We start from the raw sequence: 45,330 nt of genomic DNA, 5'->3' as shown, positions 1-45,330 counted from the left end.
GCGGGGGTCGTGATTCTTTGTTTGATCTTCAGTTTGATTGAATCGAAGCTGATCCTTCCTGCACACCTTGCGCATACTCATTTTAAGCCAGTTAAACCAGGTGGCTGGCGTGACCGATTTAACCAACGTTTTTTTGGTTTTGTAAATGGTCCATATCGTAACTTTGTAACAACATGCACCCATTGGCGCTGGACAGTGTTTGCGGTGTTCTGTGGTTTACTGCTGATCAGCGCGGCTTTGATCAACGCGAATTATGTTCGGGTGATCCCTAACCCTAAAGTGCCGACCGACTATCCTGCGATCACTATTGAAATGAATGATACCGTTTCAAGTGAGCAGACAATCAGTGCACTCAAGACTATTGAACGTATCATGCAAAAGATCGAATCTGAGACCATTGCGGAACATGGTCAAGGAATGATTCGTGATGTGCTGTCGTACAACAGAAGCCGCACCGAAGGTCGTGTATTAGTACCTTTGGTTGATGAAGAGTTACGCCCGTTCAATACATTTGAACTGGCTCGACGTTGGCGTGAAGCTATGCCTGTTATTCCAGGTATGAAGAGCATCAAAATCCGCGAGCAGAGTGCGGGTGGTGGTGACAGAGATGAGTTTGGTTACTTGTTGTTTGGTTCTAACATCAATGAGCTCAACAAGGCTGGGCGTTACTTGATAGAGCGTTTACAGCAGGAAGAAGGGTTATATGATATTTCATCTTCTATTGATTCTGGAAGCAAAGAAGTACTCCTGTCTCTTGCGCCTGTAGCGTACGATCTCGGTCTGGATCTCACCATGATCGCAGAGCAAGTTGGTGGCAGCTTTTATGGTGGCGAAGCACAGCGCATTATTCGTGATGGTGAAGAAATTAAAGTTATGGTGCGTTACCCGCAATTGACGCGTGAAGCATTCTCATCATTGCGTTACGCTGTGATTACCACACCAGCAGGTAAGAAGGTCATGTTGGGTGATGTGGTGAAGATCAATGAGCAGCCGGGCGTGAGTAGCATTCGACGTGAAGGCGGGTATCAAACCGTTTATGTCTATGGTTCCATAGACGAAGAATTGGTTGAACCTCAAGAAATCGTTAAGGTCATTGACGACAATATCTTACCGGACATGAAGCAAGCCTTCCCAACTGTGAAAACAGAATTGGGCGGTGATATTGAAGAGCAGGCTGCGCAGCGTAATGAACAGATTTTGTTCTTTATTGCAGGCATGATCATCGTCTACATCTTGTTAGCTGTACCGTTAAAAAGTTATACCCAACCTTTGATTGTAATGTCCGTCATTCCGTTTAGTCTGACGGGGGCGATTTGGGGCCATTTCTGGCTAGGTTTAGACATCAGTATGATGTCGACATTTGGTTTGATCGCCGCTGCTGGCGTGGTTATTAACGACTCTCTGGTTATGACAGATTACGTAAACCAAGTGAGAGAAAAGGGTATGAACATCAAACAAGCGGTTGTTGAGGCGGGTTGTGCTCGTTTTCGAGCTATCACGCTCACCTCAATAACGACGTTTGCGGGTGTATTGCCGATAATGTTTGAAACGAGTTTGCAGGCGCGTTTTGTCATACCGATGGCTGTCGCTTTGGGCTTTGCGGTGTTGTACGCAACGGTTCTGACTTTAGTGTTGGTGCCTTGTTTGTATTTAATGCTTGAAGATATTAAAAATATTTTCAGATCGATTAAGAGGTTTATCCATCGTTTGATTAATCGTTTCAGAAAGTCGCCAGTGACGTCGAGCGTTGAAGCAAGCGTATCGAGTTAACAAGCTTGGTATTAACGATTAGGAGCAGCCTTCGGGCTGCTTTTTTGTTTCCGCATTTTGATTCAAAGCGATTTTTTAGTGGGCAGTTACGTAATTATCTGATGAGAAAACTGCCTGACAAAGTATTTCTAATGTGTATGTTTCTAATGTTTTAAATTCGTATGGTTGATTTGACACTTGGTTAGCGAAATTTACCATACGAAGATAACGTTGAACATGAGGGTTTGTTTAAGTTGTTGAAAAATAACAAAATAAAAGTTGGCATCGTATGTGCAATATATAAATTGTAATTAAAATTAACTGCTAATCCTCAAGGAGCTTATTATGAAAAGCGTATTTCTATCTACTCTAAGTCTTATTGCTGTAATGTCATCACCAATCGCTGCTGCTAACACTTTAGACAAAGAGGAGTGGAGCTCAGATTTACGTCAGGACTTTTCTGAAATGAAACATGAAGCTATAGCAGACATTCAGCAAATGAACATGGATGCCATTCACGCACGTGATGAGCGTATCGTGAAAAACATTAAAGATGAGCAAGAACAGTTAGTAAAGGTAACGTGCCACAAAGAGAAAGCAAGCAAGTCATAAACGCCGATAAAAGAGACTAACAGACGAAAATGAATCCAATACGAGTTCGGTGTTAGTTAGCAGTAAGCACTGACCTTGTTGCTCTACTTGCCAGCCTTTTAAGGCTGGCTTTTTTGTTTCTCATTTCATGGGTGGAGATCAGATCCTCAAGCCTATTATCAATAGTTGGCGTGTTTGATGAGCTATTGCTGGATGGAGCGGATGTAACTTTTAAAAGTGTAGATTTCAGTAAAGTGGAGGTGATGTTAGATATTTAAAATTTTGAAAAGATCCGATCTCCTTTTTGACCTTCATAATACCTTAGTATGTGGCTCACTTTTATTTGAAGAGGGATTAGTAATGACTTGGGAATTTATTGAAAGGAAAGAGGCTTTTGATTACATTGGGCTAAATAATAAGTCGGTTAATGAGGTTGAACAATTCTTACATGGAAGAGTGAGACTTTCAGCTGCACTCTTTAGCAATAAAAAACTATACTTATCAAGACAATCCCTCATCATGCTTGCGTCTCTGAATGAATATGATCAGAAGCAAGTTGTCAAAGAAATGTATTTTCTCTCATCTAATCCAAGCACACCGTCTGTAGTTAGACACAAACGCAATCCATTGCTTCGAATATTTCGAACTAGGTATCCCTTCAAAAATTATCATTATTTATTAACTTGTATCCTTAGAGACGGGAAAGTTGTAATTCATGATATTGCTTTTGATGAAAGATTACATGGCAAGGATATCGCAAGACATCCTGAACAAAGAACCCAGATGTACCATGTAAAAAAAATAGAGGGTAGAGGAGGTGAATACGATGGAACACAAAGTCACGAGGAAGCGGAGTTGCTTTTGGCTGAGTGGGATCACGCTAAGGCAAGTTCTACACATCAAGTTAACACACTTCATGCTTCGGTAAATGGAATGCTAAATGGCTATCAGAAAGCTGCGACACTGATGGGAGTGCATACGCAGGTAGCTTATAAAGAAGACAAACCGACCGAATATACTTTATTTCACAACCCTTCAGATCATGCAAAGTTAGATCTCATTGAATGTGTTTATGACAAAACTCGTTTTACTTCGCACAATGCTCAACACCTTGCAGCAGTGATGAAACAATGTGCAGAGCAGGGTAAGCAAGTAAAATGGACAGTGCATAGCCAAGGTGCCATTATTTTTAACTCTGCTCTTGAGTATGTTAGAAAAAAGAACCCGAGCTTAAGATTATTGAATCAACAAATCGTTGTGCATGCAGGGGGAGCAAATACAACGAAGATAGGGAAAAATGCACAGCAGCTTGGCTTGAAAGTTAATTACATAAAAACCAGAACTAACCCTTTTGATATAGTGCCAAATATTGCAGCGAGACAAACCCCGTTATCGACAAGTAGTCTTGTTCGCTGTTGTAAGTTCTTGGGGCTGGTAATGAATGGAGAGGTAACTGAAAGTCCGCATACATTACCCTATTTTGGAGTTGAATCTTATCGACGACAGCTAATGATGTCTGGTAATAATATGGCTAGTAAACGTTTAAAAGATGTTGATAAATATTTAAAAAGTAAGAGATAGACATATGAGTTTTATTAAAATGTGTAAAGATGGTTTTAGAGGAAAGCCGGATTTCTCTAATTTATTACATAATGCGTTCCAGATAGATGACTTAGTGCTGTCATTTGAATGTCCGAACAACATATATGAAGGACATGTATACCAGGACCTTGTTAATTTAGAACAGTTCGATGTTGAATCAAAAGTAGAGAGGCATGAAAGGTTTGTAAAGTTAGCTACGGTATATTTTTTGTTTCAGAAGAAAATATTAAACCCTTTGCTTCCTATTAACAAACAAGGTGGATTATATATTAGGCTACGGGTTAAATCTACTGGAGAAGATATTGATAATATTAGTCAATTGTCCTCATTTTTAGAGAGAGAATATTATGATTTTTATCATGCTCCGGAGCAAAGTGAAGGCTCTATGAGGGGGTATCATACAGACTTGATGAAAGAATTGACTAAGCGTGCGAATAAACAATGGGGAGAAATTCCAGAAAGTGAAGACCGAAAAAGAGAAAAAGAAGAATATTTAATTAGAGGTTTCTTAAGTGGTTATCCACCAATAAAGTGTGAGCTAGTTGAAGTTGGAAAAAACAAATACTCAAAATACTCAGAAGGTAATCTTAAGTATAAGAGTGAATTACGAAGAGTATACAATTTACCCATAAAAAATGAATTCTACCTGAGCATCGAGTTTTGGTATAAGTACGAATCGATGTTTGCTAAGCAGAAGTTTTTAGATTGGGTGAGAAGTGCTGATGAAACTTTTGAAAAAAAAGTATTGGAATTACTGGACTTGTCTCCGGTAATCGAATCGTATACGGCTGGAAAAACAGAGAGATTGAGCAAAGAAACTAACGCAGATTAAGCCCATTTCAGTGGGAAGAAAAAAGCCCGCGAAGAATGCTTTCACGGGCGAAAAAAGGGCACCAAATTGGGTGTCTATTCATTTTGGAGGTGGTCGAACGTCCATATAAAACTGACAATAGGCTTGGTGAGAGGCTTACCACCAGCGCGACCAACGAGGCTAAAGTTAACATTGTTGTAATCATTGTTAAAATGTTAATTCTTCAATCAATGTTTTCATTATCGTGAGTTTAAATTGTGAATGTGTTGCCTACGTGTATTTTTACTCTGTGAAATGCCGTTTTTGACAATAAGATATATTATAAATCTTGTGTTGGTTATTTGATCTGGTTATATAAAACTCAACATACTTAATCCTTAACTGTTCATATTCACACTTAATGAGACACAATAACCCTCTGTTTGTTAAGTGATTGTGTGTTTTTTTAACGTATTGGTATTGAACAAAAAGCGAGCTAAGCCGCTCTTGTTCATTTTGATAAATGTACTTATCAGTCGTTTTAGATTTCTTCGTGTTTATGGACTAGGCCGAAGTCAGCTAAAATGGCATACGCGGCAGGGATCATAAACAACACCAGCAGAGTGGATGCGAAAATACCAAACACGATGGATATAACCAGTGGTTGGATAACCTGTGCTTGCAAACTGGTTTCAGTCAGCAACGGAAGCAAACCTGCTGCAGTGGTCATTGATGTTAGGAATACTGCTCTAAAGCGTTCTCGACTGGCTTTGACTACCGAGTCATGCACATTATCCCCTTCATCCACATGATGGCGTATGTACTGAACTAACAGAATCGAGTCATTCACCACAATCCCTGCTAATGAGACGAAGCCCATCATACTTGGCATACTTAATGAGTGACCGAGTAGGATGTGTCCCCATACCACGCCAATAAAGGCGAGGGGAATCGCAAGCATGACGACGAATGGTTCCAAATAACTGCGGAATTGGTAACTCAGAATCGCAAACACGCCAAACAAACCAAGCAAGAAGCCTTTACCCATTGATGCGCCAGTTTCAGCGGTATCTTTGGCTTCACCTTCAAAATCAAAGCGAAGACCAGGATACTTTTGCATAAGCTTTGGTGCTTCATCCTGTTGGAACTGACGAATAATGGCGGTTGAGTTGGCTTTCGTATTGTCGATATCGCCGAATACGCTTACAGTGCGCAAGCCATCAATGCGCTGGATTCTTACGTAATTACGCTGGAAATCCAAAGTTGCAATGGTCGCGAGTGGGATTTGACTACCATCGGACAAGATTATTGGGAAGTTTGCCAATTGCTGTAAGTCACCAGCTTGCGCTTTATCGAGGCGAACTTCGATGGAAATGTTTTCCACCCCAACTTGGATTTCGTCTGCGGTTTGGCCAAAGAAAGCTGCACGCAATTGATTGGCAATGAGCTGACCGTTAATACCATAAGCTTCCGCCCCAGGACGAAGTTTAACCAAGACTTCTTCTTTACCCATACGCATGTCATCCAACACGCCATGGACACCGTCAAACTCATTTAAGTATTGTTGAATGTCGATAGAGGCGGCTTTGAGCGCATCCAGTTCATCATGCTTCGCTCGAATTTCAATCGCTCGTCCACCCGGCCCCATGGTCGGTTGTTTAAATACCAGCGAGATAGGATCGGCAAGTTCACCAATGTCTTCACGCCATGCATCGATAAATTCATCGATGAGTGTGTTACGACTCTCTGCACCCAGCAAATCCAGACGTACCGTGGCAATGTGAGGGCCAGATTCATTCGCGTCGGCGTTAGCGTTGAATTGACTGGTGATGTGTAGAACCAATGGATTGCCGTCTTCCACTTTCTCTGTCCATTCTTTATCTAGCTTTTGAGCGGAAGCGACGATCTTATCGACGACAGCTTCCGTTTGAGACAGAGAAGAACCCGGAGGAAGAATAATACGCGCTTCTGCAATGTCGCCATCCAACTCAGGGAAGGGTTGGAACTTGAGTAAACCACCTACTAACGTGGCCGCGGAGATAAGAAGCAAGGCAACCACGCCACCCATAAAGGCATAGCGATACTCGACCACTTTATCTACTGCGTTGACCAAGGTGGTGTTGCGGAAGTTTTCAAAAGAAGCGAGCAGCTTTTGTTTGAACTTCGGTGTTTTTCGCTCTTGCTTTTGTTTATGTAGCGAATGAGAAAGGTGGTTAGGTAGGATCAAGAAGGCTTCCACCAAACTCAAACTCAAAACGAGGATCAGAACTTGAGGAACTGCTTTAAGTACCGCACCCATTTCACCTTGCAGGAATAACAAGCTACCAAAAATACACACCGTAGTTAGGAAGGAAGAAATTACCCCTGGCAGTACCTTTTTCACTCCTTTTATCACGGCATCATCGATCTCTTCTCCTCGGTCGAGGTGAGCGGCAATCGATTCGGCAATAACGATGGCATCATCCATCATGATACCGATGGCCATGAGTAACCCGACCAAAGACATGATGTTGATGGACAGGTCAAGTTGCGCCATCAAAAATAAGCCACCTAAGAAGGCTACGGGCAAACCAGCTGCGACCCAAAAAGAGTAGCGAAAACTAAAGAACAACCACATGGTGGCGAAAACCAGAATGATACCTTGCCAACCGTTTTTGACCATCATGGTCAGGCGATCCCAAAGCACAGATGAAAGGTCATTGGTCATTTGTAGCATCACACCGTCTGGCGCGATGGCTTGTTGTTCTTCGACAAATTGAGCAACACGTTCTTTGATGCGCAGTGCATCGTCTTCTTTGTTTTTACTGACTTTTAATAGGGCAGAAGGGTGACCATCAAAGAGGACTTTCTGTTCATCTAATTCAAATCGGTCGGTAATCGTCGCAATGTCTCTTAGACGGATGATTGATCCATTTGGACCAGAGCCCATGACAATAGTCTCAAGCTCTTCCGGCGTCACACGTCGTTCATCAAAGCGGATCAGAAAGTTCTTATCTGGCGTTTCGACATTACCACTTGGCAACTTGACGTTTTGACGACCAATCTGGTCCGCAATATCACCAACACTCAAACCAAGTTGTCGGATAGCTTGAGTGTCTAACTCTACTCGGTATTGGTGGTCAGAGAAGCCAGCAACTTCAACCAAAGAGACATCGTAATCGATTTTTAACGTGCGTTTAAGCTGTTCGGCATACGCTTTTAGCTCTGGCCATGTGGTATCTGCGGTGATCGCGACATCCACAACTGGCTCGTTCCAATCGAGCTCTTGGACCACAGGAGATTCAATCTCTTGTGGGAAGTCGTTTATCGAGTTGATCTGGGTTTGAACATCAACCAACATGCGCCCAATGTCGGCTTCTTCATTCAGTTTTAAGATAAGACGCGCAGAACCTTCAATCGCTTCACACTGAGTTTCTTTAATGTTGGCAAGGCCATCGACAGCATCTTCCATTCGGATACAGATGCTCTCTTCTACCTCTTGAGGGGAAGCGCCGGGGTAAACCACACCAGCTAGGATGTAGGGCGGATCAAACTCAGGAAAAGTTTCACGCTTAATCGTGGAAAGTGAAGAAATCCCCAATATCAGCAGCGTTAGCATCAGCAAGTTGGCTGCTGTTGGATGCTTGGCGAAGAATCGGATCATGAATCAGACTCCTCAATAGCCGTTTCTGACTGTTCAGGTGACTCTTTCAATAGCATGCCGTTAATCGCAGGCAGCAAATCGTTGATGATCAGCTTCTGACCTTGCTCTAGTTCACCATCGATCACCACTTGGTTATTGCGGCGATATAACACTTCAACCGTCACGACTTGCAGACGGTTGTCATCTCCCATCAGGTAAATCTTATCGCCATGAAGCGCACGCTCTGGGATGACCCAACTCGGGTTCTCTTGTCCCTCAATCAAGGCACGCACAAACATGCCGTTCACCAATGGAGGCGCAGACGTTGGGTTTAATGCACGGTAGTCTTGTTCAATTTCCAGAATCACACCGGCAGTCGCTTGGCTTGGATCAACCGTTTCACTGATGCGTGCAACTTTCGCAGGCCAGCTTGCAGAGAGGTTACCGCTGCTGAGTTCAATGTTGGCATGAATCGCATTCATATCAGGTTGTGGAATACCAGATTCATCACGAACAAACTCACCGATGCTCGCCGCCAAAGTTTGCATGTCATGAATGGACAGTTGAGCTTCCACTTCCATGACATCAATACCATGTCCTGTCACCATGGTTTGTTGGAGGTTAACCACTTGCTTTTTCTCAATTTCTACGTCAGCAATACGCAAATCGTAAGGAAGCGTGATGATGGTTTTATCAAGCGAGCGTTCGGCCTCATCCACTTTTGATGCATTAACTTTAACTAGGGCTTCCGCGACTCGTTTCTCATCCGGCATCAAACCAATTTGATTTTCAATATCCAGTACTAACTTACGTTGAGAGAGCGCGCTTTGCTCTTGCTGATCTACATCCGATTGCGAGGTTAAGCCTTTCTTACGTAGGTTTTGTTTACGGTCTAACTCTTTGTTGGCGATAACCAGACGGTTGGCTTCTATCTTGAGTGTGCTTTTGAGATTCGCTTCTTCTTGGTTCAGCTTAGCCAGAGAGGTTTGAGCAGATTTGAGATCGGCTTGAGCTTGAACCAGTTTCAGTTCGTAATCGAGTGGGTCGATTCGCAAGATTTCTGTCCCTGCTTGCAACACTTGTCCTTTTTCCAGCTGCGGATGGCGGTAGACCACTTTACCCGTCACTTCGGCTATCGCTTTCCATTCCACTTTTGGGGCGATCTTGCCAAACCCTATGGCTACTGGAGCAATGGCTTTGAGCTCAAGTGGAATCGTCTCGACCAACCGTGCACGATCTCCAGCGGGTTTTACGGGCAAATCTGGTTTGAGGCTAATCGCCAAAAACAGAATGACGACCCCCACCGCAAGAGCAGGAAAGAACAGCAGCTTTTTATTTATCTTCATATTGGTCGCCCGAGTCTAAAAATCCATGTTTCATCAGTTGTATGTTGTGTTCGAATAATCGGTTCAAGAAGGCTTCAGAAAGTTCAATGCCATGAATGGCGAGCAGTGCTGGTGGTGCCATAAAAGGAAATACCATCAAGCTGATGTAAGAGACGCGACAAAGTTGAGGGTCGGCGTCTTTTCGTAAAACGCCACTGTCGATCAACTTATCAAAGATCACGCCTTGCATTGGCTTACTGATATCTGCGAAGACTTTTTCGAGCAGTTTGCGTTGGGTTTCCGATGGGGGCATATTCATAACTTGGGCAACTAAGCGTGGGAACTGTGGTACCTTGATCATTTCGCGGTAGTAGGTGCGCATTAGATCGAGAAAGTTTTGCTCGTTACTGTTGGATACCAACGTCTGCATCTGCTTTTGCATCGGTGACAGTGTTTCGCGCAACATGGTCTCGAACAAGCCTTCTTTGTTGCCAAAGTAGTAACGAATCATCGCCACGTTCACGCCTGCTTTCTGCGCGACTAGGCGAGTAGAGACCTTGTCATAAGCCATAATGGTGAAGAGTTCGCGCGCGTGGAAAATCAGTTTTTCCCTTGCGTCGATATTATCTGTGGGTCTTCCCGCCCTTCGATGCGCTTCCGTCACAATCTTCTCTCAAAATATTAAACATTTGATTAATTATAAGACGCTGATTTCTCATGCGACATGTGAAAAATTAATCAGTATTTAATCAAGTGATTAATTTGTGATGAAGAGAAGTAAAAAAGAGCAGAAAGAACTGCTCTTTGAACAAATAGAAAAGTATTTACTTAGGAAGAACGGTCTTGTGAGGCTATATCACCCCCAACTTAACACACTCCAATTCGGTCTGTTGGCGTGTTCTTTTAGTTGTGGGCATGGATTTACCAGATAAGCGTAGTTCGCGTATTCACAAAGCGGTAAATCGTTGATTGAATCGGTATAGAAATGGATTTCGGAATAAGGCTCAGGCTGATTTTCTAGCCACTGTTTTAATCGCGTGACTTTGCCTTCACGATAACTCGGGATACCGTCGATTTCAGCAGTATAACGGTTGTTTTTCTCGATTAAATCAATTCCGAGTGCGGTTGGAATATTAAGACGGCGACCAACGGCTTCCACCAAAAAAGTGACGCTGGCAGAGATGATAACCATATCTATACCATCACGAGACAGTTGCTCAATCAGGGTTTTGGCTTGAGGAAACTGTTTAGCCAGAATATGGCTTTCAACACATTCTTCAACCAAGGTGTTTACTTCTTCAATCGGCATGTTTTCTAGTGGCTTCATGGAGAACGCGAGATAGTCTTCCATGTCCATTTTGCCTTCAGAGTACAAGGCCATTAGACGCTGATCTTCCTTAATAAATAAAGGATCAGTCGCGATGCCTCTCTCAACCATAAACTCGTTCCAAATCATTGCGCAGTCAGCGTTTATTAGGGTTTCATCCATATCAAAAACATACAAAGGTTTGGACATGTTTAGGCTCTCACTGGTTGAATTTCGTTTAGGTTAAAGAGTAGCTCTAGTTGGCTGCCATTCGCTAGTAAGCGTTCTGAAGAGCGGTTAAGCAAGTCAACAGTGAGCTCACACTCTTCAACGTTCACTTGATAGCGAATAACATTACCTAGAAGCTGGTGGTTGGTGATCGTACCTACTTGTGGCGCTGAGATGTGGCTATCATATTGACGACCTTGCTCTTTTACATATATAGACTCTGGGCGAATCGCTACTTTCCATTCGGTATCAATGTTGAAGAGTTGCTTGGCTTTATTGGCCTCTACAAGGTTGTAGTGCCCCATGAAACCGGCCACAAACTCGTTAGCAGGATGAGTATAAATTTCTTCAGGTGTTCCTGCTTGAACAATTTCCCCTTTACTCATTAGGAAGATACGATCAGACATAATCATCGCCTCTTCTTGGTCATGAGTTACGAAGATAGTGGTGAGATTCATCTCTTTCTGAATGTCTCGGATTTGCTGACGAAGGTGTTTGCGGATTTTGGCATCAAGCGCAGAAAGTGGTTCATCAAGCAATAATATGCGAGGTTTCACCACCAACGCTCGAGCGAGTGCGACACGCTGGCGCTGACCGCCAGAAAGTTGATGCGGATAGTGTTTTTCTTTACCTGCCAGATCCACCAGTTTGATGACTTTAGCCACTTCACGTCGAATATCATCATTCGCAAGCTTTTTCATTTTTAAGCCAAATGCAATGTTGCCTTCGACGGTCATATTGGGAAACAGCGCATACGATTGAAAGACCATCCCAATACCACGCTCTTGCGGGACTTGATGCGTGATATCTTCTCCGTTTACCCAAATCTCGCCTCCATCGACAGGGTTAAGCCCAGCAAGGCTGCGAAGTAGTGTCGATTTACCACAACCGCTAGGGCCCAAAAGCGTAATGAATTCACCTTGCTCGATGTTAAAGTGAATGTCCTCAAATACGGTGTTATCACCAAAACGTTTAGTCAGATTTTTCGCTGTTACGTAGCTCATTGTTTGACTCCTCGGCTGAAACGACTTGCCAACCAAGTCAGTAAAAAAATAAATAGGAAGTAGGTCATCACTAAGGCAGACGTAAAGTGGCCGCTCGTCTGACGCATGTTATACAAGTAGATTTGCAGGGTTTCATAACGTGTGCCGACTAAAATATTGGCGAACACAAACTCTCCCAATAGAAATGAAAATGAAAGGAAAAGCGATGCCATCAGTCCTTTTTTGAGGTTAGGTAAAATGACCATCAAAAACGCTTTGGTTGTGCTTGCCCCTAGCAAGTGTGCAGCGTCCATTAAATCGTTAAGGTTAATTGCTTCGAAGCTATTAGAAATCGCACGATACATGAACGGTAACGCGATGGTGAAGTAAGTACCTACTAGAATCCAAGGAGTACCGATAAGGGAGATTTCACTGTCAGCATAAAGTTGAAGCAAGCCGACGGAGGACACCACTGGTGGTACAGCGAATGGTAGCAAAATCAATACGTTCATGAGCTTATCGAGCTTCGGAAAGTAGTAAAACACCACGAATATCGCTGGCAGAACCAGAAGCACACTGAGGGTTAGCGAAGCAATACAAATAAACAGCGAACGCCCAAACGCTTGCAAAAAGCGTGGGTCGGTCAGCAATTTAACGTACCAATCAAAAGTGAAACCATCTGGAAGCACCGTGGCCCCCCAGCGTGATGAAAGCGAATAGACAAAGGTCGCTAAAATCGGGATGAGCATGATCCCAACAATGGAATAAACCACTGTTTTATGGAATCGAGTATTAACGTTGTGCATGACTACTTCCTACCTGCATAGCTTTTCGAAATGAGCCATTGGTTAATCAATGTGATAAAGGCAAGTAACACCATTAGAACCACCGAAATTGCAGCGGCGAGATTAGGTTCAAGGAACAGGTCTCCCGATACCAGACTCGCAATTCGAATTGTGATGACGTTATAGTTACCGGAGGTCAACGCATAAACACTCGCATATGCGCCGATTGCGTTGGCTATTAAGATAATAAAGGTACCGAATAAGGCTGGTGAGAGCACTGGCAGCGCGATTTTCGCCCAATACTGTGATGTTTTGGCTCCCAGTAGCGCAGCAGCTGCTTGCCAATCATCACTCAACGCATCGAACGCAGGGTAGAGCAACAACACCGCCAGCGGGATTTGGAAGTAGATGTAAATGGCCAGCAGACCCCATTTACCATAAAGGTCGAAATCACCGAGTAAGCCATACTGCTTGAGCAAAAGGGTAATCGCCCCATTGGTGCCCAAAATAATGATAAAAGCGAATGACAGAGGTACGCCTGCAAAGTTGCTGCTCATGTTCGTAAACGCAATCACACCGTCGCGGACTTTAGAATCGACTCTGCGTAGAGAAGAGACCAACAGAGTCGCAATGGCTAAGCCAAAAATGCTCGACCACACAGCTAACCACAAACTGTTGCCAAACGCCTGCATCATAAAGGCGGAGTCGAGCACTTCAATGTAGTTATCGAAGGCAAACTCGCCATCGTAGATAAAGCTGTTTAACAGCACCCAAATCATCGGTGCGAGTTGAAATAGATAGAAAAACAGTGCGAAAGGTGCCAACCAAATGGCTGGCTTAAAGCGCTTTAACCAAGTACTTGCCAAATTTGAACGTGATTCGCTAGAGCTTGGGGAGAGGACTGAACTGCTCATAGTGCTAACAATTCCTGAGTGTATGGCTTCGTGTGGTCAAGGTTTAGCAATTGACAAACGGTGCCACAAATATCAGTTTGCTTAATATGACAATCTTGATGGGTAAACTTATCACCAATGACAAACAGGGGAACTTCTCGTTCTTCAGGTAAAATCCCACCGTGAGAAAGATCGTTGTTCATGCCATGATCGCTGGTCACAATGATTTGATACCCATCAGCAAGCCATTGATCGATGTAGTTGGAAAGAATAATGTCTGCACCTCGCGCACAATTGCGGTATTGGCGAGAGTCTAGGCCAAACTTATGTCCTGTATCGTCGATATTCATCGGATGGATCAATAAGAAATCAGGTTGATAGTTGCGGCGTAAATACTCTGCGTCCAGGAACAAGGCTTCATCAGGATAATGATCCCAATGGTAAAAGCAGCCGTGCTGGATATTCAGGGTTTCATCATGCGTGAAACGATCGCGAACAGGTTCAAATGGCGCGCGATTATAAAGCTCACTTACCCAGTGGTAGGCAGCCGCAGCGGTCACTTTTCCTTGGGCTTTTGCCAAACTGAAAATGGAATCGTGTTTGGATAGACGAACGATATTGTTGTTTACGATGCCGCTTTCTACAGGGCGAACGCCCGTTAAAATGCACTCATAAAGTGGGCGAGACATAGAGGGCAGCTCACACTGCACAGGATAAAGCGTTGCGCGAGTTTCTTGTTGGGAACGACTTTGTTCTAGAAGACCATTGAGGTAGCCCATGCAATCACGGGCTACCTGATAGTTCAGTCCATCTAGAACAACAAGGATGACCTTATTGCTCATAACGACTTACTCTTATTGCTGGTGGATTAAGACACTTTCTTGCCATTGACGTGGCAGCTTACGTGCGGACTTTTCCCAAGCTGAGAAGTCAGTCACTGGGTGTACATTGCTGTATTGGTCATTAGCAATTAGCTTGTCTTGCACTGCTTGAGGCAGTGTGATGTTGGTGCGGATTGGACGCGCATAACCTTCTGCTAAGTTGATTTGCCCTTGATCGCTGAAGATGTATTCACGAGCAAGCTTTGCTGCATTAGGGTTCTTCGCGTATTTATTGATTATGGTTGTATAACCAGAAATCACAGAGCCATCTTGAGGAATGCTCACTGTAAAGCGGTCGCGGTCAATTTTGTCGCGGTAGTTCAATGCATTGAAGTCCCACATGATCGCCACTTCCACTTCGCCTTTTTCTAGGTTGGCGATGTTCGGATCGGTAAATGAAAGACGACCTTGCTTCGCGAGTTCAGAAAAGAATTTGAGCGCAGGCTTGAGGTTGGATTCGTCCCCACCGTTGGCGAACGCTGCGGCGAGAACCGCGTTGTTTGCCTGTGCTGCTACGCCTACGTCACCTACGGTCACTTTGTAGTCGCCTTTTAATAGGTCATCCCACGTTTTTGGCGCGTCTTTTACGAGGTTATTGTTGGAGATAAAAGAAATAGTGCCAGTGTAAGCAAGTGCCCAATGACCATCTTCGTCTTTTGCCCAATCTGGGATGTCATTCCAAGTTGTTGGTTTATATGGCTGAGTGACGCCTTTTTTAACCGCTACACGTGCGAAGGCAAAGCCTACGTCACCAATGTCTGCGGTCGCGTTTTTCTTCTCAGCTTCGAATTTTGCGATTTCTTGAGCCGAGCTCATATCCGTGTCTTGGTGCTTAAGGTTGTAATTTGACTTTAAATCAGCCCAAGTGTCTTTCCAGTTTGCCCAACTGTCAGGCATACCCACACTGTAAACCGCCCCTTCTTTTTGTGCTGCTGCTACCAAAGATTCAATATCGGCTTCTTTCGCTACTGTTGGCGTAGCGAGCGTTACCGCAATGATTGCCGCTGGTGCGGTAATTGAACGACTTAGCAAAGTTTTCATTGTCTCCATCCTTCTGGACTAGGTCAGTAAGTTCGCTTTGTATGCTATGGATGGAATGTGACGATTTAGCGCAAGTAATTTGACAGTTTTGCTGATTTTATATGGCACTTATATTTCATACGTTCAGTATGTGTTCTGTTGATTAATGTCATATTTTTGTTACGTAAACGCCTTATGTTATTCGTCAAATTATCCTTGGACTAGATCAGAATGAGAGCGACAGGCACCGGACAATTTGGTACCCAATTAGGAAAAATTAGAAGCAGCTTAAAACAGCAGATTCTTTCCGGCATCATGTCGGAAGGACAAAAACTGCCGTCAGAGAGAGAGCTCAGTGAGCTGTTTTCTACGACTCGAATCACAATCAAAGATGCGTTGGTGTCTTTGGAAACGGAAGGTCTTATTTATCGAGAAGAGCGCCGGGGTTGGTATGTATCTCCTGAGCGTATCTGTTACAACCCGTTGTCTCGTTCTCACTTCCATCAGATGATTCGAGAGCAGCATCGTATTGCAGAAACTAAGCTACTCAACGTGCGAAGTGAAATGGCCGCAGGTGAGTATGCCAAATCGTTAGAGGTGGAGCGAATTACCCCAATTTATGTAATTGAACGGTTACGTTTTATTGATGGGCGAGCGGTATTGTTTGTTGAGAACGTGCTCAAAGCGGCACTGTTTGAGGGTATATTGTCTGAGAACCTCACCATGTCCCTGACAGGCATTTATCGTGAGAAGTATGGTTACGAGACAAAGCGCTCTCGTTTTGATGTGATTCCCACGTCAGCTCCTGCTCATGTCGCTAAGGCGTTGAACCTAGCTGAAGGACAACCCGTTCTGAAAATTCGGCGGGTAAACTACAAACAAGATGGGCATTTAATGGACTGCGAATTCGAGTATTGGCGTCCAGACGCAGTGATGATTCGCATTGATAGCGTAGGATAAAGCGCAGAATTAAAAAGAGCCCAATGAAGGGCTCTTTTTCGCATATTGGTTAGAGAGGCGGTTTAAACGAGGCCTTGCTCTTTCGCCATTCTGCTTGCAATGCCGGGTGCTTTCCAAATGCTTGGCAGCAAAATGAAAGACACAGGTACGGCAGTAATTACAATGAAAGACTGCAATGCAGAAATACCACCAGAGCCCATTGAGATGAGCGCAATAGCGACAATACCCATAATCAGACCCCAGAACGAGCGAATCACTGCGTTTGGTTCTGTTGAGCCCGTCATCACTACACTGATTGTGTAAGTCATCGAGTCACCCGTCGTCACGATAAATGTTGTCGTTAAGATCAGGAACAGAACCGAAATGATCATTGGGTAAGGTAATTCACCAGTAATCGCTAGCAGTGCTGCAGGCAAGTTAAAGCCTTCAAACGCAGATGAAATCAAACCAGGGTTATCAAGTTCAAACGCAAGGCCACTGCCACCAACGATACTAAACCAGAAGCAAGTAATCAGCGGTGCCGCGATGCTAATAGACATGATTAATTGGCGAATTGTACGACCACGAGAGATACGAGCAATAAAGATCGCCATCATTGGGCCATAACCGATAAACCAACCCCAGAAGAATACTGTCCACCAACTTAGCCAGCCTGTATCACCACGGTAAAGTGCCATAGGGAAGAAGTTATCCACCATACGACCAACGCCTTGCACGTAGCCATCAACGATAAAGCTTGTCGGCCCGAAGAACAGGATGTAACCAATTAATAGTACAGACAAAATGATGTTGTAACGACTGACGATTTGAATACCCTTGCTCAAACCGCTCAGTGCGGAAAGGGTATACATCAGGATCGCCGCCATAATAACCATACTTTGCGTTACGAACGTATCTGGCAGGCCAAACAATGAGTTCAGCGCGTAGCTAATTTGTAAACCTAAGAAGCCGATAGGACCGATGGTTCCTGCTGCTACTGCAATGATGCTACATGCGTCAGCAACATCACCAATCCAGCCTTTAATGGCTTTATCACCAAACACAGGGTAAAGCAGAGTACGCGGCTTAAGAGGCAGGCCTTTATCGTAATGCAAGTGCATTAAGACAATGGAAGATAGACCACCAAGGATCGCCCAAGCTAAGAAGCCCCAGTGCATAAAAGACTGAGATAGGGCATTGATTGCGGCAGTTTTCGGTGAGGCTTCCCCGTATAGAGGCGGAGCAGTCACAAAGTGCGCGATAGGCTCAGCAGCGGCCCAGAACACACCACCACCTGCAAGTAGAGTACAGAGTACGATTGACAACCACTTAAAGTTATCAATATCAGGTTTCGCTAGACCACCTAGGCGCACATAACCAGTGCGACCAAACGCAAGAGCCAAACCAATTAGGAAATTCAGAAGAAGCAGTACTTGCCAGTAAGCTCCGAAATATTTAGTAGCAAAGCCGAAGCCGGTGTTAACCATTGCGGTTAGAGAGTCGGTATTCGTTAGAGCAAGTAAAACGAATAGAGTGAGGAAGCTACCACTTAACCAAAAGACAGGATTGGTGAGTTCGAGGCGCTTGAGTAAAGATGGGGGATGAATAGCAGAATAGTCAGCATCCTGAATAGGCGCTGTGTGGGAGGCGGCATTCGTCATATTTGACATAATTACTTCGCTTTTTAGGGCTATGAAGCCGTGCATTTCCCCTCACATCGTTTCAACGAAAAGTGTGAGGATGTTCAAAAAGCCGATGATGTTAACATGTCGAAGTTGCAAATATAACCTTAGATTTCGATTAATTTTTAACAGGTTAGCCAAGTTGCTGATTTTTGGGTAGAGATCAAAAGAAAGAGTTTTTACGTGAAATGCACCGCATTTCGTATGTAATTAACATTTCCCTTGTTTTTGCATGGGTTTATCAGGATTACATTGAGAAAACATGTTTTTCCCAAGCTAAGGTTTAACTCGATGGCTCACTTCGAACTTAACGGGCAGTGGATGCTTACCTCGCCACAGCGCCCCAATCTTGAAATTCCAATGTTTATTCCGGGCGATAATGTGTCGGCGCTTTTACAAGCAGAGCAGATTCCAGATCCTTATTTTGCCGATAATGAAAACAAAGTTCGATGGATTGAAGAGTGTGAGTGGCATATCTCACGTGAGTTTGACGTCGACGCGTTTACGTTGTCTGCCAAGCAAATTTGGATGACGCTAACTCGTGTCGATACATTGGCAACCTTCTATGTTAATGGTGAGCTAGCACTAACGTGCAGCAACATGTTTACCCAGCAACGTGTGGATATTAAACCGCATTTAAAGCAAGGTACTAACACGATTCGGATTGAGTTTGCTCGGGCGGATTTAGAAGGTATCGCAAGAGCAAAAAAACTGCCATTTCCTATTCCATCGGCAATGGGCAACAACCAAATTCCACACATGAACTTGATCCGCAAAACACAATGCCATTCCGGATGGGACTGGGGCATTTGCTTGATGGTATCGGGTATTTACGACCCCATTCAAATCGACATTGTGAATGAGCTTTGGCTCAAAGGCTTCTCGACAGAGCAGCAATGGCAAGCCGATGGGAGTGTGTTTCTTGATGTAGTAGTTGAAGTGGAAACGGACAGTCAACGCCATGAAATGATGGTTGAATTTAATGGTGAGCGTCAATGTATTCAAACAAAAGGAAGTGGTCACTATCATTGCCAGTTCCACATTTTGGAGCCTCAACGCTGGTGGCCATCGGGTTATGGCGAAGCGTATCTCTATCCCATTACCATTTCTTGCAGAGAGCAAAAGTTAACGCACAACATTGGTTTGCGTCAGTTAACCCTAAATAACCAAGCTGATGAGCACGGCTCTGCAATGGAATTTATCGTCAATGGCGTACCTATTAATGCTAAAGGTGCCAACTGGATCCCTATTGACGCAATGCCGGGGCGAGAGTGCGAAACACGTTATCGCAACCTTTTGCAAAGTGCGGTTGATGCCAACATGAACATGATTCGCGTATGGGGCGGTGGTCAGTACGAGACTGAAACCTTTTATAACCTTTGTGATGAACTTGGCTTGTTGGTGTGGCAAGACATGATGTTCGCCTGCTCGTTGTACCCATCAAACGACGAGTTTTTAAAAGACGTAGAAGAAGAACTTAGATTCCAAATCCCGAGGCTCAAAGAGCACCCATCAATCGCACTTTGGTGTGGTGACAATGAAGTGATTGGAGCTATTGGTTGGTATGACGAATCTAAGCGCAGTAAAGTCAAATACACGGTTAACTACGATCGCCTCAACCGCATGATTGAGAAGGAGATTACCGAGCAAGATAGCACTCGCCGTTTCTGGCCCAGTTCCCCGTGTAATGGTGAACTGGATTTCGGTGATGCGTGGCATGATGATAGTAAAGGCGATATGCACTTTTGGGACGTTTGGCATTCAGGAAAATCATTCAGTGTCTACCTTGACGTGAATCCTCGTTTTTGCTCTGAGTTTGGTTTTCAATCTTGGCCATCTTTTGCTGAAGTTAAGCGGTTTGTCCCTGAGCAAGACTGGAATATTACATCCCCAACTTTCGAACAACATCAGAAGAACCCTCGTGGTAATAGTATTATCACAGAGATGTTCACGCGCTATTTTCGTTTTCCCTCTGGATTTGAGAGCATGCTGTATTTAAGTCAAGTTCAGCAGGCAATCGCGATCAAAACTGCATGCGATCATTGGCGTGCCATTTCTCCAGTTTGTCGCGGCATGCTGTACTGGCAACTCAACGACAATTGGCCTGTCAGTTCTTGGTCTAGTTTGGAATACAGTGGTCGATGGAAGCAGTTGCACTACCATGCAAAACGCTTTTTTGCGCCGCAGTATTTGGTATTTTCCGAGCATACAGGCGAGTTGAGCCTACATTTGCTCAATGATGCCAAAGAGTCCGCAAGCGTCAACGCACTGCTCAAGTGGGTAGATTGGCAAGGGGAAGAAAAGCAATGTTGGAGCTTAGAGCAAACAGTCATAGCAGACAGCAATACGATTTTGTGGCAATTGGATGAATCGATCGAGAAGGACGAACTTACGTCAGGCTTCTTCTATGTTGAAGCGCAAATCGGTGAAGACAGAATAAGCAACACATGGTTTAGTACTCATGAGCTAAAAACCTTGCCGATAGCGAAAGCCAATATTGGTGTCTCTATTGAAGGGAGGCAAATTACTTTGATTGCGGATAAGCCTGCGTTTTTTGTTCATTTGGAGAGTGATGCTGATGGAAGGTTCAGTGACTCTAGTTTTACTCTGTTGGTCAATGTTCCAATGACGGTTGAGTATTTAGGTGATGATGTTTCAGGTATGCAGCAGTCGTTGAGGGTATACCACCTTAATGATTAAAGCGGGCATAGAACATCTATATGCTGATAACTAAAAAGGGAGCATTTGCTCCCTTTTTAGTTATTAAGTATCCGTTATTAAGCTCAGGTTGAGACAGAAGTTTATTTAAGTTTCTGATGGGCCCGATAGCTAACGACAAAGCCAATGTAGAATAGTGCAGCAAGAGTAATCACTGCCGTCGCGTACGCCAGCAGGCTGTTTAACCCTAAACCAAAAGCCAAAGTGAAGGCGATACCATGAATGGCTTCCGCAGGGATTCGGTACCAAGCAGAGTGGACGGAAGATCCGAAGAGGATAAAGGTACTAAGTAAGACAATCGTGCCGCCTATAAAGCCGACCCATCTGCTGTTGTTCATGTTGCAGTCTCAGGGGTTACCGAGGTAACGTAACAAAATATTTCAGGATCGTATTATACAACCGATCATCGCGAAAAGCGCTAGAGAAATTTCGCGGATAAAACAGAGTGTTTTAATTCGAACAAAAGAATACGACATAGCCAACTTAATACAGGAATAACAAAACATGTTGAGATTTATACAACGTCGCCGCATTAAGAAAGTGATTAAGCTAATGAGTACCAGATTGATAGTGGGATACGGCAGTCGTGAGTACTTTTCGGTTGGTCAGGTAAAGACGAGCACCAGCGAGTTAAGCTTAAGCGCGTGCCAACAAAAAATTGCGTTGGCGTTGTATGCGAATCCGCAAGATCTTGATTTGGAAAACCAACCAGAATTGCAAGCAATACGCTCAGACGTGGCGCATGATTTCTTTTCTGGTGCCGATTATACCGCTCAAGATGTGCTTAATTTACTCGGCTCTGGTGGCTGGAAAGGCGGTCGAATGGAAGATGGAATGTCTCATCATTTTGGTATGCACAGTCGCTATTAAAAACATGCGTTAATTTTATAAATTCGATAAATATTTTTGCTGTTAAAGATTAACTAAATTTTCTTTCAATTGGGTAACAATTACCTAATTATGCACCCGAATCCCAGCGCGTCGCTGGACTGGTTGGATTGCATACCATGAAATTAATCATCAAAGGATTGGGGCTGAGTGCTCTTGTGCTCAGCATGTTTGCTCATGCAGATAGCAAAACGTTGAACGTTTATGCATGGGGTGGCTATTTGCCGGAATCATCGTTAAAAGCGTTTGAAAAACAAGAAGGCGTTACGATTAATTATTCGACCTTTGAGAATAATGAATCAATGTACACCAAGCTAAAATTGCTAAAAGGTTCTGGCTACGATGTGGTTTTTGCTTCTGCGTACTTCATTGAAAAAATGGGGCGAGAAGGGCTGCTTTCGAAAATAGATCACGCTCAAGTGCCAAACATGCAAGACACAATGGACGGTTTACTTGGCCAAGCGCACGATCCGAAAAATGATTACTCGCTGCCTTATATTTGGGGCATTACCGGGATCAGCTACAACGAATCCATGGTTGAGCAACCAGTGACCAAATGGGCAGACTTATGGGAGTCTCAATACGAACAACAAGTCATGTTGATCGATGACGTGCGCGATGTGTTTGGTATGGCACTTAAGAAAAATGGCCATAGCGTGAATACAAAAGACGAAGCTGAAATCGAACAGGCTTTTGATTCTCTAGTTGCGCTGAAAAACAACGTATTACTGTATAACTCAGATGCGCCGCAAGTCCCTTACGTGTCCGGTGAAACATCGGTCGGCATGCAATGGAACGGCAACGCATTCCAAGGGCAGGTTGAAATGCCTGAACTGAAGTTCGTGATGCCGGAAGAGGGCGCGGTATTGTGGATGGACAACTTCACTATTCCGTCTGGCAGTAAAAACAAAGCATTGGCGCATAAATTTATTAACTTCATGTACCAATCAGAGAACCAAGCGGAAATCGTGACCAGTTTGGGTTATGCGTCGGCAACAAACGCTGGGCGTGACAAATTGCCAGAAGAGTTGAAAAATAACCGTACTATTTTCCCTTCATCAGAAGACATGAAAAAAGGCGAGTTTATTAATGATGTTGGCGCAGAAACGTTAGCGATTTACGAAAAGTACTGGCAACGTTTAAGAACGCAATAAGCAACGTCTTTGCCTATTGTTAGGCTTAAAATCGTTCAAATTTGGATTCCCCTCATCACGAAAGTGGTGAGGGGAATTTTTTTATAGGTTTTGTACTGCGAGTGTTGCTACGCGGCACGCTTTACGAGGCAGAAGTGCTTTTTACCGCGTTGCAGTAACCAATATTGATCAAACAGTGGGAAGCTTAAACTCGGGTTATCAGCCGCCACTTTTTCACCGTTTACACTGATGGCGTTGTTGCTGATGTGTTCGCGTGCAACACGCTTCGAACTTGCTAAGCCCGACTCAATCAACAGCTCAACCAAATCTTGTTGTGTGCTCTCAATGCTTGGTAAACCATCCAACTCCAACTGTTTTAATTCACCCAAACTCAGTTGTTGCACATTACCGCTGAATAAAGCTTGAGTGATACGCTCGGCACTGGCTAGGCCTTCTTCGCCATGAACAAATCGCGTCATTTCTTCAGCGAGAATACGTTGTGCTTGTGGCTTACCTTGGCTTGCTTGGTCTTGCGCTTCAATGCTGGCAATTTCTTCGCAGCTCAAGAATGTGTAGTAACGCAAGAAGTGGTAAACGTCGGCGTCTTCTGCGCCAAGCCAGAACTGGTAGAACGCGTAAGGAGAGGTCTTGCTTGGATCTAGCCATACTGCACCACCTTCAGTTTTGCCAAATTTGGTGCCATCGGATTTGGTGATCAGCGGCAGAGTTAAGCCAAATACTTGCTCACCATTTTGACGGCGAGTTAAATCGATCCCGCTGACGATGTTTCCCCATTGGTCATTGCCACCGATTTGCAAACGGCAACCGTATCGACGGTTTAGCTCGGCAAAATCGTACGATTGCAGTAGGGCGTAGCTAAATTCGGTGAAGGAGATACCTTGGTCAGGTCGTTGCAGGCGTTGTTTTACCGATTCTCGGTTGACCATAGTATTGATCGAGAAGTGCTTACCCACATCGCGGAAGAAGTCGATCACATTGATCGCTTTCATCCAGTCAGCGTTGTTCACCATGATCATCGGCTTGGTCAGTTGGTGGTTCATCAACTGCTGAATTTGATTAGAAAGATCGTTAACCCAGCCTGAGACGATTTCCTCTGAGTTCAGACTGCGCTCAGTCGCTTTAAAGCTTGGGTCGCCAATCATGCCCGTTGCACCGCCAATCAAGGCAACAGCTTGGTGTCCGGCATCTTGAAAGCGCTTAAGCATAATCAAAGGCACGAGGTGGCCGATATGCAAGCTGCCAGCTGTAGGATCGAAGCCGCAGTAAACGGTTTGTGGCTGTGAGAGAAGTGTCTGAATTTCTTCCAAATCGCTGGCTTGTGCAATCAAGCCACGATCTTGTAAATCTTGCAGTAATGGTGTCGTCATTCTTTTTGTCTGTCTTAGTGGTTGTTACATTTAGACTAAAACGCGACACCTTTTCTCGATATATCCCTTAAGGGACAGTTTTTATCTTGAATGGAGAATGAGGTGATTGAGGAAAAGCTGGAATAACTCACTCAATGAAGACACATTTAATTGCGAGTAAATTCGCTTTCGATGATTTTTGACCGTGCCTTGAACTAAGTGTAACCGCGCGGCAATTTCTTTGGTGTCAAACCCTTGAGCGAGAAGCGAAGCCACCTCTTGTTCGCGACGGGTGAGTGATTCTACGCCAAACGTTGCTAAAGCTTGCTCAATGGCTAATCGCATACTGCCAGAATAAGCACTCTGTGCAAAAACAGGCTCAGAAAAGGTAAATTCCGTTTGTTTCCAATGCTGCTGACAAAGCGACTGAATTATCGGGAAATAGGGCTTTAGCTTATTGATTTGTTGCTGAGAAAAGTATTTTCCATCAGTCATATATCCGAAGTACAGCATGACCCAACGGCCAGATTCAACTTCGACTAGCATGCTAAGCTCGTCTTTCCACCCTGTTTGATGATAGAACTGCTCGCAGTATGAGGTGAAGTCAACGCCTTTACGCGCCACGTCTTTGAGCGTAAATACGCCTTGTTGCTTTGTCTCGTTTAGTTTGAGAAAAAAAGGGTCATTTTGAAATGAGTCAGTAAGGTAGCGTTGAAAAAGTAACTCTCGCTCGTTCTCAATTGAGTCGTAGAGATAAATAGGATGCTTACCTTCTCGGTAACCTAAAATAACTGCGCAATCAAAATGAAAAAGAGTGCGAATGACACGCATAAGTTTAGGAGTAAAGTTAGGCGTGTTAAGAGCAGAAATTGCTTCTGCTAGCAGATTATTAAAGTTATTGTCAGGCATGGGATACCGAATTGCAGGTGGTTTTGCGCAAGCATAACCAAAAGCAATCCAACGAGAAAGGGAAGTCGCCATCTTCTGGTGACTTCCATAGAGAAAGTTGCGTAAGTGCTCAGTTTTGAGGAATCATATCCCCGTTAACTTATTGATAAGGGTGCATAACAACGGTTTTATTTAAGCGATTAGTTGCTATGCATTACTGCGAGTTAGTGAGCTCTTCGTTAACCCAATATTTAGAACCAGACACGTTAGCATCGATGAGTAAACCTTTAGCGTTCAACTGATAGACGGCGACGCCGCTGTTAAATTGTTTTGAAAGTTGCTCTGAATCTTCGCCCGCAACAGCAGAGGCTTCACTTGTGGCCTCCCATCCTTCGTTGACGAACGTATCAAAGTCTTCTTTGCTCTCAAACAGAACCACTTGTTGGTAAAATTTGCCGCCAGCCCCAAGTGCAACGCCCAAACCAAACATATTCATATAAGTGCGTTCTTCTGTTTCCTTATTCACTGCGACTCCTGACCCTGAGTTGGTGTGAAACAGCAAAGATAATTTACGAGAATCAAAGACCGCGTAGCCGTACGCGTTGTCGTAAATAGCTTTTGCCTCCGGCTTTTCATTAAATAACTTGAGCAAAGCGCTATCTGCCATTAAGTCCACGGCTTGGCGAGCTTCTTCTGGCGTATCGCCTTCCATCAGCTCATCAATTTTTTTGTCGGCAGCATCTATCCATTCTTTGCTTTTCTCGATGCTGGCTTCTGTCCATTCGCCTGCGGTATTGATCGCTTCCTCGGACCAATTCGTGAAATCTTGCCACGCTTGTTTTGAAAACGCTTTGGTGTCGTCCCAAGCATCTTGGGCAGTATCAGAAACTGCGTCGCCAAGCTCAGACATTTTATTGGAAATTTCATCCCAATCGGCATAAGCAGGGGATGCCAGGAGCATCAATGTAGTAAGGAGTGCGATAGGCTTTTTCATCAAATTCTCTCTGGAGTTATCGATATACCATTCATTTTAGGTCATCAGACTTTGATAATGAAATTGACTAAATGACGAACTTGAGAGAGGAATCACGAACTGATTGTGAAATGACGTGTGAATAACAAAGCCCTCACAAGGGGAGTGTGAGGGCTAGAGTTTATCGTGTGTTACTTGCTGCTAACTTTACCGAGTTTTAACCAAGTATCGATAACCGTATCTGGGTTTAGTGATACAGAGCTAATACCTTGATCCATTAGCCATTCCGCTAGGTCGTCGTGGTCTGATGGGCCTTGACCACAAATACCAACGTATTTGCCTGCTTTTGTTGCCGCATCAATCGCCATCTGAAGCATCACCTTAACCGCTGGGTTGCGCTCATCAAATAGATGTGCGACATCGCCAGAGTCACGGTCAAGACCAAGCGTTAGCTGAGTCATGTCGTTTGAGCCAATCGAGAAGCCATCAAAGTACTTCAAGAACTCATCGGCAAGGACCGCGTTGGATGGCAGTTCGCACATCATGATGACTTTAAGACCCTGATCGCCACGGCGCAGATCAAACTTCGCTAGCAAATCAATCACTGATGCTGCTTCGCTTGGTGTACGCACAAATGGGATCATGATTTCAACGTTTTTCAGACCCATTTCGTTACGAACGCGTTTGATTGCTTGAGTTTCTAGCTCGAAGCAGTCTTCAGACACTGGAGAAATGTAACGAGACGCGCCACGGAAGCCAAGCATTGGGTTTTCTTCATGCGGTTCGTATGCTTTACCGCCAACCAAGTTGCTGTATTCGTTAGACTTAAAGTCAGACATACGAACAATAACGCGTTTCGGCCAAAATGCCGCAGCAATTGTTGCGATACCTTCTGTCAGTTTGCTTACGTAGAAATCGATAGGATCTTTGTAACCACGAATACGCTGAGTGATTTCTGCTTTTAGCTCATCGCTTTGTGCATCAAAGTTAAGTAATGCTTTCGGGTGGATACCAATCATCTTATTGATGATGAATTCAAGACGAGCAAGACCAACACCTTCATTTGGAATTTGCGCGAAGTCAAACGCGCGATCAGGGTTACCCACGTTCATCATCACTTTTGTTGGTAGCAGTGGCAGTTCATCAACAGAAGAGCGTTTTACGTCAAACTCAAGTTCACCTTGGTAAACGTAGCCCGTTTCACCTTCAGAACAAGATACGGTCACGGTTGCGCCATTGGTTAACTTGCTTGTCGCATCGCCACAGCCAACGATTGCAGGAATACCAAGCTCACGAGCGATGATGGCAGCGTGGCAAGTACGGCCACCACGGTTGGTTACGATTGCAGATGCTTTTTTCATCACTGGTTCCCAATCTGGGTCAGTCATGTCTGTAACTAGCACGTCACCTTCTTGGACTAGAGACATTTGGTCCAGAGAGTCAACCAAGCGAACCACGCCTTTACCGATGCGCTGACCGATTGCACGACCTTCAACCAAAACATCTGCTTTGTTTTGTAGTTCGTAGCGCTCAATCACATTTTGTTCCGTTTGCGAACATACGGTTTCAGGACGCGCTTGAACAATGTACAGCTTGCCATCAATGCCATCTTTTGCCCATTCAATGTCCATTGGACGCTGATAGTGCTTTTCGATGATCATTGCTTGCTTTGCGAGCTCTTTGATCTCGTCGTCGTTCAATGAGAACGTGTTGCGCTCTTCATCAGGAGTATCAACGATATCAACTTGTTTGCCGATTTCTTGGTTATCTGAGTAGATCATTTTGATCAACTTAGAACCAAATGTTTTCTTAACGATTGGGTGTTCGCCTGCTTCAAGCATTGGCTTGTGAACGTAGAACTCGTCAGGGTTTACTGCACCTTGAACGACCATCTCGCCTAGACCCCATGAAGAGGTGATGAAGACAACTTGGTCGAAACCCGATTCAGTGTCTAGTGTAAACATAACACCCGACGAGGCTTTATCTGAACGCACCATACGTTGGATACCCGCAGATAGCGAGATGCCACGGTGGTCGAACCCTTGGTGAACGCGGTAAGAAATCGCACGGTCGTTAAATAGAGAAGCGTAAACGTGCTTAGTTGCTTCTAGTACTGCGTCGATGCCTTTCACGTTCAAAAACGTTTCTTGCTGACCAGCAAAAGAAGCATCAGGTAGGTCTTCTGCCGTAGCAGATGAACGAACTGCGACTGAAAGCTCAGGATTGCCTTCGATCAGTTCTTGGTAATTTTCACGAATTTCTTGTTCAAGGTCCGCAGGGAAAGGGGCCTCTAATACCCATTGACGAATGTTTGCACCTGTCTTACGCAGAGCTTCTACATCTTCAACGTCTAGTTCATCGAGTAATTGGTGAATACGCTCATCCAAACCTTCGTGGTCAAGGAATTGGTTAAACGCGTATGAGGTTGTCGCAAAACCATTTGGTACAGAAACGCCTGCGTTTGCTAGGTTAGAAACCATTTCGCCAAGTGAAGCATTCTTACCGCCGACTTTGTCGACATCATCCATGGATAGGCCATTGAACCAGAGGGTGTTCTTTTGCATGTCTTTCTCCAGAAACATTGCAGCTTAGTAGGGGGACTTAAATCGATCTAAACAATCGCATGTTGGCTGTTATTACACGTTGACCATACATTGCTTCATTTAGATTGATATCAAAGGCAAACGATTACGTTCTGGCTGAAAAAAATTCAAAAGAATTTCTAAAGCTGTGGTGAACCTAACTGAAAGCCAAACTGATTTATTAATATTATGTGTACCATCCTACTCAAAAGATTTTGAAAAATTAAACAGAAATGCAAATAAATAACCAAAGTCGTGATGTGTTCTATGTTTCTGACGGTACGGCGATAACATGTGAGACATTAGGGCATGTTGTTCTCGGTCAATTTCCGTTCATTCCTAACGAAAAAACCTTTCCGTTTGTAGAAAGCCAGGACAAAGCTACTGACGTAGTCAAAGAAATTGAAACTTCCTACCAGCGCAATGGCGTCAAACCTCTGGTCTTTTTCTCAATTGTCGTTCCAGAAGTACGTGAAATGCTGCTTGAAGCGCCGGCATACAGTTACGATGTTTTGGAGAGTATTGTGCAGAAAGTGCAAGACGACATTCAGATGGCACCAAAGCCTAAGTTGCAGCGTTCTCGCAGCGTGGGGAAAGATTCCGACACCTATTTTGACCGTATTGCGGCTATTGAATACACATTGGCGCATGATGATGGCATCACGCTAAAAGGGTTGGAACAAGCCGATATTATCCTGCTGGGAGTATCGCGCAGCGGAAAAACGCCGACTAGCTTGTACATGGCGATGCAATTTGGTTTACGTGTTGTGAACTATCCGTTCATTGCGGAAGATGTGAAGATGATGCGTTTGTTGCCTGAATTTGAGATCCATCGTCATAAGTTGTTTGGGCTGACTATCGATCCCGAGCGCTTGACTGAAATCCGTGAAAATCGTTTGTCTGGAAGTGATTACGCTAGCACAGAGCAGTGCAAGCTGGAGCTAGACACTGTTGAGGCGTTGTTTAGAAGAGAGGCGATCCCATATATCAATACGTCCTCTCTGTCTGTTGAGGAAATTACTACGCGTATTCTGGAAAAAGCAGGAATGAAGCGTCGCTTGTTTGGCTAACAAGAGACGCTCATGTCGCTATGTGTAAGAGGAGGTAAGATGTATACCTCCTCTATCGAATGAACCTTAGACAGAATTAATAGTATTGGAACATCTTTTGGATGTCTTGATAGTTTTTGGTCTGAGTCAGTGACAGCATCAGTAAGATACGTGCTTTTTGTGGGTTCAATGTACCAGCGGCAACAAAGCCGTATTTTTCGTCATCAATTTCAGCATCCAAAGTGGTTGAGCCGCTAGGCGTTCGGGAGCTTCTTACAACAACAACGCCATCTTTACTCGCTTTCACTAGCTCATCAAACACAGTGTGGTACAAGTTACCATTACCGACACCAGCACTTACGATGCCGTCAAACTTCGCATCCACAAAGGCTTTCACTGGCAAATTGGAGGCATTTGCATAGTTATAAACAATACCGACCTTAGGCAACTTAGTAAGCTTTGATACATCGAATGGGGTTTCTGTCGTATGTTTACGTTCTGGGCTTCGTTGATATTTGGCATCGCTATTATGAATGTAGCCGATAGCACCAAAGTTGGGTGACTGGAAAGTGCTGACGGAGGTTGTATTGGTTTTTGTCACATCTCGCGCATCGAAAATCGTGTCATTCATTGCGACTAGCACGCCACGTCCTTCTGAATCTTCATCGGTGGCTGTTACGACTGCATTGTATAAGTTGACTGGTCCATCAGCACTCATTGCGGTGGAAGGACGCATTGCACCGACGATCACGACAGGCTTTGTGCTCTTGACGGTCAGATCAAGGAAGTAAGCGGTTTCCTCTAACGTATCCGTACCATGAGTAATGACGATGCCGTCAACATCATCTTGAGCGAGTAGCTCATTAACTCTTTTCGATAATTTTAGCCACACTTCATCATTCATATCTTGTGAACCGATACTGACCACTTGCTCTCCAGAAATATCGGCAATCTTGGTCATACTCGGCACCGCAGAAATCAATGATTCAACGCCGACTTTACCTGCTGTGTAGTTTGACTCGGTTGCAGATTGACCTGCGCCTGCAATGGTGCCGCCAGTGGCAAGAATTTTAATGTTCGGAAGATCGGATTGCGCGAAAGACAAAGAACTAAGGCACAAACCAAGGGTTATCGTACTGAGGCGGAAAATGTTTTTCGTCATGGGAATCACCTGCTGTTAGGTTGGATGTTGGGGAACTCATCTATCCTAAAAACAGCGGGTTAGATTTTTTGAGTACTAGTTCAACAAATTGCAGATGAAGATCGTGATCAACTAATCACTTAAAGAATATCAAATCAACCAGTTAACCTAATTGACGTGCTTCTTTAACAAGTGAGATGTGCTAGTAACGTGCACAACGTGTTAAGCCCTATAATTTATTGATTTATAAATAAAGGAGGTAGGAGTCTCGTGATGAGGTTACTAAACATGAATTTAACCGTGCAATTTTTCAAAGTTTACAGTGTAAAAAAAGCGGCTTTACCCCGGAACAGATAAAAGCCGCTTGCCAATGATGTGTTAATTCACATCTTATCGCATAATCATTTGTTCACGACCAGGACCCACAGACACCATTTTTACTGGTACGCCCATGAGTTCCTCAATGCGTAGAACGTATTTCTGTGCTGCTACTGGAAGCTCTTCAAACTTACGACAACCAGTGATGTCCTCGCTCCAGCTTTCCATCTTCTCGTAGATTGGTGCAAGAGAGGCAGTTTGAGGCCAGATTGGGTTTTCGTTGTGGTCGCCTTCGTAGCCAACACAGATTTTCAGATCGTTAAGGCCAGTCAAACAGTCTACTTTAGTTAGCGCAATTTCAGTTGCTGCTTGCAGTTCAACACCATTCTTAGTAGCGACTGCGTCGAAGTAGCCCATATCGCGTGGACGACCTGTAGTTGCACCGAACTCGCCTGCAAGTTCGCGGAAAGCATCTTGCTCTTCCATTGCAGTGATCAACGTACCAGTACCTACTGATGAGCTGAATGCTTTTGCAACCGCAATAACGCGCTCAGGGCGAAGTGCCGGAAGACCACTGCCGATACCCGCGTACATTGATACAACGTTAGAAGATGTTGTCCAAGGGTACTCACCGTAAACAAGGTCACGACCTGCGCCAAGCTGTGCTTCGAACAATAGTGTTTTGTCTTTCGCTTGTAGTTCTTTTAGAGGAAGCGTTACGTTGCAAATTGAATCGCGCCAAGGTGCAGAGACTTCTAGCAGCCAGTTCGCCAGTTCTTCAGCGGTTTGTTCAAACTCGAACGTCGGGTAAAGTGCACGCAGTTGCGGCAGTTTCCAATCCATCATGAATTGAAGGCGTTCAACCAATACTTCTGGTTGCTTCAACCAACCAACTAGGATGCCTTTCTTCATTACGCGGTCACCGTAAGCAGGTGCAATACCTTGACGAGTTGAGCCGTATGCTTTGTCGCCTAAACGTTGTTCTTCTAGCGTATCTTCTAGTGCATGTAGAGGTAGACACAGTGTTGCGCGATCAGAGATGCACATATTCACTTTTACGCCTGCTTCTTCAACTTCCGCAATCTCCTGAGACAGCAACGCAGGGCTGATAACCATACCCGGACCTAACACTGCCAAACAGTCAGGGTTGAATACGCCACTTGGAAGCTGGTGCAGCTTGAACGTACCTAGATCGTTAACCACGGTGTGACCCGCGTTGTTACCACCTTGGAAACGAATGCTCGCAGAAGCTTGCTCTGCCAAAAAGTCAACGATGCGGCCTTTGCCTTCATCACCCCAGTTTGCACCCACAACAACGATAGACGACATAATTTAATCTCCAAAAACAGATGCAAAAATCTTAAGGTGTTCGCCATAATAAGAGAAATTAATTATACTCATTAACTTGATAAGAATCTCATATCGGAATTGGCAATGTTAGATTTGAACTGGCTGCGAACCTTCGTAACTCTTGCAGAGGTAAAACACTTTGGTAAAACAGCGACGGAACTGCACATGACGCAGCCGAACGTAAGTTTGCATATCAAGCAGTTGGAGCAAGCCACGCGCACGAAATTGATTGAGCGAAATCCCGTGCAGTTGACGCAAGCGGGGAAGCGTTTGTTAGCTACGGCGCAGCGGATGCTTAATGAGCTGCAAATTTGTCAGTCGGATCTCAATGCCATCAACGATCTTACGCAGGGGACGCTTTCTATTGCGGCGAGCGATATTGTTTCACGTTTACTGCTTATCAAACCATTTCAGCAATTCAAAAGTGAATATCCGGGGATCGACTTGGCATTGTTCAATACCACATCTTCTCAAGCGGTGGATTTGGTGAAAAGTGCGCGTGCCGATATCGGCTTTGTTATCGCACAAAAAGAGAGTCAACCGCTGCATTTTACGCCTCTCACGCAAATTCACTGGTGTGCGTTTGGCGATAACATTTTTGAGTGGCAAGACAATCGAAAAGAGAGCCAGACGCTGATCCTGCTAGGGCACGATACTCGAACCCGAGAGCTGATTGATGCGTCTTTACCTGAACTAAATCTGCCTAAGCATCGCGTGATGGAAGTGGGCAGTGTGGAAGCACAAATCGACTGGGCGGAAGCGGGGTTTGGGACTGCTATTGTGCCGGATTTCTCGCTCGATCCGAGATTAAAGCTTTCCCGAGAAGTTACGCCTTTGCCAAGTTTTCCAAACACTGATTTCGGCTACATCGTGCGTCAAAATCAGGTGTTATCCAAAGCGGCAAAACAGTTGTTGGCTTGGGTTGGCGAGAATGTGTCGGTGGTTGAGGGCTAAGGCGATGAAAGAAAAGGCCATGAAAGAAACGAAGATTACGATTTCGCTCCCATCCTTGATTCACCGTATTGGGGGCGACCATGCCAAGCGAGCGAAAACACTCGCAGCAGAAAAACAGTGCGATCTTAAGCGAATTAGACGATCTCGTCACTGGCAAATCTCAGGCGAGGCTTTGGATGTAAAAGCGTTTTTAGAGCTTCTCAAAAACGAAGAAGCAGAGACGATGCGATTTGCGATCAACAAAATCGAACAAGCTCTACTTGCTCACCAAGACAAATTGGAACCTTTGGACGTGAAGTTGATACGTTTGGTGAGACAAAACCCAAACATCACCTTAGCGGAGCTGATGGCTGAAACGAACTGCACGTTAGTTCAAGCTCGCACGGCACGATTTGATGCTGAGTTGCTTTAAGATCGGTTTGTGGTTTACTCACTTTATTAACAGATGTTAGGGTACCGATCAAAATCACTCACTAAGACCATTTTATTATGGATATTTGGCAGCTTCTCCTTTTTATTCCTGCTTGCTTCGCTCTAAATATGGCTCCAGGCCCAAACAATTTATTGGCAATGAATAATGCGCGTTGTTACGGCTTTAGGGCCGCGTTTACGGCCAGTTTAGGCAGAATTGCTGCTTTTTCAGCGATGATTGCGTTGTCTGCATCAGGTCTGGCTGTGATTTTGTATACGTCAGAAATGCTATTTTTGGCAATAAAGTTAGTAGGGGCGCTGTATCTACTGTGGATTGCGTTCAACCTTTGGCGTTCAGAGTCCAGTCCGATCTCTGACTTGGACAATTCGCGCAATTACGCAGGACTTGCGAAGCAAGAATTTACGCTTGCTGCTGGCAACCCGAAAGCGATACTTATTTTTACTGCATTCTTGCCGCAATTTGTTGATGCCAATGCCAACGTTCAAGAGCAGTTTTTTGCCCTTGGCTCGACGTTTTTGATATTAGAAATGGTCGCCATTTCAATCTATGCCATCTTTGGTTTGTACTTGAGACACTGGTTTTCAAATCCCAAAATGGCGAAACGTTTCAATCGCGGATGTTCGTTGTTTTTAGCCGCATCAGGGGCGAATTTGCTACTAAGTAAGCAATAACAACACATCATCTCTGTAGATTATTTTTCTATAAAAAGAGCCGCTGATGTTACATCAGCGGCTCTTTTCGTTGATGCATCGATTATTTATTGTTACCACATCAAATCGTCAGGCACGACGAAATCTGCGTATGGGTCGTCTTCTGCTGGAATGTCCGATTCAGATTCTTTTTGTTCGATGATGACGGACTCATCACGTTGAGCAATTTTATTCGCTACTCCACGTGGAATGACAACATAGCTTTCACCAACAATTGCGATTGCCAAAATACCTTTAATCAACTGCTCGCGGATAAGTGAATCTACATAAAGAGATTTCACTAGCGTACCGTGAGTGAAGTTGTATTTGATGTCGCCATCTTTTAAGTCGATCTTGTTCATCTCAATCAATTGATTGATCTGCGCTTTGATCTCTTTGTTTAATCGCTCAGCATTTTGCTGCTCGCTCAATTGTTTATCACGCTCTAACTGTTGGCGTTTATTCTCTTCAACCGCCGCTTTTACTTCGCGTGCTTGAACGCGTGATTTTTTAGAGCCTTTCTTCGCTTTCTTTAGTTTCTTTTCATTAACTAAGCCAGCTTTCAGCATTTGTTCTTGAAGGGTAAGTTTTGCCATGTTTTATCCAGTTAGTGCGCAATTTTGGGCATTTTACCCACTATTGCCACTTGTAGTAAATAATAGTGCTTTCTATGGGTCTAAAATGTTTGGTTGGCTTGTTATCTCTTTAATGGAAAGTGCAAAGCGGGCCTTCTCCAAAGCCCGCGAGCATTACTGAAATCTAGGTGGGTTATGGCTGCCACTGTTTAGATGTGACGAGGTTATCCATCACTTTGTTTACCGCTTGATGCGCTTTGTCGACAATGGTGTCTATATCGTTGCGATTCGCGATAAGCGGTGGAGCAAAACCGAGGATGTCACCATGTGGCATAGCGCGAGCGATTAAGCCTTGCTCTAAACAGGCTGCCGCGATTTGCGGACCTACTTTCAAGTTTGGATCAAAGTGTGCTCGGCGTAGTTTGTCTGAAGAAAACTCCAACGCATGCAACAAGCCAACGCCACGAGTATCACCGACTAATGGATGATCGTTAAACGTCTCCGCCATACGTTGCTGCAAGTAAGCGCCGACTTCGGCTGCGTTTTGCACCAGGCCTTCACGTTCAATGATATCGAGGTTGCAGTTCGCGGCTGCCGCTCCCATTGGGTGACCAGAGTAGGTATAACCGTGTCCGATAGCGCCCCATTGGTCGGTGCCGTTTTCTAGCACACTCCAAACTCGTTCACCGACGATCACGCCAGACAGCGGTTGATACGCTGAGGTTAACCCTTTCGCTACCGTGATGAGATCTGGTTTCATGTCGTAGTGGAGTGAGCCAAAATCGGAGCCGAGGCGACCAAAGCCACACACCACTTCATCCGCAATCAAGAGTACATCGTATTTGTCGAGCACTTTGCGAATCGCCTGCCAGTACCCTGCTGGTGGTGGCACAATACCGCCAGTACCGAGCACTGGTTCTGCAATCATTGCTGCTACCGTTTCTGGGCCTTCTTCCAAGATCATCGCTTCGAGTTGATCTGCGCAATATTGAGAGAATTCGAGCTCAGACATACTTTCGTCTTCACGGCGATAATAATATGGCGCGATGGTGTGTTTGATGCGCTCAAGTGGTAAATCAAAATGGGCGTGGAACAGCGGCAAACCTGTCATTGAACCGGACGCGATACTTGAACCATGGTAGCCGCGGTCACGCGAAATGATTTTTTTCTTCTCTGGTAGACCACGAGCATTGTTGTAATACCACACCAACTTAAGTTGAGTTTCGTTCGCGTCGCTGCCTGACATGCCGTAGTAAACTTTGCTCATGCCTTCAGGCGCCATTTTGATGATGCGATCTGACAGTGTCACGAGCGCTTCGTTCGTATGACCGACGTAAGTGTGGTAGTACGCCAGTTCTTTGGCTTGCTCATAAATCGCATCGGCCATTTCGGTCCTGCCATAGCCAATGTTTACACAATACAACCCGGCAAAGCCGTCTATCAGCTCGATGCCTTCTGAATCGGTGATGCGTATTCCGCTTCCGCTCGAGATAATTCTTCCCGAAAGCTCCCCGGCCGCATACTGCTTCAGGTGGGTTGAGGCATGAAATACTCTCTGACGATCGATCTCTAAAAGTTGTTGGGTTTTGTTACTCATGATCCTTCTCCTCGAATAATTGGATATCCATATTTCGTGCCTCAACTGCCACTGACGGTTGGTAAAGCGCCTAAGCAGCAGTATTTGATTTCACTGTATTCTTCAAATCCGTGACGGCTTCCTTCTCGTCCAAGACCAGACTGTTTCACGCCGCCGAATGGGATAGGGTGGCCTGTCATTTTGACGGAGTTCACGCTCACCATGCCAAACTCCAAACCGCGCATGCAGTGCCAAATTTGGTGAATATCGTGACCATAAACATAGGCAGCTAAGCCGTACTCAGTGTCGTTGCTCATTTCAATCACGGTATCTAAGTCTTGGTAAGGCAATACGCCTGCCACAGGACAAAAATTCTCTTCGCGATACACCGCCATTTCAGGGGTTACATCGGCTAGCAATGTCGGCGCGAAGAAATTTTCGCCTGGTACGGGCTGGTGGTATCCCGCTACCAATCGCGCGCCTTTGTCGAGCGCGTCACGCACCAAATCATGCGCTTTATCCACCGCAGTGCGATTAATAAGCGGTCCCATGGTGGTTTTTTCGTCTAAGCCATTGCCCAAAACGATGTGGCTCATTTCTTTGGCAAACGCTTCCAAAAACGCTTCGTACTTATCGTCAGGGACGAAAATACGGTTTGCGGCCAAGCAGTCTTGTCCTGCGGTTTGAAACTTCGCATCCACGGCGGCTTTGGCTGCTTGCTCGACATCCATACCTGGCAGCACGATGAAAGGGGCGTTACCACCGAGCTCCATACTGCACTTCTTCACGGTTTGTGCCGCGTCGCGTAGCAATAGTTTGCCTACTCGAGTTGAGCCTGTGAACGAGAGCGCTTTGACTTTATCGGAGTGACACAAGGTTTGTGACACCATCACCGCATCGCCAGTGATCACGTTAAATACACCAGGTGGAAAGCTAGCTCGGTCTGCTAACTCTGCCAACGCTAACGCAGAAAAAGGCGTTTCACTGGCGGGCTTAATGATCACCGGACAGCCTATTGCTAGTGCGGCAGCGGCTTTGCGTGTGATCATGGCATTAGGAAAGTTCCAAGGCGTAATCAGTGCTGCGACACCAATTGGCTCGCGCACCGTTGATAGCTGCGCATTCGGAATATGACTTGGGATGGTTTCGCCATAACAGCGGCGTGCTTCTTCGGCAAACCAACGAACAAAGGATGCGCCGTAGTCAATCTCACCTACAGCATCACCTAGTGTTTTTCCTTGCTCCATCACCATCAAATGGGCAAGATCTTGCTTTGATTCTAGAATCAGGTCGTGCCAACGCATGAGAATTTCAGCGCGCTCTTCTGCTTGCATTTTTCGCCATTGACGAAAGGCTTGGTCGGCTTCATCAATCGCTTGATAGAGTTGTTGCTGAGATAGCTTAGTGATGTAACCGATGACCGTGCCATCTGCTGGATTATCCACCGGATGAAATTGGTCACCACTTACCCATTTGCCATTTACGTACGCTAAACCTCTCACCAAACGTACGTCTTTCATTATCGCCATCATGTCGTGCGAGGCTTTTAATTCCTCTGCATGTAAGCTGTGCAGTGCTGTCATGAGTCCTTCTCCCAGCATCGTTGTCCATAATGAAACTGTAATGGAGAAGTGACCGAAATAATTTCTGATACCGAGGTTTAAAACGTCAGAACTTTCTTTTTAGTGCCGTTAAATATGGTGTTTTTTCTGTTCACGTCTGATGCGCATTTTCCCTTTATAACAAAGCGTTTTGGTTTACTTCGAATGTGCCCGCATCACGTTTGATTGTTTTTGTCACAATGTAAGTAAAGTAGCGCTCAATGCCCACATCTGAGTCTAACCAGTTGTCGATAAGCCGCTGATATTGGTCGATATCTTCTGACTGAATTTTAAGGATGTAATCGACACCACCGCCCGTGGCATAGCAATCAGTGACTTCTGGTGAATGTTGTACCAGTTGCTCGAAGCGTTTGAACGCTTGGGCGTTGTGTTCTTTGAGCGTAACTTCAACCATAACTGACGTTCGTTTGAACAAAATATCGGTATTTACTTTTGCTCCGTAGCCTTCAATGATGCCTGCTTCTTCCAGTTTTTTGACACGCTCCCAACAAGGGCTCACGGATAGGTTGATGGCCTCGGCAAGGTGAGATTTGGTGATACGACCATTATCATGAAGTATTTGTAGAATTTTTACGTCGTAGCGATCGAGGCGCATAATGAGTCTCCCTGTAGAATACTAATCATTTCATGAAAGGCTGATGACTGGTCGCTGTTATAAGTTGCTTTCCAGTTTGCTTCTGGTATGCCATTTGTTTTGATTTCTTTAGTTGGTTTTTCAATCAGCCTATCTCGCCGCAGTCTTCGGCTATAACTGCGATAGTGTCACCGATATTCACCATAGCAGGAAAACGACGTGCCGCGAAAATACCATTGCGCTGTGACTTGTACTCAACGGGGGCGGTACCTGTGCGCTCGGTCGAGAAGATTCTCACTAATACATCGCCCTTTTTGACGGTATCGCCAAGATCAAATAAGTATTCTGTGATGCCGTGGTGTTGGCTTTGCACATAACAACTTGCATCAGGCATATCTAATAATTTAGTTGGTTGGGTTGGTTGTTCGTAGTCACCGGGCAAGTTGCCTGAGAAGCGCAAGAAGTTGCGAATGCCACGGTCGGAATAAGCGATGGTTTCTGGAGTGCTGGTTCCGCCTCCTCTTAGTTCGGTGGTAACAAAGATTTTTCCCTGAGACTCCACGGCAGTGTCATACAGGCTGGTGGCGTCCATTTCGAGCAAGATCATGGTGTAAGGTGCGCCAAACAGTTTTGCACCTAATATGCAGGCTTCTTCTTGATCGAGATTGTCGAGACGATGGGCAGCGGCGAACGGCACGATATCTAACGTTTTACCACCTGAGTGAATGTCTAACGCAAAATCGCACTTAGGAACTAGGTAACGAGTAAAATAATCCGCAATTTTCTCGGTCACTGTGCCTATGGGGTTGCCGGGAAAGCTGCGATTTAAATTCCCTTTATCGATAAACGACGTACGTGAGGCATTTTGTACCGCAGGTAAGTTCATCATGGGTACAATAATGACACGACCTTGGATTTGATCTGCCTGAAGCGAGTTCGTCAATTTTAGCAGGCTGGTGATGCCTTCGTATTCGTCTCCGTGATTACCGCCAGTAAGCAGTGCGGTTGGTCCGTGACCATTTTTGATCACGGTGATAGGTATCATAATACTGCCCCAGGCGGAGTCGTCATGTGAATAGGGCAGCGTTAAAAAGCCGTGCTGTACACCTTCTCGGTCAAAGTCTATGGTGGCTGTGATCGAGCTTTTTTGCATATCAAGTCCTTTTAGTTCTCAGACCTAGCTCAACAGAGCCTGAGGTTTGAAAAATTAGTGTTTAACAAATAAGTGGCGTGGAAAGTCACACAGCGTTTTTGCTCCATCATGGGTAATGACGATACTTTCCGTTGTTTCTAACCCCCAATCTTTGAACCACAGCCCCGGCATAAAATGGAATGTCATGCCTTCTCTCAAGATGGTTTTATCGGTGTCTCGCAAACTCATGGTTCGTTCCCCCCAATCTGGTGGGTAGCTCAAACCTATTGGGTAGCCACAACGGGCACCTTCGCGTGAGAATCCCGCTTTATCGAGAACCTGGTTTAGTGCATTGGCGATGTCGGCGCAGGTATTTCCGGGCTTTGCCACTTTCAAGCCCGCTTCAAGTCCTAGAGTCAGGGCTTCGTCGGCTCGTTTGAACTTGTCGTCAGGCTCGCCAAGAAAAATAGTGCGTGAGAGTGGGCAGTGGTAACGGCGGTGCGCCCCAGCGATTTCAAAAAACGTCCCTTCGCCTTTCTTGAAGGGTCTGTCATCCCAAGTCAGGTGAGGTGCGGAAGCATCAGAACCTGATGGCAAAAGCGGCACAATCGCGGTGTAATCGCCAAAGTGGTCTTCATGCCCGAGCACGGCTTGGCGGTTAATCTCGGCAACAAGGTGGTGTTTCGGTAATCCTGGTTCAATCATGTCGAACGCGACGCGGTGCATATTTTCAACAATGCGAGCGGCACGGTACATGTATGCCAGTTCTTGATCGGATTTAACGGCGCGGCACCAGTTGACTAGTCCAGTTGCATCGAGAAGTTGAGCATTCGGTAGGTGCGTAGTGAGTGATTCGTAAGCGGTGGCGCTAAAGTAATAGTTATCTTTTTCTACACCGATGCGACCACGATCCCAAAGGCGCGGAGCCAGTACGGCTTCGACCAGGAAATCCATCGGGTGTAGCGGCGGATTCATTACATAATGGTCTGGATAGTAGGTGATGTTTTCTGCCGACATATACGCAGTCCTGTATGCTCCGTTGGCATCTTGGCAGCGTCCAAACCAAACTGGCTCATCAGATGGACCAACAACGACACATTGTGGCACGTAAAAAGACCACCCATCATAGCCTGTCAGCCACGCCATGTTAGAAGGGTCATGAATGATAAGGACATCCAATTCTATTTCTTCCATCGATTGCCGAACTTTCGTTAACCGATCCTGGAACTCATCCAGTGTAAAATGCAAAGCAACGCCTCTCATATTTTCTCCTTGTTAGAAATCCGACGCCTTATGGGCCTTCGGAGACGCTGAGGTATTTCTACCTTCTACCAGCTAGCCAGATCTGCGTTAAAAATGATTGCAATTTACCTCTGGGGTTGTATTTGGATTGAACGATGCTGTTTAACATGTTTGTTTAACCCATACATTTCATGTCAATCATTACAATTGTGGTTTATTTTTGTGCATTTCACCTCGTTTTGTGAGTTAAAGTTCGCCATTTGTTAAATGGAAGTTACAATGAGCATTAAAAATGAATCAATTAAAATATTGTGTCATGACAATTTCTTTGAACCCGATCATTCGGCCAGGCACCGCTAAATACATCTCCATTGGTAACTATCTTGTCGAATGTGTCCGCAGTGGTTATCTAAAACCGGGAACTCGATTACCCACACATCGTGAGTTTGCAGAGCAAATTGGCGTCAGCGTACAAACGGTGAGCCATGCATATGGTTATGCAGAGAAAAAAGGGGCGATCGAGTCTTGGGTTGGGAATGGTACTTTTGTCAAATCAGGTTTTGTGGATGAAAGTACGGACACGGAGTTCATGCTGACACAAGAGATGAAAGAAACGCCGGATGAAATTGATATGTCTATTGCACATCCAGTGGTGACCGATCGCCACATTACGCTTTTTAATCAGGCGTTAATGGAGATTGCTGGGCAAACAAACAATCGTGGTTTGATCAGTAAAGCAAAGCCGGTAACAGGTCAGCCTCATCATATTGAGTCAGGAGTACGATTTCTAAGTAGCCAAGGGCTGGATGTGGGTGCCGATCAAATATTACTCACAAATGGTGCATGCCATGGTTTAACGTTGGCTTTAAGCACAGTTGTTGAACACGGTGATTTAGTTGCTTGTGGTCACTTGGTTGATCATGGCTTGATCTCTCGCTCGAGAATGCTTGGATTTAAGTTGCAACCACTTGAAATGGATGAGTTTGGTATAACGCCGGATGCATTTGAATGGGCATGTAAACACAAACCAATCAAGGTATTGTGTTGCACACCGAGCATGGCTAACCCGACTAGTGCGCATATGGATGTTGCACGCCGAGAGGCGATAGCGAATATTGCGCAGCAATACGACATCTATGTCATTGAAGATGACGTGTATGGAGCACTAGAACCTAACCGTGTCCCACTCCTTGCCACATTGTTACCCGAACAAGCTTTCTATGTCACCAGTTTAACCAAAGTTGTAGCGCCAGGCATGCGCACTGGCTATCTGACGGTCCCACGTCATTTTCTGCAGCACGCGATTGGTCGTTTAGCGGCTACGAGTTGGTCTGCGACTCCATTACCATTTGAAGTCGCTCATTTGTGGATCGAAAACGGTACGTTAAATCGACTTATTCGCTTTCAAGTCAATGAGTTTGCTAAGCGACAGCGAATAGCAAAAGCCGCTTTAGAAGGGCATGTTTATAGCTCGCACCCGAATGGACAGCATATTTGGTTGAGACTACCCGAGCAGTGGAATAGCGATGACCTGGTTGCTTCGGCTAAGCGTTCAGGGGTGCAGATCACGGGATACAAACCGTTTGTTCTCGATACTAATCAGCCAATGCCTTACGTGCGAATCAGTTTGGGAGCAGAAACAAACCGAGGCTACATCAAACACGGGTTATCTGTGATTGCTGAAATTCTCGATACCAACCCTCCCACCTCACACTTTTTAGTTTGAGCGATAGGTTATTTATGCTTTTATCTGATGGGCTTAAACGTTTGTAACTGAGTTTTTTCTTGTCGCCATTGCCTTGGCGATTTTCCCGTCCAGCGACGAAAGTGGCGGCTGAAGACCGCAGTTTCTGCATAGCCCAGTTGCAACGCGATATCGGTAATACTCTGAATATTCTCATGCAATCGCTGTTCGGCGAAATCCTGACGCACTTGTTGTAAAAGCTGCCGATAATTTGTGCCCTGTTGTTTCAGCTTGTTTTGCAGCATTCTCGGATGCAGATCCAATGCTCTTGCAACGCGCTCAACGCTGCATTCTCCGGTTGAGAGCAGACGGCCAATCATGTTTGCTGCTTGGTCACTGAGATTGTTGGGGTAACGGGTTTGCAGCTCTTTGAGGTGCTGTTGAAAATGGCGCTCTAGTGCGTCTTCATCTTGGTGGTTCTTAGCGTTAAGCAGAGTCGCTTTAAGTAGGATACCGTCAAACTTATCACCGAAACGCAGTTTGTTCTGCTGGGCAAACTTGCTTTTTTCTACTTCCAATGTTGCGTGTTGAGTCAAATGTAGCGCGAAGTGACTTGCTTCAATATCAAGTAAGCTCGCAACAAACATCGCCAGATGCGACACACTGAGCTGCATCAACTGCGCGATACCTCGTTCGCTGTGCACATCAATATTGAGCGACAACCGTACCCAATCATCTTGTGGCGTCATGTTGAGAGTTACCCCTGACGAATGTAGATAGAGAAAATCATTCACCCGCGCCAAGGCATCACCAACCGTTTCCGCGCGAGAAACCAGCATTGGTAAGTCCCCCAAGCTTTGTAGGTTTTGACGCTCAGCGAGTAACGCACCAAACAACGGTTGCTGACAACGAGCAGCCGCTTCCTCCAGCAATTCAGCCAGCCTAGGGTAGGCGAGATACGTATCGGGATTGCGAAACTGCGCCGCAGATAGCCCGACGGCAGCCATAATCTCAACCGGATTCTGCCCCAGTTCGGAAACCAAGCTATCAAATTTATCGGCAGCGCCACTTCGTACGATATACATGTCTCGATTTTTAAATGTTAACAGGTTGTAAATCGCAATGTATCAAATTTACTTCGCAAAAGGTCAAGTGAGTGTCAGTGAGTTGATCTAGGTTACATTTTGATAACAAAAACGCATGAATGAGAAGGTGTATGGAACTTATCAATAAAACGGCCATCGTGACTGGCGCTGCGGGTGGAATTGGGCAAGCTATTATTGCAAAGCTAAGAGAGCAAGGAGCCAAAGTGCTTGCTGTCGATATTTCAGAGCAATCACTGCAAATGTACGCAAGTTTTGGCCCTAAGCAGTTGGAAACCTTTGTTGCGGACGTCACCGATTACCAACAAGTCGAAGCCATGGTGAAGTACGCGGTCGAACTATTTGGCTCACTTGACATCATGGTCAACAACGCGGGCATCGGTGCACCGAAACCTCTGCTTGACCACGACCCAATTGCTGATTTTGAGCCGATCTCAAAGGTCAACCAAAATGGTGTCTACTACGGAATTCTCGCCGCTGGGCGACAATTCCAAGCGCAAGGCACGCCGGGCGTGATCCTCAATACTTCTTCTGTTTACGCACGAATGGCGTCTGAGATGACCTTTACCTACAACGTCAGTAAAGCCGCAGTCGATATGATGACCAAATGCGCCGCATTAGAACTCGCACCATTGGGTATTCGTGTTTGCGCTGTCGCTCCGGGACGCGTTGATACTCCGATGTTAAGGCAATACGAAGAGATTGGCCTGTGGGACCACATCCGCAAAGAACAGATGCGTCAAAACTTCACACAACCAGAAGAGATTGCTGATGTGGTGGCGTTTCTGGTCAGCGAGAAAGCCAACTGTATCAACGGTTGTACCATCAGCGCATCTGACGGTTTCGAGAATTTTAAGTATCCACTTATGGGATAGGCGAGTACGCCACATTACAGCAACAGCGAGGATGTAAGTTATGTCATTACCAGAAGTTATTCAGCACC

At 45.1% G+C, this 45,330-nt stretch carries 38 protein-coding genes; 14 read left to right on the top strand and 24 right to left on the bottom strand.

Annotated features, from left to right (window positions below; all coding sequences use genetic code 11):
- The 4 genes from R7041_RS12315 to R7041_RS12300 form a co-directional block, all read left to right on the top strand.
- The coding region (locus R7041_RS12315) for an efflux RND transporter permease subunit (protein WP_318128638.1) at positions 1-1,770 on the top strand (1,770 nt) is incomplete at its 5' end.
- Between the two features lie 324 nt (positions 1,771-2,094).
- A complete protein-coding gene (locus R7041_RS12310; RefSeq protein ID WP_005373876.1) occupies positions 2,095-2,361 on the top strand; it encodes a hypothetical protein in 267 nt (88 codons plus the stop codon).
- A gap of 339 nt (positions 2,362-2,700) precedes the next feature.
- On the top strand, positions 2,701-3,921 hold the full coding sequence (locus R7041_RS12305) for a hypothetical protein (protein ID WP_064369408.1): 1,221 nt from the start codon (positions 2,701-2,703) through the stop codon (positions 3,919-3,921).
- 4 nt (positions 3,922-3,925) lie between these two features.
- Positions 3,926-4,774, top strand: coding sequence for a hypothetical protein (locus tag R7041_RS12300; RefSeq protein ID WP_064369407.1), 849 nt, complete (start codon positions 3,926-3,928; stop codon positions 4,772-4,774).
- A 499-nt stretch (positions 4,775-5,273) separates the two neighbouring features.
- On the opposite strand, the gene R7041_RS12295 is transcribed toward R7041_RS12300, so the two are convergent.
- From R7041_RS12295 to R7041_RS12255, 9 genes are all read right to left on the bottom strand, one after another.
- Positions 5,274-8,375 (bottom strand): efflux RND transporter permease subunit, encoded by a 3,102-nt coding sequence (locus tag R7041_RS12295; RefSeq protein ID WP_206949437.1) that lies wholly within the window; start codon positions 8,373-8,375, stop codon positions 5,274-5,276.
- On the bottom strand, positions 8,372-9,700 hold the full coding sequence (locus tag R7041_RS12290; RefSeq protein WP_042523281.1) for an efflux RND transporter periplasmic adaptor subunit: 1,329 nt from the start codon (positions 9,698-9,700) through the stop codon (positions 8,372-8,374). Before R7041_RS12290 ends, R7041_RS12295 begins: the two co-directional genes overlap by 4 nt.
- Positions 9,687-10,343: a TetR/AcrR family transcriptional regulator gene (locus R7041_RS12285; RefSeq protein WP_021707693.1), complete on the bottom strand. Its 657-nt coding sequence runs from the start codon at positions 10,341-10,343 to the stop codon at positions 9,687-9,689. The genes R7041_RS12290 and R7041_RS12285 overlap by 14 nt, the downstream gene beginning before the upstream one ends.
- 192 nt (positions 10,344-10,535) lie before the next feature.
- Entirely contained in the window at positions 10,536-11,195 is a 660-nt protein-coding gene (locus tag R7041_RS12280) for an HAD family hydrolase (protein WP_171342642.1), read from the bottom strand.
- Positions 11,196-11,197: 2 nt separating this feature from the next.
- Positions 11,198-12,217, bottom strand: a complete 1,020-nt coding sequence (locus R7041_RS12275; protein WP_005373862.1) for an ABC transporter ATP-binding protein — start codon at positions 12,215-12,217, stop codon at positions 11,198-11,200.
- Positions 12,214-13,002, bottom strand: a complete 789-nt coding sequence (locus R7041_RS12270) for an ABC transporter permease (RefSeq protein ID WP_065969830.1) — start codon at positions 13,000-13,002, stop codon at positions 12,214-12,216. The genes R7041_RS12275 and R7041_RS12270 overlap by 4 nt, the downstream gene beginning before the upstream one ends.
- 2 nt (positions 13,003-13,004) lie before the next feature.
- Positions 13,005-13,895, bottom strand: a complete 891-nt coding sequence (locus R7041_RS12265) for an ABC transporter permease (RefSeq protein ID WP_158159465.1) — start codon at positions 13,893-13,895, stop codon at positions 13,005-13,007.
- Positions 13,892-14,716 carry an alkaline phosphatase family protein gene (locus tag R7041_RS12260; protein ID WP_005373854.1) on the bottom strand — a complete coding sequence of 275 codons (825 nt, stop codon included), beginning with the start codon at positions 14,714-14,716 and terminating at the stop codon, positions 13,892-13,894. The genes R7041_RS12265 and R7041_RS12260 overlap by 4 nt, the downstream gene beginning before the upstream one ends.
- Positions 14,717-14,728: 12 nt before the next feature.
- Positions 14,729-15,796: an ABC transporter substrate-binding protein gene (locus tag R7041_RS12255; protein WP_005373851.1), complete on the bottom strand. Its 1,068-nt coding sequence runs from the start codon at positions 15,794-15,796 to the stop codon at positions 14,729-14,731.
- Between the two features lie 210 nt (positions 15,797-16,006).
- Between R7041_RS12255 and R7041_RS12250 the strand changes: the two genes are divergently transcribed.
- Positions 16,007-16,735 (top strand): UTRA domain-containing protein, encoded by a 729-nt coding sequence (locus R7041_RS12250; RefSeq protein ID WP_005387087.1) that lies wholly within the window; start codon positions 16,007-16,009, stop codon positions 16,733-16,735.
- A gap of 62 nt (positions 16,736-16,797) precedes the next feature.
- Here R7041_RS12250 and R7041_RS12245 read toward each other — a convergent pair whose 3' ends face one another.
- Complete coding sequence (locus tag R7041_RS12245) at positions 16,798-18,384, bottom strand: BCCT family transporter (protein ID WP_005373846.1); 1,587 nt, start codon at positions 18,382-18,384, stop codon at positions 16,798-16,800.
- 303 nt (positions 18,385-18,687) lie between these two features.
- Here R7041_RS12245 and R7041_RS12240 point away from each other — a divergent pair, with 303 nt between their 5' ends.
- The gene (locus R7041_RS12240) at positions 18,688-21,096 is read left to right on the top strand and encodes a beta-mannosidase (protein ID WP_206949436.1); all 2,409 of its coding nucleotides are present in this window, start codon (positions 18,688-18,690) and stop codon (positions 21,094-21,096) included.
- 101 nt (positions 21,097-21,197) lie between these two features.
- Here R7041_RS12240 and R7041_RS12235 read toward each other — a convergent pair whose 3' ends face one another.
- Positions 21,198-21,452 (bottom strand): hypothetical protein, encoded by a 255-nt coding sequence (locus tag R7041_RS12235; RefSeq protein WP_064369400.1) that lies wholly within the window; start codon positions 21,450-21,452, stop codon positions 21,198-21,200.
- A gap of 166 nt (positions 21,453-21,618) precedes the next feature.
- Between R7041_RS12235 and R7041_RS12230 the strand changes: the two genes are divergently transcribed.
- Together R7041_RS12230 and R7041_RS12225 are read left to right on the top strand one after the other, a co-directional pair.
- Entirely contained in the window at positions 21,619-21,984 is a 366-nt protein-coding gene (locus tag R7041_RS12230; RefSeq protein ID WP_054576155.1) for a DUF6559 family protein, read from the top strand.
- 137 nt (positions 21,985-22,121) lie between these two features.
- Positions 22,122-23,156: an ABC transporter substrate-binding protein gene (locus tag R7041_RS12225; protein WP_064369399.1), complete on the top strand. Its 1,035-nt coding sequence runs from the start codon at positions 22,122-22,124 to the stop codon at positions 23,154-23,156.
- A 107-nt stretch (positions 23,157-23,263) separates the two neighbouring features.
- Here the strand turns inward: R7041_RS12225 and tyrS are convergent, their stop codons facing one another.
- The 4 genes from tyrS to ppsA form a co-directional block, all read right to left on the bottom strand.
- The gene (tyrS, locus tag R7041_RS12220) at positions 23,264-24,523 is read right to left on the bottom strand and encodes a tyrosine--tRNA ligase (protein WP_053304596.1); all 1,260 of its coding nucleotides are present in this window, start codon (positions 24,521-24,523) and stop codon (positions 23,264-23,266) included.
- A gap of 81 nt (positions 24,524-24,604) precedes the next feature.
- Positions 24,605-25,411 (bottom strand): response regulator transcription factor, encoded by an 807-nt coding sequence (locus R7041_RS12215; RefSeq protein WP_021707696.1) that lies wholly within the window; start codon positions 25,409-25,411, stop codon positions 24,605-24,607.
- Positions 25,412-25,604: 193 nt separating this feature from the next.
- Entirely contained in the window at positions 25,605-26,384 is a 780-nt protein-coding gene (locus R7041_RS12210) for a hypothetical protein (RefSeq protein ID WP_005373824.1), read from the bottom strand.
- Positions 26,385-26,554: 170 nt separating this feature from the next.
- Positions 26,555-28,927 (bottom strand): phosphoenolpyruvate synthase, encoded by a 2,373-nt coding sequence (gene ppsA / locus R7041_RS12205; protein ID WP_206949434.1) that lies wholly within the window; start codon positions 28,925-28,927, stop codon positions 26,555-26,557.
- Between the two features lie 251 nt (positions 28,928-29,178).
- On the opposite strand from ppsA, the gene R7041_RS12200 reads away from it, so the two are divergent.
- Positions 29,179-30,015, top strand: coding sequence for a pyruvate, water dikinase regulatory protein (locus tag R7041_RS12200; RefSeq protein WP_005373820.1), 837 nt, complete (start codon positions 29,179-29,181; stop codon positions 30,013-30,015).
- A 76-nt stretch (positions 30,016-30,091) separates the two neighbouring features.
- Here the strand turns inward: R7041_RS12200 and ansB are convergent, their stop codons facing one another.
- Both ansB and R7041_RS12190 read right to left on the bottom strand, forming a co-directional pair.
- A complete protein-coding gene (gene ansB, locus R7041_RS12195; RefSeq protein ID WP_206949432.1) occupies positions 30,092-31,156 on the bottom strand; it encodes an L-asparaginase 2 in 1,065 nt (354 codons plus the stop codon).
- Between the two features lie 369 nt (positions 31,157-31,525).
- Complete coding sequence (locus tag R7041_RS12190) at positions 31,526-32,782, bottom strand: adenylosuccinate synthase (protein WP_017819812.1); 1,257 nt, start codon at positions 32,780-32,782, stop codon at positions 31,526-31,528.
- Positions 32,783-32,887: 105 nt separating this feature from the next.
- Between R7041_RS12190 and R7041_RS12185 the strand changes: the two genes are divergently transcribed.
- The 3 genes from R7041_RS12185 (at position 32,888) to R7041_RS12175 (ending at position 34,861) form a co-directional block, all read left to right on the top strand.
- Complete coding sequence (locus R7041_RS12185) at positions 32,888-33,757, top strand: LysR family transcriptional regulator (protein ID WP_005373812.1); 870 nt, start codon at positions 32,888-32,890, stop codon at positions 33,755-33,757.
- A 19-nt stretch (positions 33,758-33,776) separates the two neighbouring features.
- Positions 33,777-34,169 carry a ribosome recycling factor family protein gene (locus tag R7041_RS12180; protein WP_054577722.1) on the top strand — a complete coding sequence of 131 codons (393 nt, stop codon included), beginning with the start codon at positions 33,777-33,779 and terminating at the stop codon, positions 34,167-34,169.
- A gap of 77 nt (positions 34,170-34,246) precedes the next feature.
- Positions 34,247-34,861 (top strand): LysE family translocator, encoded by a 615-nt coding sequence (locus tag R7041_RS12175; protein WP_017633575.1) that lies wholly within the window; start codon positions 34,247-34,249, stop codon positions 34,859-34,861.
- 92 nt (positions 34,862-34,953) lie between these two features.
- Here the strand turns inward: R7041_RS12175 and R7041_RS12170 are convergent, their stop codons facing one another.
- From R7041_RS12170 to doeA, 6 genes are all read right to left on the bottom strand, one after another.
- Positions 34,954-35,475 carry a DUF2058 domain-containing protein gene (locus R7041_RS12170; protein WP_186585493.1) on the bottom strand — a complete coding sequence of 174 codons (522 nt, stop codon included), beginning with the start codon at positions 35,473-35,475 and terminating at the stop codon, positions 34,954-34,956.
- 172 nt (positions 35,476-35,647) lie between these two features.
- Positions 35,648-37,051, bottom strand: a complete 1,404-nt coding sequence (locus R7041_RS12165) for an aspartate aminotransferase family protein (protein ID WP_005373789.1) — start codon at positions 37,049-37,051, stop codon at positions 35,648-35,650.
- A gap of 41 nt (positions 37,052-37,092) precedes the next feature.
- Positions 37,093-38,613, bottom strand: a complete 1,521-nt coding sequence (locus R7041_RS12160; RefSeq protein ID WP_206949431.1) for an NAD-dependent succinate-semialdehyde dehydrogenase — start codon at positions 38,611-38,613, stop codon at positions 37,093-37,095.
- A 154-nt stretch (positions 38,614-38,767) separates the two neighbouring features.
- Entirely contained in the window at positions 38,768-39,247 is a 480-nt protein-coding gene (locus R7041_RS12155) for an Lrp/AsnC family transcriptional regulator (protein ID WP_005373784.1), read from the bottom strand.
- Between the two features lie 124 nt (positions 39,248-39,371).
- On the bottom strand, positions 39,372-40,379 hold the full coding sequence (doeB, locus tag R7041_RS12150) for a N(2)-acetyl-L-2,4-diaminobutanoate deacetylase DoeB (protein ID WP_005373782.1): 1,008 nt from the start codon (positions 40,377-40,379) through the stop codon (positions 39,372-39,374).
- Positions 40,380-40,433: 54 nt separating this feature from the next.
- Entirely contained in the window at positions 40,434-41,621 is a 1,188-nt protein-coding gene (gene doeA, locus R7041_RS12145; protein WP_206949428.1) for an ectoine hydrolase DoeA, read from the bottom strand.
- Between the two features lie 271 nt (positions 41,622-41,892).
- Here doeA and R7041_RS12140 point away from each other — a divergent pair, with 271 nt between their 5' ends.
- Complete coding sequence (locus tag R7041_RS12140) at positions 41,893-43,326, top strand: PLP-dependent aminotransferase family protein (protein ID WP_158159468.1); 1,434 nt, start codon at positions 41,893-41,895, stop codon at positions 43,324-43,326.
- Between the two features lie 20 nt (positions 43,327-43,346).
- On the opposite strand, the gene R7041_RS12135 is transcribed toward R7041_RS12140, so the two are convergent.
- Positions 43,347-44,369 carry a helix-turn-helix domain-containing protein gene (locus R7041_RS12135; RefSeq protein WP_053307197.1) on the bottom strand — a complete coding sequence of 341 codons (1,023 nt, stop codon included), beginning with the start codon at positions 44,367-44,369 and terminating at the stop codon, positions 43,347-43,349.
- Positions 44,370-44,500: 131 nt separating this feature from the next.
- On the opposite strand from R7041_RS12135, the gene R7041_RS12130 reads away from it, so the two are divergent.
- Entirely contained in the window at positions 44,501-45,262 is a 762-nt protein-coding gene (locus tag R7041_RS12130) for an SDR family NAD(P)-dependent oxidoreductase (protein WP_104980454.1), read from the top strand.
- Positions 45,263-45,330 lie beyond the last annotated feature (68 nt).

Source organism: Vibrio sp. 1751, from assembly GCF_033339895.1.
GTDB classification, from domain to species: domain Bacteria; phylum Pseudomonadota; class Gammaproteobacteria; order Enterobacterales; family Vibrionaceae; genus Vibrio; species Vibrio alginolyticus.
This window is presented reverse-complemented; position numbering and strand designations above follow the sequence as displayed.

Coding starts and splice junctions, on each gene's coding strand:
- R7041_RS12310 (WP_005373876.1), top strand. CDS start 2,095: ATGAAAAGCGTATTTCTATCTACTCTAAGTCTTATTGCTGTAATGTCA.
- R7041_RS12305 (WP_064369408.1), top strand. CDS start 2,701: ATGACTTGGGAATTTATTGAAAGGAAAGAGGCTTTTGATTACATTGGG.
- R7041_RS12300 (WP_064369407.1), top strand. CDS start 3,926: ATGAGTTTTATTAAAATGTGTAAAGATGGTTTTAGAGGAAAGCCGGAT.
- R7041_RS12295 (WP_206949437.1), bottom strand. CDS start 8,375: ATGATCCGATTCTTCGCCAAGCATCCAACAGCAGCCAACTTGCTGATG.
- R7041_RS12290 (WP_042523281.1), bottom strand. CDS start 9,700: ATGAAGATAAATAAAAAGCTGCTGTTCTTTCCTGCTCTTGCGGTGGGG.
- R7041_RS12280 (WP_171342642.1), bottom strand. CDS start 11,195: ATGTCCAAACCTTTGTATGTTTTTGATATGGATGAAACCCTAATAAAC.
- R7041_RS12275 (WP_005373862.1), bottom strand. CDS start 12,217: ATGAGCTACGTAACAGCGAAAAATCTGACTAAACGTTTTGGTGATAAC.
- R7041_RS12270 (WP_065969830.1), bottom strand. CDS start 13,002: ATGCACAACGTTAATACTCGATTCCATAAAACAGTGGTTTATTCCATT.
- R7041_RS12265 (WP_158159465.1), bottom strand. CDS start 13,895: ATGAGCAGTTCAGTCCTCTCCCCAAGCTCTAGCGAATCACGTTCAAAT.
- R7041_RS12260 (WP_005373854.1), bottom strand. CDS start 14,716: ATGAGCAATAAGGTCATCCTTGTTGTTCTAGATGGACTGAACTATCAG.
- R7041_RS12255 (WP_005373851.1), bottom strand. CDS start 15,796: ATGAAAACTTTGCTAAGTCGTTCAATTACCGCACCAGCGGCAATCATT.
- R7041_RS12250 (WP_005387087.1), top strand. CDS start 16,007: ATGAGAGCGACAGGCACCGGACAATTTGGTACCCAATTAGGAAAAATT.
- R7041_RS12245 (WP_005373846.1), bottom strand. CDS start 18,384: ATGTCAAATATGACGAATGCCGCCTCCCACACAGCGCCTATTCAGGAT.
- R7041_RS12240 (WP_206949436.1), top strand. CDS start 18,688: ATGGCTCACTTCGAACTTAACGGGCAGTGGATGCTTACCTCGCCACAG.
- R7041_RS12235 (WP_064369400.1), bottom strand. CDS start 21,452: ATGAACAACAGCAGATGGGTCGGCTTTATAGGCGGCACGATTGTCTTA.
- R7041_RS12230 (WP_054576155.1), top strand. CDS start 21,619: ATGTTGAGATTTATACAACGTCGCCGCATTAAGAAAGTGATTAAGCTA.
- R7041_RS12225 (WP_064369399.1), top strand. CDS start 22,122: ATGAAATTAATCATCAAAGGATTGGGGCTGAGTGCTCTTGTGCTCAGC.
- tyrS (WP_053304596.1), bottom strand. CDS start 24,523: ATGACGACACCATTACTGCAAGATTTACAAGATCGTGGCTTGATTGCA.
- R7041_RS12215 (WP_021707696.1), bottom strand. CDS start 25,411: ATGCCTGACAATAACTTTAATAATCTGCTAGCAGAAGCAATTTCTGCT.
- R7041_RS12210 (WP_005373824.1), bottom strand. CDS start 26,384: ATGAAAAAGCCTATCGCACTCCTTACTACATTGATGCTCCTGGCATCC.
- ppsA (WP_206949434.1), bottom strand. CDS start 28,927: ATGCAAAAGAACACCCTCTGGTTCAATGGCCTATCCATGGATGATGTC.
- R7041_RS12200 (WP_005373820.1), top strand. CDS start 29,179: ATGCAAATAAATAACCAAAGTCGTGATGTGTTCTATGTTTCTGACGGT.
- ansB (WP_206949432.1), bottom strand. CDS start 31,156: ATGACGAAAAACATTTTCCGCCTCAGTACGATAACCCTTGGTTTGTGC.
- R7041_RS12190 (WP_017819812.1), bottom strand. CDS start 32,782: ATGTCGTCTATCGTTGTTGTGGGTGCAAACTGGGGTGATGAAGGCAAA.
- R7041_RS12185 (WP_005373812.1), top strand. CDS start 32,888: ATGTTAGATTTGAACTGGCTGCGAACCTTCGTAACTCTTGCAGAGGTA.
- R7041_RS12180 (WP_054577722.1), top strand. CDS start 33,777: ATGAAAGAAACGAAGATTACGATTTCGCTCCCATCCTTGATTCACCGT.
- R7041_RS12175 (WP_017633575.1), top strand. CDS start 34,247: ATGGATATTTGGCAGCTTCTCCTTTTTATTCCTGCTTGCTTCGCTCTA.
- R7041_RS12170 (WP_186585493.1), bottom strand. CDS start 35,475: ATGGCAAAACTTACCCTTCAAGAACAAATGCTGAAAGCTGGCTTAGTT.
- R7041_RS12165 (WP_005373789.1), bottom strand. CDS start 37,051: ATGAGTAACAAAACCCAACAACTTTTAGAGATCGATCGTCAGAGAGTA.
- R7041_RS12160 (WP_206949431.1), bottom strand. CDS start 38,613: ATGACAGCACTGCACAGCTTACATGCAGAGGAATTAAAAGCCTCGCAC.
- R7041_RS12155 (WP_005373784.1), bottom strand. CDS start 39,247: ATGCGCCTCGATCGCTACGACGTAAAAATTCTACAAATACTTCATGAT.
- doeB (WP_005373782.1), bottom strand. CDS start 40,379: ATGCAAAAAAGCTCGATCACAGCCACCATAGACTTTGACCGAGAAGGT.
- doeA (WP_206949428.1), bottom strand. CDS start 41,621: ATGAGAGGCGTTGCTTTGCATTTTACACTGGATGAGTTCCAGGATCGG.
- R7041_RS12140 (WP_158159468.1), top strand. CDS start 41,893: ATGAATCAATTAAAATATTGTGTCATGACAATTTCTTTGAACCCGATC.
- R7041_RS12135 (WP_053307197.1), bottom strand. CDS start 44,369: ATGTATATCGTACGAAGTGGCGCTGCCGATAAATTTGATAGCTTGGTT.
- R7041_RS12130 (WP_104980454.1), top strand. CDS start 44,501: ATGGAACTTATCAATAAAACGGCCATCGTGACTGGCGCTGCGGGTGGA.